The organism is Streptomyces sp. NBC_01775 (genome assembly GCF_035917675.1).
GTDB lineage: Bacteria > Actinomycetota > Actinomycetes > Streptomycetales > Streptomycetaceae > Streptomyces.
The window spans coordinates 4,545,193-4,602,863 of record NZ_CP109104.1; the positions used below are offsets into that span (position 1 = coordinate 4,545,193).

The 57,671-nt window shown below is 72.0% G+C and carries 47 protein-coding genes (1 of these 47 running past the window's edge); 15 read left to right on the forward strand and 32 right to left on the reverse strand.

Translation table 11 applies throughout. From position 1 onward, the window contains the following. Positions 1-363: 363 nt before the first annotated feature. Both OHB04_RS20270 and OHB04_RS20275 read right to left on the reverse strand, forming a co-directional pair. A complete protein-coding gene (locus OHB04_RS20270; protein ID WP_326689114.1) occupies positions 364-1,254 on the reverse strand; it encodes a CPBP family intramembrane glutamic endopeptidase in 891 nt (296 codons plus the stop codon). 222 nt (positions 1,255-1,476) lie between these two features. Beyond that, positions 1,477-2,445 (reverse strand): alpha/beta hydrolase family protein, encoded by a 969-nt coding sequence (locus OHB04_RS20275; RefSeq protein WP_326807970.1) that lies wholly within the window; start codon positions 2,443-2,445, stop codon positions 1,477-1,479. Positions 2,446-2,539: 94 nt separating this feature from the next. Here OHB04_RS20275 and OHB04_RS20280 point away from each other — a divergent pair, with 94 nt between their 5' ends. The 3 genes from OHB04_RS20280 (at position 2,540) to OHB04_RS20290 (ending at position 4,766) form a co-directional block, all read left to right on the forward strand. Beyond that, entirely contained in the window at positions 2,540-3,169 is a 630-nt protein-coding gene (locus OHB04_RS20280) for a helix-turn-helix domain-containing protein (protein ID WP_326689116.1), read from the forward strand. A 117-nt stretch (positions 3,170-3,286) separates the two neighbouring features. Continuing rightward, positions 3,287-4,102 (forward strand): alpha/beta fold hydrolase, encoded by an 816-nt coding sequence (locus tag OHB04_RS20285; protein ID WP_442814892.1) that lies wholly within the window; start codon positions 3,287-3,289, stop codon positions 4,100-4,102. A gap of 367 nt (positions 4,103-4,469) precedes the next feature. Continuing rightward, entirely contained in the window at positions 4,470-4,766 is a 297-nt protein-coding gene (locus OHB04_RS20290; protein WP_326807971.1) for a hypothetical protein, read from the forward strand. Positions 4,767-5,105: 339 nt separating this feature from the next. Here the strand turns inward: OHB04_RS20290 and OHB04_RS20295 are convergent, their stop codons facing one another. The 7 genes from OHB04_RS20295 to OHB04_RS20325 all read right to left on the reverse strand — a co-directional run bounded on the left by OHB04_RS20295 (position 5,106) and on the right by OHB04_RS20325 (position 12,634). Then, entirely contained in the window at positions 5,106-5,834 is a 729-nt protein-coding gene (locus tag OHB04_RS20295; protein WP_326807972.1) for a hypothetical protein, read from the reverse strand. After that, positions 5,831-6,163, reverse strand: coding sequence for a hypothetical protein (locus OHB04_RS20300; RefSeq protein WP_326807973.1), 333 nt, complete (start codon positions 6,161-6,163; stop codon positions 5,831-5,833). Before OHB04_RS20300 ends, OHB04_RS20295 begins: the two co-directional genes overlap by 4 nt. Before the next feature lie 183 nt (positions 6,164-6,346). Next, the gene (locus OHB04_RS20305) at positions 6,347-7,132 is read right to left on the reverse strand and encodes an Fpg/Nei family DNA glycosylase (RefSeq protein ID WP_326807974.1); all 786 of its coding nucleotides are present in this window, start codon (positions 7,130-7,132) and stop codon (positions 6,347-6,349) included. A 292-nt stretch (positions 7,133-7,424) separates the two neighbouring features. Then, positions 7,425-8,402, reverse strand: a complete 978-nt coding sequence (locus OHB04_RS20310; RefSeq protein WP_326807975.1) for a hypothetical protein — start codon at positions 8,400-8,402, stop codon at positions 7,425-7,427. A 128-nt stretch (positions 8,403-8,530) separates the two neighbouring features. After that, on the reverse strand, positions 8,531-9,229 hold the full coding sequence (locus OHB04_RS20315) for a response regulator transcription factor (RefSeq protein WP_326689124.1): 699 nt from the start codon (positions 9,227-9,229) through the stop codon (positions 8,531-8,533). An 8-nt stretch (positions 9,230-9,237) separates the two neighbouring features. Continuing rightward, positions 9,238-10,428 carry a sensor histidine kinase gene (locus tag OHB04_RS20320; protein ID WP_326807976.1) on the reverse strand — a complete coding sequence of 397 codons (1,191 nt, stop codon included), beginning with the start codon at positions 10,426-10,428 and terminating at the stop codon, positions 9,238-9,240. Positions 10,429-10,453: 25 nt separating this feature from the next. Beyond that, entirely contained in the window at positions 10,454-12,634 is a 2,181-nt protein-coding gene (locus tag OHB04_RS20325) for an MMPL family transporter (protein WP_326807977.1), read from the reverse strand. A 267-nt stretch (positions 12,635-12,901) separates the two neighbouring features. Between OHB04_RS20325 and OHB04_RS20330 the strand changes: the two genes are divergently transcribed. Genes OHB04_RS20330 through OHB04_RS20340 form a run of 3 tightly spaced genes read left to right on the forward strand, consistent with a single transcriptional unit; the run spans position 12,902 to position 16,533 of the window. Next, positions 12,902-13,552: a WXG100 family type VII secretion target gene (locus OHB04_RS20330; protein WP_326807978.1), complete on the forward strand. Its 651-nt coding sequence runs from the start codon at positions 12,902-12,904 to the stop codon at positions 13,550-13,552. Between the two features lie 15 nt (positions 13,553-13,567). Beyond that, entirely contained in the window at positions 13,568-15,925 is a 2,358-nt protein-coding gene (locus OHB04_RS20335; RefSeq protein ID WP_326689128.1) for a PPE domain-containing protein, read from the forward strand. Between the two features lie 14 nt (positions 15,926-15,939). Then, the gene (locus tag OHB04_RS20340; protein ID WP_326807979.1) at positions 15,940-16,533 is read left to right on the forward strand and encodes a hypothetical protein; all 594 of its coding nucleotides are present in this window, start codon (positions 15,940-15,942) and stop codon (positions 16,531-16,533) included. A 25-nt stretch (positions 16,534-16,558) separates the two neighbouring features. Here the strand turns inward: OHB04_RS20340 and OHB04_RS20345 are convergent, their stop codons facing one another. From OHB04_RS20345 to OHB04_RS20375, 7 genes are all read right to left on the reverse strand, one after another. After that, positions 16,559-18,676 carry a xanthine dehydrogenase family protein molybdopterin-binding subunit gene (locus OHB04_RS20345; RefSeq protein WP_326807980.1) on the reverse strand — a complete coding sequence of 706 codons (2,118 nt, stop codon included), beginning with the start codon at positions 18,674-18,676 and terminating at the stop codon, positions 16,559-16,561. An 11-nt stretch (positions 18,677-18,687) separates the two neighbouring features. Continuing rightward, the gene (locus tag OHB04_RS20350; RefSeq protein ID WP_326689131.1) at positions 18,688-19,710 is read right to left on the reverse strand and encodes an FAD binding domain-containing protein; all 1,023 of its coding nucleotides are present in this window, start codon (positions 19,708-19,710) and stop codon (positions 18,688-18,690) included. Then, a complete protein-coding gene (locus tag OHB04_RS20355; RefSeq protein WP_326807981.1) occupies positions 19,707-20,252 on the reverse strand; it encodes a 2Fe-2S iron-sulfur cluster-binding protein in 546 nt (181 codons plus the stop codon). Before OHB04_RS20355 ends, OHB04_RS20350 begins: the two co-directional genes overlap by 4 nt. Positions 20,253-20,360: 108 nt before the next feature. After that, positions 20,361-20,873: a mycothiol transferase gene (locus OHB04_RS20360; RefSeq protein ID WP_326689133.1), complete on the reverse strand. Its 513-nt coding sequence runs from the start codon at positions 20,871-20,873 to the stop codon at positions 20,361-20,363. Between the two features lie 252 nt (positions 20,874-21,125). Next, the gene (locus tag OHB04_RS20365) at positions 21,126-21,296 is read right to left on the reverse strand and encodes a hydrophobic protein (protein ID WP_326689134.1); all 171 of its coding nucleotides are present in this window, start codon (positions 21,294-21,296) and stop codon (positions 21,126-21,128) included. A gap of 146 nt (positions 21,297-21,442) precedes the next feature. Next, entirely contained in the window at positions 21,443-22,969 is a 1,527-nt protein-coding gene (amaB, locus tag OHB04_RS20370) for an L-piperidine-6-carboxylate dehydrogenase (protein WP_326807982.1), read from the reverse strand. 66 nt (positions 22,970-23,035) lie between these two features. Continuing rightward, complete coding sequence (locus tag OHB04_RS20375; protein WP_326809478.1) at positions 23,036-24,169, reverse strand: NAD(P)/FAD-dependent oxidoreductase; 1,134 nt, start codon at positions 24,167-24,169, stop codon at positions 23,036-23,038. 251 nt (positions 24,170-24,420) lie between these two features. Between OHB04_RS20375 and OHB04_RS20380 the strand changes: the two genes are divergently transcribed. The 4 genes from OHB04_RS20380 to OHB04_RS20395 all read left to right on the forward strand — a co-directional run bounded on the left by OHB04_RS20380 (position 24,421) and on the right by OHB04_RS20395 (position 30,315). Next, the gene (locus OHB04_RS20380; protein WP_326807983.1) at positions 24,421-25,368 is read left to right on the forward strand and encodes a LysR family transcriptional regulator; all 948 of its coding nucleotides are present in this window, start codon (positions 24,421-24,423) and stop codon (positions 25,366-25,368) included. Positions 25,369-25,736: 368 nt separating this feature from the next. After that, positions 25,737-27,203 carry an aldehyde dehydrogenase family protein gene (locus OHB04_RS20385; RefSeq protein ID WP_326689138.1) on the forward strand — a complete coding sequence of 489 codons (1,467 nt, stop codon included), beginning with the start codon at positions 25,737-25,739 and terminating at the stop codon, positions 27,201-27,203. A 29-nt stretch (positions 27,204-27,232) separates the two neighbouring features. After that, complete coding sequence (locus tag OHB04_RS20390) at positions 27,233-28,792, forward strand: GMC family oxidoreductase (RefSeq protein WP_326689139.1); 1,560 nt, start codon at positions 27,233-27,235, stop codon at positions 28,790-28,792. Continuing rightward, positions 28,792-30,315, forward strand: coding sequence for an APC family permease (locus OHB04_RS20395; RefSeq protein ID WP_326689140.1), 1,524 nt, complete (start codon positions 28,792-28,794; stop codon positions 30,313-30,315). Before OHB04_RS20390 ends, OHB04_RS20395 begins: the two co-directional genes overlap by 1 nt. Before the next feature lie 198 nt (positions 30,316-30,513). Here OHB04_RS20395 and OHB04_RS20400 read toward each other — a convergent pair whose 3' ends face one another. Further along, entirely contained in the window at positions 30,514-30,855 is a 342-nt protein-coding gene (locus OHB04_RS20400) for an SH3 domain-containing protein (protein ID WP_326689141.1), read from the reverse strand. Between the two features lie 300 nt (positions 30,856-31,155). Continuing rightward, positions 31,156-31,605 (reverse strand): DNA-processing protein DprA, encoded by a 450-nt coding sequence (locus tag OHB04_RS20405; protein WP_326689142.1) that lies wholly within the window; start codon positions 31,603-31,605, stop codon positions 31,156-31,158. A 151-nt stretch (positions 31,606-31,756) separates the two neighbouring features. On the opposite strand from OHB04_RS20405, the gene OHB04_RS20410 reads away from it, so the two are divergent. After that, complete coding sequence (locus tag OHB04_RS20410) at positions 31,757-31,975, forward strand: hypothetical protein (RefSeq protein ID WP_326689143.1); 219 nt, start codon at positions 31,757-31,759, stop codon at positions 31,973-31,975. A gap of 119 nt (positions 31,976-32,094) precedes the next feature. On the opposite strand, the gene OHB04_RS20415 is transcribed toward OHB04_RS20410, so the two are convergent. From OHB04_RS20415 to OHB04_RS20430, 4 genes are all read right to left on the reverse strand, one after another. Then, positions 32,095-32,751: a response regulator transcription factor gene (locus OHB04_RS20415; RefSeq protein ID WP_326692820.1), complete on the reverse strand. Its 657-nt coding sequence runs from the start codon at positions 32,749-32,751 to the stop codon at positions 32,095-32,097. A 19-nt stretch (positions 32,752-32,770) separates the two neighbouring features. Beyond that, entirely contained in the window at positions 32,771-34,102 is a 1,332-nt protein-coding gene (locus OHB04_RS20420) for a sensor histidine kinase (protein WP_326689144.1), read from the reverse strand. 200 nt (positions 34,103-34,302) lie between these two features. Further along, positions 34,303-35,601, reverse strand: coding sequence for an ABC transporter permease (locus OHB04_RS20425; protein ID WP_326689145.1), 1,299 nt, complete (start codon positions 35,599-35,601; stop codon positions 34,303-34,305). Next, complete coding sequence (locus OHB04_RS20430) at positions 35,598-36,545, reverse strand: ABC transporter ATP-binding protein (protein WP_326689146.1); 948 nt, start codon at positions 36,543-36,545, stop codon at positions 35,598-35,600. The genes OHB04_RS20425 and OHB04_RS20430 overlap by 4 nt, the downstream gene beginning before the upstream one ends. A gap of 538 nt (positions 36,546-37,083) precedes the next feature. On the opposite strand from OHB04_RS20430, the gene OHB04_RS20435 reads away from it, so the two are divergent. Continuing rightward, positions 37,084-38,604: a glycosyltransferase family 4 protein gene (locus tag OHB04_RS20435; protein WP_326809479.1), complete on the forward strand. Its 1,521-nt coding sequence runs from the start codon at positions 37,084-37,086 to the stop codon at positions 38,602-38,604. On the opposite strand, the gene OHB04_RS20440 is transcribed toward OHB04_RS20435, so the two are convergent. Next, the gene (locus OHB04_RS20440; RefSeq protein WP_326689147.1) at positions 38,543-39,670 is read right to left on the reverse strand and encodes a magnesium and cobalt transport protein CorA; all 1,128 of its coding nucleotides are present in this window, start codon (positions 39,668-39,670) and stop codon (positions 38,543-38,545) included. The genes OHB04_RS20435 and OHB04_RS20440 overlap by 62 nt on opposite strands. A 184-nt stretch (positions 39,671-39,854) precedes the next feature. Between OHB04_RS20440 and OHB04_RS20445 the strand changes: the two genes are divergently transcribed. Next, the gene (locus OHB04_RS20445) at positions 39,855-40,073 is read left to right on the forward strand and encodes a nuclear transport factor 2 family protein (RefSeq protein WP_326807984.1); all 219 of its coding nucleotides are present in this window, start codon (positions 39,855-39,857) and stop codon (positions 40,071-40,073) included. Between the two features lie 71 nt (positions 40,074-40,144). Here OHB04_RS20445 and OHB04_RS20450 read toward each other — a convergent pair whose 3' ends face one another. The 7 genes from OHB04_RS20450 to OHB04_RS20480 form a co-directional block, all read right to left on the reverse strand. Beyond that, entirely contained in the window at positions 40,145-41,185 is a 1,041-nt protein-coding gene (locus tag OHB04_RS20450; protein WP_326807985.1) for a zinc-binding dehydrogenase, read from the reverse strand. Positions 41,186-41,358: 173 nt separating this feature from the next. Continuing rightward, a complete protein-coding gene (locus OHB04_RS20455; protein ID WP_326807986.1) occupies positions 41,359-42,699 on the reverse strand; it encodes an NAD(P)/FAD-dependent oxidoreductase in 1,341 nt (446 codons plus the stop codon). A 245-nt stretch (positions 42,700-42,944) separates the two neighbouring features. Then, positions 42,945-45,059, reverse strand: a complete 2,115-nt coding sequence (locus tag OHB04_RS20460) for a PhoX family protein (RefSeq protein WP_326689150.1) — start codon at positions 45,057-45,059, stop codon at positions 42,945-42,947. Between the two features lie 364 nt (positions 45,060-45,423). Next, a complete protein-coding gene (locus OHB04_RS20465) occupies positions 45,424-45,699 on the reverse strand; it encodes a hypothetical protein (protein ID WP_326807987.1) in 276 nt (91 codons plus the stop codon). Positions 45,700-46,083: 384 nt separating this feature from the next. After that, positions 46,084-48,657 (reverse strand): FtsX-like permease family protein, encoded by a 2,574-nt coding sequence (locus tag OHB04_RS20470; protein WP_326807988.1) that lies wholly within the window; start codon positions 48,655-48,657, stop codon positions 46,084-46,086. After that, a complete protein-coding gene (locus tag OHB04_RS20475) occupies positions 48,657-49,523 on the reverse strand; it encodes an ABC transporter ATP-binding protein (protein ID WP_442814895.1) in 867 nt (288 codons plus the stop codon). The genes OHB04_RS20470 and OHB04_RS20475 overlap by 1 nt, the downstream gene beginning before the upstream one ends. A 348-nt stretch (positions 49,524-49,871) precedes the next feature. Further along, positions 49,872-50,597, reverse strand: a complete 726-nt coding sequence (locus OHB04_RS20480; RefSeq protein WP_326689154.1) for a TetR/AcrR family transcriptional regulator C-terminal domain-containing protein — start codon at positions 50,595-50,597, stop codon at positions 49,872-49,874. 139 nt (positions 50,598-50,736) lie between these two features. On the opposite strand from OHB04_RS20480, the gene OHB04_RS20485 reads away from it, so the two are divergent. Next, complete coding sequence (locus tag OHB04_RS20485) at positions 50,737-52,251, forward strand: MFS transporter (protein ID WP_326689155.1); 1,515 nt, start codon at positions 50,737-50,739, stop codon at positions 52,249-52,251. A gap of 92 nt (positions 52,252-52,343) precedes the next feature. Here the strand turns inward: OHB04_RS20485 and aspS are convergent, their stop codons facing one another. Beyond that, entirely contained in the window at positions 52,344-54,143 is a 1,800-nt protein-coding gene (aspS, locus tag OHB04_RS20490; RefSeq protein WP_326809480.1) for an aspartate--tRNA ligase, read from the reverse strand. A 119-nt stretch (positions 54,144-54,262) separates the two neighbouring features. On the opposite strand from aspS, the gene OHB04_RS20495 reads away from it, so the two are divergent. Further along, positions 54,263-56,833 carry an ATP-binding SpoIIE family protein phosphatase gene (locus tag OHB04_RS20495; protein ID WP_326807990.1) on the forward strand — a complete coding sequence of 857 codons (2,571 nt, stop codon included), beginning with the start codon at positions 54,263-54,265 and terminating at the stop codon, positions 56,831-56,833. 99 nt (positions 56,834-56,932) lie between these two features. On the opposite strand, the gene OHB04_RS20500 is transcribed toward OHB04_RS20495, so the two are convergent. Then, positions 56,933-57,671 carry the 3' portion of a pirin family protein gene (locus OHB04_RS20500; RefSeq protein WP_326809481.1) on the reverse strand. It continues 269 nt past the right edge of the window, so the window shows 739 of its 1,008 coding nt (coding positions 270-1,008); its start codon lies beyond the right edge, outside the window; the stop codon is at positions 56,933-56,935.

Here is a 57,671-nt window from a genome sequence, read left to right on the forward strand (position 1 = left end):
CAGGGTGCTATCGGCGGGCGCCGGGGGTCGTCACCGCGCGGTCGTCGGGGGTGAGTTGCCGGGCCTCGTGCCCAGCCACTGGGCGGGACGGTGGCGGCGTACGACTCTCGGCGGGGAGCGGACCCGCCCAGGTGGAGGGCCAGTTGTCAGCGTCGTATCGCACACGCAGACGTTGACGTGCGCCTCAGCCTGCGACGCGGGGGTTCCGTGCCGCTCATGCAGAACGTCATGGCATGCCCACGCAACCGTCTCTGGTGCGGGTTCCGGTTCCGGTTCCGGTGCGGGAGCCGGCCCCGGCAGCACCGCGCCGGGCGGTGTTGACGGGGCCGGGTGAGTGGGGGCCTCGGGCGGGGTGAGGTGGGGTCAGGCTTCGGCGTGGGTGGGCGTGGGGGCCGGGGCGGCGGGGTCGGTGAGGGGCTGGTGGGGGTGCGGGACCGGGGTCGGGGCGGGCTTGGGGGCCGAGCGGTGCGTGGCCAGCAGGACCAGCGCGAGCAGGGTCTGGACGGTGAGGATGGCGGCCTGCACCAGGGGCTCCTCGACGCCGAGCAGCGTCATGGTCGTGTTGGCGGCGAAGTGCACGGCCATGGCGGCGAAGACACCGGCGCGTTCATAGGCGTAACCGGTCAGCAGTGCCATCGGGATGGTGCTCAGCGCGAAGAGCAGGCCGCTCAGGCTGTCGAGGCCCAGCTTCTCCTGGACGGTCCCATTGATGAAGAACAGCGGCAGGTGCCACACCGCCCAGATGACTCCGAGCAGCAGGCCGACCTGAAAGCGGCCCAGCGAAGCGCGCATACGCGGGTACGCGGTACCGCGCCAGCCGGCCTCCTCGGACAACGGACCCGCGACCAGCATGCTGACGAAGAACGGCGCGGGGCCACCGGCGGTCTTGAACAGCTCCTCTGCCTCCGACAGGTTCACCTCGGGGCCACCCAGCAGGTGCGCCAGCAGCGCGGCCCCCACGACGCTCGCGGATGCCAGCACCAGCAGCAGCGGCGCCCAGAACAGCACCTTCGGGCGGGTCCGGACGGCGTGCTCCGGGCGGGGGTCGCGGCGGCGGGCCCGGCGCATCCGGAGCACGAGCGCACCGATCAACGGGCCGAAGGCGCCGAACAGATAGGGGAGGACGACGGGGGGCTTCATCGCCGATCCGCCGAGCGCGATCGCCAGGCCCCAGGACGCCCAGCTCGTGATGAAGGTGACGGCCAGGAAGAGGACGATGCCGTTTCGCCGGCGAGCGGGAGTTGCCGTACTCATTTCATGCTTCCTTTACGGGTTTCGCGGGAAGGAATGCGCGTTTTCTTTCGCGGGTAGCTGACAGGTGCATGCCAAGACCCGGCTTATGGCCACGCGGCCCGGCGGGGACGCGAAGAGGTACGGGCGTCACCGCGCCGGGAGGGCGAAGCGCCGAGGCGGGCCGGTCGTCGGCAGTAGGGGCAGGGGGCAGGCGGTAAGCAGTAAGCGGTAGGCCGTCGGGGCCTACTGAGCCGCCTCGGAACCTCCAGAGGGAGCGGTGCGCTTCACGGCGCTGGTCTCCTTCGGTGTTTCGTGGAGTTGGCGGCCGAGCCAGTCGGCGACCTGGGCCAGCAGGTCGGGGTCGACCGGGCCGCGCAGCAGCCGGCGGTAGGAGCCCACCGAGGGCCGCCCTGTGTCGCGGCGCAGCAGGTGGGTGAGGTCGGGAATCCGGTGGACCTCGGCCTCGCCGGGCACCAGACGGCTGATCTCGTCCAGGTCGGCGGGGTCGACCTGGAGGTCCTTGTCCCCGGTGACGGCCAGCACGGGTACCCGGACGGCCGCCAGGTCGGTGCGGGAGTCGTGGCGGAGCATCTCCCGCATCCACCGGGCGTTCACCGGTATTCGGGCGACGCGCGCCACGTCCGTGGTCGTGGTCTTGACGCGGGCGAGCTGCCGCTCGGCCAGGGCGCGCAGGACCGGCAGCAGCAGCCGGACGGGGGCGGGGAGAGTGCGGGAGACCGACCGGCCCTGCCAGCGGAAGGCGTCCTCGCCGACGCGGGCGAACCCGGCCAGCAGCACGAGCGCCTTGACGTCAGGCCGCGCGCCGAGGGACATGGCGTGGACGGCGCCCTCGCTGTGGCCGACGACGCCGACGGCGTCCGGCCGGATGTCCGGGTGGGCGGCCAGGGCGCGGACCGCGGCGGAGGCGTCGCGGCGGTTGTCGGTGAATCCGGCCGTCCGCCAGTCGCCGGGGGTGTCGCCGGCGCCGCGCCGGTCGTACCGCAGTACGGCGATGCCTTCCGCCGCCATGGCCGCGGCCAGCGGTGCCCCCAGGTCCATGCGGAGCTTGGCGCTGTTGCCGTCGCGATCCATCGGGCCGGACCCGTGCAACAGCAGGACCGCCGGATGCGGACCGGGCCCCTCGGGCAGGGTCAGCGTTCCCGCCAGGGGCACCGCGTCGTCCGCGATGACCGCCATCTCTATGTCCCGCACTCTTCGGCCTCTCCGTCGCTCATGTTCCGTCGCTCTGTCCGTCACTCATTGCTCTCAACTTCGAGAACGTTATCAAACATGAGACCATAGAGTCATGACGAACGCGAACTTGCTTCTGCATCCCGTCCGGATGCGCATCCTCCAGACGCTGGTCGGCTCCGAGCCGCTGACCACAGCACAGTTGCGCGACCGCCTCCCCGACATCGCACCGGCAACGATGTACCGGCACATCGCCACGCTCACCAAGGCGGAGGTGCTGGAGGTGGTGAGCGAGAAACGCGTGCGGGGCACGGTGGAGCGCAGCTACCAGGTGCGCCAGGAGAGGGCGTTGGTGGGCGAGGAGGCGCGGAAGACGATGACGCGCGAGGACCACCAGCAGGCGTTCACCACGTTCTCGGCCGCGGTGATGTCGGACTTCGACCGCTACCTCGCCGACGACGAGGCCGATCCCCCTGCGGACAACGTGGTCTACCGGCAGGGCGCGGTGTGGCTGACCGACGACGACTTCGCCTCGCTGGTCGATGAGATCGAGGCGGCGGTCGCCGCGCGCGCCGACAGCACTCCGGGGGAAGGCCGCACCCGCCACATCTTCAGCTACGTCGTCGTGCCGGACGCCGCCTCGGGAAAGGGGCCCGGAAGGGAGTCCGGGAAGGCCGGGAAGTCCGGGAAGGAGTCCGACTCGGACGACGGCGGGGACGGCAGCTCGGACGGCGACGAGGGCTGAAGCTGAACCGGCGCCCGAGCGTGCCGTTTCCTGCCGGACGGCCCCTCCCTCATCGCGGTCGACGTGGCTCCCTCATCGCGGTCGACGTGGCCGCGTCGGACAGGTCAAGAGGGCCGTGTGGCGCGGGCATCGGCGGTGCGCCACGTGCTCGGTGGCTCTCCCGTGCCGCGCTGGATCGAGGTGCGCTCGGAGGGGCACACCGGGCCGGCGCTGGTGTTCGTCCACTACTGGGGCGGCTCCGCCGCCACTTGGGACGGGGTCGTTGGACGGCTTCCGGCCGAACAGGCCACGGTCCGCTTCGATCAGCGCGGCTGGGGCACGTCGCGGGCACTGCCCGGCCCCTGCTCCTTGGCCCAGCTCGCCGACGACCTCACGTGCGTGGTCGAAGCCCTGGACCTCGGGCCGTTCGTGCTTGTCGGCCATTCGATGGGCGGAAAGGTGAGCCAGCTCGTCGCAGCGCGCCGGCCCGCGGGGCTGGCGGGCGTGATGCTGGTCGCACCCGCGCCGCCGCAGCCGCCCGCCGTGGTGACCCCCGAGTACCGGGAGGGGCTCTCGCACGCGTACGACTCGCCGGAGTCCGTCGGGCAGGCGCTCGACCATGCCCTGACCTCCATACCGCTGACGGAGTCGCTGCGGGCCGCTGTCGTACGCGACAGCCTCGCCGTCCGCCCCGAGGCCCGGCGGGAGTGGCCGCTGCGGGGGATAGCCACGGACATCACGGACGCCGCCCGGGCGATCGAGGTCCCGGTGACGGTCCTGGCCGGGGAGAACGACGCGGTGGAGCCGCCGCACGTGCTCCGAGAACACCTGTTGCCGCACATCCCGCACGCCCGGCTGAGCACGGTCCCCGGCGTCGGCCACCTCCTGCCCCTGGAGGCACCCGACGCGCTCGCGGCGGAGCTGCGCAGAGTCACGGCCCGCCTCGGCAGCTGACTGCTCGCACCTACGCTTCCGACACCTGATGCCCGGCCCTTGAGCCAAGCGCGAGGGGGCGCGGCGGCTCACCTCGCGCGCGCACGGTTGACGGCGCCACGGTGGACGCGCGGGACGCGCCCGCCCGGCGCCGTCAGCCCGCGGGCTGCTCGGGCGGGCCCGCCCTCCACTCGCGGCCGATCGAGCGGAGGAGCGCCGGGTATACGCCCACGTACCGGAAGGGCTTGATGGCCGCCCCGGGCAGCGCGGCGGCCGGTGGTCCGAGCCTCCGCAGGTGTGCACAGGAGAGGGCGGCACTCAGAATGTTCGGGACGTGGTCGGGGGGCGCCCCTCCGGTCTGTGAAGGGGAACGGGAAAGGGCACTGACATGGTGATCAGAGGGCTGCGTCCGGAGAGGGCGGCCCGGCTCGAGACGCTCGTGGAGGAGTGCCGTCCGCTGCTCGCGAGTGCCGGTGGGATGGCTCTCGTCCAGCGGCTGCTGAGCGAGCGCCGCGTCGAGGTGCTCGACGCGGTCGTGATCACGCGCGAGTTGCTGGGGGCCGGACCCACGGCGCTTGGGGAGGCGAAGACGATCGTCTTGACGAGTCCGGGCAGAGGCCGCGAACTGCGGGTGCACGAGCGGTTCCTGGATGACCTGGAGCAAAGCGGCGGCCTCGACCGGTGATGAGCGGTCCCATCCCGGTCGTCCGGCGATGGCCGCGCGGAGCCGGGGATCGGTGAGGGTCCTGCTCCAGCCGCCGAAGGACTCATCGGAGGCGATGGACGACGCTTTGCCCAAGCCGTCGCTGCCGTCACTGCTCCGCCGTCGCTGCTCCGCCGTCGGCTGTGGAGGGCATCGGCTGTGGAGGGCTTCGGATGTGCCCTCAGAGGTCAGCGCAGCACGCGGGGTCGGCAGGCTGGCTTGGTGTGCTGGTGAACACGGCGATGCCGTTGCCGAAGCAGACGACGATGTCTCCCCCCGCGTCCACGGCTACGGCTGTAGGGGGAGCCGTCGGGCTCGCCGCTACTCTTCCGTCGCCCCGGCCAGGAAAGCGCGGGCCGCGTGCTCGGCGGATGGGCCGTCGGCCCATACCCACCAGCGTTCCTCCTCCGGTTCCTCGAAGACCTTGGCGAAGGTGAAGGAGACATGGACGCGGAACCCGTCTCCCTCCCACCACCACTCGGTGTGGCCGGACGCCGCGTGCAGCGGGGCAAGTCCCTGGCGCTGGGCGGCCGTTCGGACCGCGCGGGCCGTGAGGGGGGTGTGGGATCCCGGGGGCCGCACCGGTGTCCAGTCGGCGCACTCGTGGTACAGCGCGTCCCGTTCGATGACCGCGTCGCCCGAGCGGAAGACCGGCACCACCTGCCCGACGTGGGGACCCGGGAAGCAGTACGCGACGGTGCCGTCTCCGAGCATCCACACCGCCCACGGGTACGCCACGCCGTGCTCGATGAACCAGGCGATCGGCTCACCGTCCCCCGCCTCGTATTCCGGCCAGGGCGCGAACTCGATCACTTCGCGGAAGCCCCACGCCGCGCTGTGGTAGCGCAGACCTCCGTAGCGGGCCTGCGCGCCGCGCAGCCGGGTCAAGGCGGTGTCGTCGGTGATGTCGAACAACGCGCGCAACTGGCCGCGCAGTTCGTCGTCGGACGGGCCGGCGGTCGCGTCGAAGGGCGCCATGGAGGCATGCGCCCCGAGGAACCGCCGGGCTCTGGCCGACAGGCCCTGGGGGTCGGCCAGCACATGCTTCACCGGCCGTCGTCCGGAGCTTCCTCGGGTGACGGGGAGGGCTTGTTGCGGCGCCGGGAGAACATGGTGGTGCCCGCGACCACCGCGCCGACCGCCACCACCTTCGCCCACTGGTAGTAGCTGGTCCACGAACCTTGGGGGAGGCCGGGGACACCCAGGAGCAGGACCACGATGGCAACGACGCCCAGGACGGCGATGACCAGCCCGCCGACAGCTCCGAGATCCGCCCACCATGGCTCTGGCCCGAAGGGGGGAATCTCCGGTTCCGGCTCCGGCTCCGATTCCCGTTCCGGCTGGCTGGCGTCGCTCGGGTCTCGTATATCGCTGGTCACGGTGCTGGGATCCCTCTGCCGACGGCGGCTGTTACGTCGAAAACGTTAGCAGTGTGACCCCTGGGGCCCCTGGGATCTCTCCTGGCGGTGAGCGACCCTGGCGGTGAGCGACGGAGGAGGCCGGTAGCCGTCACGGCGGCTGCCCGCCAACCGGACCCCGACCGGCGCACAGGGCCAGGCCCCTCAGCCGGGTGGTGGCTGGCAGCGGGGACACCAGACGGTGCTTCGGCCCGCTGTGCGGGTCCTGCACAGCGGCGTGCCGCAGCGGGGGCAGGTGGGGTCCTTCTCGTCGCGGTGGCCGGTGAGCCAGGCGGACTTGGGCGGGACCCGTTCCGCGCGGCTGGAGGTACGCAGGACCTGGCGCATGTCCTTGTGGAGGCGGGCGATGTCCGTCCCGGTCAGGGCCGTGGTCCGGCGGGCGGGGTGCTGGTGGGACTGCCACAGGATCTCGTCGGCCAGCAGGTTGCCGAGGCCGGCCACCGCCGACTGGTCGGTGAGCGCCGACTTGAGGGCGCGGCGGTGGGAGGTGAGGGCGTGGTCGAAGTCGCGGCGCGAGACGGTCAGGGCGTCGGGGCCCTGGGATCCGAGGAGTTCGGCGACCCCGGTCTCGTCCGCGAGCCAGAGGCCCTTGAGCTTGCGCTGGTCGCGGTAGCGGAGCTGGCGCCGCTTGCCGAGGGTGAGGACGACGCGGTCGTGCGCGTGGAACGGCTCGTCGGGGGACGAGCACACCAGCTTGCCCGTCATGCCGAAGTGCAGGAGCAGAGTGGGGCCGCCGGTGCGGGCGAGCAGCCACTTGCCGCGCCGCTCGGGCACGCCGAACCGGCGGCCTTCCAGCGCGTCGCGCAGTTGTCGGGGGCTCACGCCGTGCAGAACGCCGGTGTCGCGTACCTCGATCCGCTGGATCGTCCTGCCTTGCGCGCAGTCCGCGAGGACCCGCCGGAAGCCCTCGACGTCGGGCAGCTCGGGCATCGGGTACCTCCCTCAGCGGTCGGGGCAGTGCTTTTGTCCAGGTTAGCGGCCCTTGACCCTGAGCGCCGTCCCTGCCGCCCTGCCGCCCCTGCCGTCCCCATCGCCCCTGTCGCCCTTCCGTCTCTCCGTCCCTTGACTTGAAGTCTGGTTCAAGTAAGACCGTGTTCCTCCCTACGAGGACTCGGGAGAACTTCCGTGGACAGCGACAGTGTGCGCAGCGATGCCGTGAGCGTGGTCGGGCTGGGGGAGATGGGAAGCGCGCCGGCGCGGGCCCTCATGGGCGGGGGGCTCGTCACCGCGTCGTCCCCGTCAGGTCTTCGACGTCCTCCGCGTACCCCCGGATGACCGGGTCCCGGTGCTGTTGGAGGAGGGGGACGAGAGGGGCGAAGTGGGGGGCTGCCCCGGGGTGTCCGGAGAGGTGGGCGAGGGCGCCGAAGACGCCGCGTTCGGCGGTGTCCGCGTCCTGCTCCCGCGCGAGCCGCAGGCAGACCGCCGCGGCGCGCGGATGGTCGTCCATGGCGTGGAGGGTCTCCGCGAGCGGGTTCTCCGACCAGCGCCACTCCTCCCCGTCGATGACGTCGCCGCTGAGCACGTCGCCGTGCGCCCACGCCTCCTCGACGGCGGCCGTGGCCTCGGGCGGCCAGGGCAGCTCCGCCCGGGCGAGGCCCCACGCGGCGGCGGCCCGTACGCCCGGGGAGCGGTCGGGGGACAGGCACGCGGTCAGCCACGCGGCGCGGGTCTCGTGGGGGTGGCGGGCGGCGCCCGCCGTCATGGCGGCGGCCAGCAGGGAGTCCGGCTCGATCCAGGCGCGCTCCCGCAGCGCGGGCACGGTGTGCTCCTCGTGCCCGGTGCGCAGGCCGGTCAGGTAGGCGACCCGGTGCCGGACCTCGCGTACGGGGTCGGCCAGCAGCGGCAGCAGCCGGCGGGCGGCGTGGGCGTGCGCGGCGCGGATGTCGAGGTGGACGCGCTCGGTCTCGCCGGTGCCGAGGGTGATGCCGAGAACGAGGTCGGCCAAGTCGCCGCGGCGCGGGGTCGCCTGGTCGCACAGCAGTTTGACGAGGACGGGGTACGCCTTGGCCGAGCCCGCGTAGACGCTGCTTTGGTGGACGAGGCATCCCCCCAGGACGCCGATGGCGCGGCCCGCGCGCTCCGGGTCGTCGCCGCACGCCTCCCGCAGCCACTTGAGGGTGTCCGGCCCGTCGCCGTAGGCGTGTTCGGCGTCGGCCCACTCGGCGTCGTCGCTCAAGGCGGCTTCGATGGTCGTGCGCATGGTGCGTGCCCCCGTTGTGCCCGATGTCCCGTCGTCTCCGGTGCGTGGCGGACAAGCGTACGACGCGGCTGCCGGGCCTCCCCCGACCCGAGGTCACCTCCCGCCCCCTCCCGTCCCCCTCCCGCCCGTCACCGTGCGCCGGTGGCGCCTGGCGCGTCCGGCGGGCCCGGTGGACGGGTCAGCAGACCGCGTTCCAGGGCCACCACCACCGCGTGTGTCCGGTCGCTGACGTCCAGCTTGGCGAAGATGCGCAGCAGGTGGGTCTTGACGGTGGCCTCGGTGATGACCAGGCGCCTGCCCACCTCGGGATTGGTGAGACCGTCGGCGACCGCGCCCAGCACATCGGCCTCGCGGGCGGTGAGCGAGACCGGCACGGGACGGCGCATCCGGGCCACCAGTTTCTCCGCGACGCGCGGCGCGAGCACCGTCTCGCCGCGCGCCGCGGCGTGGACCGCGTCCACCAGTTCGCGCCGTGAGGTGTCCTTGAGGAGGTAGCCGATGGCGCCCGCCTCCACGCAGCGCTCGATGTCCGCGTCGGTGTCGTAGGTGGTGAGGATCAGCACCCGCGTCCCCGGGTGGCGGGCGACGATCTCCCGCGTCGTCTCCACCCCGTCCAGCACCGGCATGCGCAGGTCGAGCAGCGCGACATCGGGCCGCTGGGCGGCGATCAGGTCCAGCGCCTCCCTGCCGTCGCCGGCCTCGCCGATGACCTTGATGCCGCTCTCGTGGGCGAGCAGCGCCAGGACTCCGGCGCGCATCACCGTGTGGTCGTCCACGACGACGACCCGGACCGGGGGGCGTGCGGCGGCCGTTGACCGGGGTTCCACCGGGCCTCTCACCTCTCCTCGCTCAGCGGGACCATGGCCAGCAGCCGCGTCCCGTCGCCCGGGGAACTGGTCAGCAGCAGGTCACCGCCCAGCTCCGTGAGGCGCTTGCGCATCCCGCGCAGGCCGAAGCCGCCCGACAGCGCCTCCTCCCCCACGGCGAAGCCCGCGCCGTCGTCGGTGATCTCCAGCTCCACGACCCGGCCGCGCTCGCGCTCGGCGAGGACGACGCTGACGGCCGACGCTTTCGCGTGCTTGCGCACATTGGCCAGCGACTCCTGTGTGCAGCGCAGCAGAGCGATGCGGGTGGGCTGATCGCAGGCGGGGTCGGCCAGTTCGGCGCTGACGTCCAGGCCGGTGTCCTCGGCGAAGCGGTCCAGGGTGCGCCGCAAGGTGTCCGCGACCGAGCCCGCGGCCCGCCCGCCGCCGTGTGCGGAGCCGACCAGTTCGCGGGCCTCGGCCAGGTTCTCGCGGGCTGTGTGTTCTATGGAGCGCAATTGCTGGGCGCTGCGTGCCGGTTCGGCCGCCAGCCCGGAGCGTGCCGCCTCGGCCAGGACGACGATGGACGCGAAGCCCTGGGCCAGCGTGTCGTGGATGTCGCGGGCCAGCCGTTCGCGCTCGTCCGCCGCACCCTGGCGCTGGTGCGCTTCGGCGAGTTCGGCCTGGGTGCGCTCCAGTTCGACGATGAGGCGGGCCCGCTCGTCGCTCTGCTCCACCACCTCGTGCGCCCACAGGCCGATCAGCGCGCTCGCGGCGAACACGATGGAGGTCGAGGCCAGGGTGGTGCCGAAGTACCCGGGATCCCCGCCCTGCCGGATCGTGCTGCCGATGAGGGTGAGCACGGCGGCGAGCCCGCTGAAGGCCATGGCCGGCCTCGGCGTCCGGCCGTATATCCAGAAGTGCGGCAGCGTCACGATGAACAGCGCGACATAGCCGCCCCGCAGGTACGACAGCCCGCCCAGGCCGAGCGCGAGCACGAGCAGATAGGCGTGCGAGGGCAGCGGCCGGTCGCCGGGAATCCGGGTGCGTGCCGCGAAGCACAGCGCGATGGCCGCCAGAATGCCCAGCCACCACAGGCGCTGGGCCTCGGAGCCGTTGTCGTCGGCGACGGTGCTGATCGCCGAGTACGCGCCGAAGAACACCCAGGAGACGGTCGTCAGCCTGCGCAGCCGCCATCCCGGGCGGGCAGCCCACAGATTCATGCTCGCCAACATACTGTCCGCCCCGCTACCGCGGCTCGGCGCGGGAGGGCCGCCCCGGCCACCAGGTCGCCCTGCCCAGCAGCAGCATGGCCGAGGGCAGCACCAGGACGCGGATGACGAAGGCGTCCAGCAGCACGGCGGCGGCGAGGCTGAAGCCGATCTGCTTCATCTCGATCAGGTGCAGGAAGACGAAGCTCGCGAAGACGGTGACCATGACCATGGCGGCGCTGGTGACCACTCCGGCCGAGCTGGTGATGCCGTCCACCACGGCCTGCCGGGTGGGAACCCCGCGCAGGACGGCCTCGCGGATGCGGCTGACGACGAAGACCTGGTAGTCCATCGAGAGCCCGAAGAGGATCACGAACAAGAACAGCGGCACCCGGGACCCGATCGACCCCGTGGAGGTGAAGCCGAGCAGCCCCTGCGCCCACTCGCCCTGGAAGACCAGCACCAGCAGTCCCAGCGCGGCGGCGGCCGACAGCAGGTTGAGGACGACGCCCACCAGCGCGATGACGACGGAGCGGAAGGCGGCCAGGGTCATCAGGAAGGTGACCAGCACCAGCGCGACGATGACCTGCGGCAGCTTCTGGTTCTGGTGGTCGAGGTAGTCGGCGTCCCGCGCGACGTTCCCCTCGCCGGAGACGACGGCCTCGGCGCCCGGTACCGCGGCGACCGTCGCGGGCAGGTGGTCCTCGCGCAGGCGGGCGAGCGAGTCCAAGGAGGCGTCCGACCCTGGCCTGTGGGCGACGGGCAGATCGAGCACGGCCACGCGCCGGTCGGCCGAGACGCGCTTGCGGGAGTCACCGGTGAACAGCGGGTCCCGCTGGACGCGTTGCGCGAGCTTGTCGAGCGCGGCACTCACCTGGCCCGCGCGCGCCGGGGCTGACCGTACGGCGACCTGGTGGACGACCTGGAGTTCGGGGTAGTGCGCGTGCAGCCGGTCGAAGGCGCGCATCACGGGGATCTCACGGGAGTGGGTGTCGCGGTCCATCACGCCCAGGTTCAGCGCGAGCGCGGGCGCCGCGAGGCCCAGCATCAGCAGCGAGGACAGACACAGGGTGAGCCCCGGGCGCCGGCTCGCGGGCCGCATGAGGGCCTGCCAGACGCGGCCGTCCCCCTTGGCCCGGGCACGCGCGGCCCTTCGTTCGGCCCGCAGCGCGGCGCGGCTTCCGGGCCTGCGGGAGGCCGCCCGGCGCTCGGCCCGCTTGCCGAGCTTCACCAGCAGCGCGGGCAGCACGGTCAGGGAGCTGAGGACTGCGACGAGGACGACGACCACGGTGCCGGTCGCCAGAGACGCGAAGATGACGTCCCCGACCAGGTACAGCGTGGCCGTGGAGACGATGACCGCCAGCCCGGAGACGACCACGGCCCGCCCCGAGGTGGCGGCGGCCAGCTCGACCAGCGCCTCGCTGCTGAGCCGTCCGCCCGACCTGGCCCTCTCCTCGCGCTCCCGCTTGAGGTAGAAGAGCGTGTAGTCGACGCCGACCGCCATGCCGATCAGCAGGATGACGTTGTTGCCGACGCCCGCGTCCGGCGACAGGTGCGAGGCGAGCATCGCCAGGCCCATCGCGGCCACGATGCTGGTCACCGCGAGCAGCAGCGGGACGGCGGCCATGGTCACGGAGCCGAAGACGATCAGCAGGGTGAGCAGGGTGAGGGGCAGGGTCAGCCCTTCGGACAGCAGCAGGTCGTCCGAGCGCTGGCCGTCCACCCCCTTGCCGATGGAGGGGGATCCGACCTCTTCCACGCGCAGCGAGGGGTACTTCTCGCCGACCGCCGCCGTCTGCGCGAGCAGCGGGTCGACGTGCTTCTTGCCCTCCAGCTCTTCGCCCTTCATCGTCACGCGGACCCGGAGAGCCTTGCCGCCGTGGGAGCGCACCGGCGCTCCCACGCGCTCGACCTCGGGCAATCCGCGCATCCGCTCGCGCACCTCGTGCGCGGCCCGGCGGGACTCGGCGCGGTCGAGCGGGCCCGAGCGGGCGGTGATCAGTACCTGTTCGACGGGTTCGCGGCCCAGCCCGCCCTCGGTGGCGACGGCCTCGGCGCGGCCGGCCTCGCCGACGCGGTAGTCCTCGGTGGTGGCGGGGTTGCCGCCCACGGCTATGCCGGTGCCCAGGCACACCACCACGAACAGCAGCCAGCCGGTGATCGCTCGCCAGGGGTGCAGGGCGCTCCAGCGGGCGGCCCGTACGGGGAGATCTCTCATACGGCGATCGTTGCCGCGCGGCCCCGCCCTCCGACACGTGCGGCCGGTTGAACGTGCCGTCCACCGGCCGGTGGACAGGGGGTGAACCCAGCCCCCATCCGGGTAGGGGGTGAGTACTACTACGACTTCTTGCGGAGCGGCCCCCTGTGACGAAACGGTGAAAGCCCTGACGCCCTTGCGAAACCTGTGGGGAGCCCCACCACGCGTAGTTCTCTTGTATGTTGCCAAGGATGTCGGAGACGTTCACCGGCAGAAAGCGGGGACAACATGTCGTTCGAGCAGGAATGGGCCGGACTGGTCACCAACGCGCGGGCTGAGCAGGCCACTTCCATGCGGCTTGCCGGAGCGGGGGGCGGTAAGGGCGGTAAGTACCTTCATGTGGACGCGGGCCAGCTGAAGGGCCATGCCGGCAAGGCGGACACGGTGCGCGACGAGTTCGCCAAGGCGGACAACGAGACCATGCGCGAGACCGAGCAGGTCCCCGGCACGATGAAGGGCTTCGAGAGCGACGAGGCCTTCAAGCACTTCCAGGAGCGCTGGCGCCGCCAGATGAAGTACCTGGACGGGCTGTTCGGTGCCATGGGAAAAGCGCTGCGCAAGGCCGCCGAGGAATTCAAGGGCGGGGACGTCATGACCGCGGCCGAAATGGCGGCGCTGGCCGAGAAGAAGAAGGAAGAGGCGAACGGAGGGAAGTCCTCGTCGGACCTCCCGCCGCTCTTCCTGAACCCCAGCGGGCCGCCGCGGCTCCAGCCCCAGGGGGATTCGCCCTTCCTGACCACCAACCCGCCTCTGACCACCAACCCGCCCTTGACCACCAACCCGAGCCTGACCCCCAATACGGGCAACACCTACGGCCCACCGCTGTACGGGCCCTACGTCCCCCAGAACGGCACACCCTCTTCCGGGTCCGACTCCTAGGAAAGGGGGCCATAAATGACACTGGAGTACGCGGACGTCAGGAACGTGAACCTGACGCCATTGCAGGAGGCGGCCCACAAGTGGACCAAACTCGGTAAGAAATTCAGCACCGTCGAGACCCACTTCAACAGCACCGTCTCCAACCCGCTGCGGACTTCCAACTGGAAGGGCGACGCGCGCGACGCCGCCGTCAAGCGGTTCGATCACGTGAAGAGGCAGATCACCGAGGCCGCCGGTGAGGCGGATGACCTGGGCCGAGTCATGACCGAGGCGTTGCACGCCTTCAAGTGGGCCAAGGAAGAGCTGAAGGCCATCATCGAAGACGTCGAGACCCCGGCTCCCGACGGCAAGAAATATCTGAAGGTCAACCGGGAGAACGGCGTGGTCTACCTCGACCCGCCCGCGGATGCGAAGGACACAGCTGGGCTCCAGAAGGCCTACCACGAGACCATCGTCTCCTACACCCGGCGTACCCACCGGGCCCTGGAGTTCGCCAGCACGGCGGACCGGTGGCTCAAGACGGCACTGGGGATCGACCACAACGGCGCCGCCAAGGGTTTCACCAGTGACGGCCTCGCCCACCTGAAGGACGTCGACAAGGAAACGAAGGCCGACGCGGAAGCCGCCACCAAGCTGGCCAACGACGAGAATCTCAAAGAGGACCCGAAGAAGCTCTCCCAGCTGAACGGTCTGCTCGCCAAGAACTCCCTCAACTCGCGGTTCGCGGAACAGTTCACCACCGGCATGGGCGCCAAGGGAATGATGGAGTTCTGGAAAGGCGCGGCGCAGCCGCCGTACTCCGACGGCGTGCCGCCGATGGCGGAAAAACGCCCGGCCGGAGTGACGAAGCAACTCGCCGCACTCCAGGACAACCTGGGCGTCACGATGGGCCTCGCCAGCCATTCCGACTCCCCGGCGATGACGGCGTGGAAGAAGGACGTCCTCGAAGTGAGCGGCGACCGGATAGGAACGGTCCCGTACACGGGACGGGCCGGCGCCTCCAATCCTCCGTACGGCTTCCAGGTCATGAGTAATCTCATGCGCACCGGTAAGTGGGACACCGCCTTTCTGAACGACTACGGCGACGCGCTCATGAAGAAGGACAAGGACTCCTACATCCCGTACGGCCTTTCGACGGAGACGGACCAGGACACCCACCGGAAGTGGCTGACCCAGGGTGTGACCCCTGCCGACTACCTCAACTTCGGTGCGAAGTGGGACCAGGGCGAGGACCCGTTCACCGGATATTTCGAGGCGCTGGGTCACAACAGCGATGCGTCCTCGGATTTCTTCCAGGACGAGGAGAACTTCGACCACGTACTGCGCGACCGCATGTATCTGCCGGACGGAGAGGTCCCCGAGTCCGGCGCCGAGAAGGACTTCAACGGGCCCCGGGTGGCTCTCGGGCACGCGCTCGCCTCCGCGACGACCGGTCACGACTGGGACGCGCCACTGAATGTCCCGGCGGAGCACACCAAGGACCAGGCGGACCTCATGTCCAAGCTCATCAAGGGCATGGGCACCGTCGACGAGGACGGGAACGCGGACATCTCGATGTCACCGGGGATGCGCCCCGGCCTGGGGAACGCCGCGGCCGAGTACACGCCGGACTTCTTCCGGGCCATGAAGGACGGTGGTGGTGCCGACAAGCTGTTCCCCATGTCCGGGGCAGAGGCCGGGTTGGACCACCGCGACGCGACGAAGTTCCTCGTGCAGCTGGGGCAGGACCCCGACGCCAATGCGACGATAACCGCCGGTCAGAAGCTCTACACCGCTCAGGTGCTCGACCATCACCTGGGCGGGGACGTCCCCGCGGGCGAGAAGTACAACGCGCCCCCGCAGGACATCGTGCACGAGGTCCTCAAGACCTCGGGCGAGACCGCGGGCACTCTGGCCTCCGGTGCCCAGGAGGGCATCATCGGCCCGGCAGTCGTGGAGGATCAGGAGTACGACAAGGCCACGCTCAGCAATCGCCTGTGGGCCAACGGCGCTTTCGGCGCCGTGGTGACGGGCGCCAGCGTGATGCCGCCCTTCACGGCGACTCCCGTCGGGGCCGCGACCGCCGCGTCGTTGATCATCGGGGCGGAGGGCGCTGCCCTCAACGACCAGGACGCAGCGCACTGGAGCAGCAACGCGTCAGCGCCGGCGGCGGACAGGGCCGGTGCGATCTACGACGAGATGGCCGGGCGTGACGTGCGACAGAACGAGGAGATGCTGAAGGCCATCGGGAAGGAGCACGGCGTCAAGATCTCGGACAGCTGGGCAGAGCTGTACTCCGATGAAGGCTTCAGTCAGGGATACAGCCGGGTCGGGTCGACGGCGCCGTTCCTGACCTCCATCGAGCAAGTGAAGCAAATGGCCGTAGAGAAGTAAGGGAACGGACGCACATGAACCGCCCGCTCCGTATCGCCCTGCTCACCGTCCTCGCCGTGGCCCTGGTCGCGGCGGGGGCGCTGGGCGGCTTCCTCGCCAAGGGCGAGGACAGCAAGGGCCCGAAGAAGTTCTCCGAGATCTCGGGGGGCACCACCTGCTGGGCGTCCGAATCGGTGGTGAACCGTGTCGTTCCCGCGTCCCACTACGCGGACCGCTGGAAGCGGCTGACGCGGGCAGAGGCCGGCTACAACGCTCAGTGCGGCATCACCGTGGACGGCAAGCAGGTGCTCCGGGTCTCCGTCGAGCAGCACAACTCGGTCCACAAGCCCGACCGGGTGGGCACGGGCCCGGGGCACGGCAAGACCAAGAGCATCCCCGGCTTCGAGCAGAGCTGGTCCTCCCAGGACACCGCCAGCGTCGTCGTACCTTGCACCAAGAACACGGGCGACGACAACGCCACCAACCTGTACGTGAAGGCCCAGGCGTGGCGGAAGAACTACGGGAAGCTGCGCGAGGACATGGTGCGGATCGTCAAGCAAGCGGCCAAGGATCACCGCACCGTAGCCTGCGCCGCCCCGAAGGAGGACGGCGCCGCGTCGGACGGCTGAACCGGGCCTGCGGGACCGGTGCCACTCATCCCAGCAGACCCACCCGGTCAGGGGTGAGGGGCAGTTCGCGGCAGCGGGTGCCGGTCGCGTGGTACAGCGCGTTGGCGATCGCGGGAGGGGTGCCGACGATGCCGATCTCGCCGATGCCCTTGCCGCCGACGGGGTTGAGGTACGGGTCGTCCTCGTGGAGCCAGTCGATATCGATGTCGGGCACGTCCGCGCAGGCGGGCACGTGGTATCCGGCCAGGTCGGCCTCGATGAAGCGGCCGGTCGCCGGGTCCAGGGTGCTGTGTTCGGTCAGCGCCATGCCCAGTCCCATCGTCATGCCGCCCAGGAACTGGGAGCGGGCCGTGCGCGGGTTGAGGATGCGGCCGGCCGCGAACATGCCCAGCATGCGGCGTACCCGCACCTCGCCGGTGACGGTGTCGGCCTGGACCTCGGCGAAGACCGCGCCGAAGGCGTGCCGCGCGTAGTCCTCCTGTGCCTGCACGTCGGACGTGGTGTCGACGGTGGCGATGCCGCTGCCCGAGGCCCTCAGCTCGCGGCACGCCTTGTGGACGGCCCAGCCCCAGGAGGCGGTGCCCGAGGAGCCGCCGGCCAGGGACGCGCTGGGCAGGTCGCTGCTGCCGATGTCGATCCGTACGGCGTCCAGCGGGACGCCGAGCTGTTCGGCGGCGACCTGGGCGAGGACGGTGCGCGCTCCGGTGCCGATGTCGGTGGCGTTGACGCGCACGTGGAAGGTGCCGTCCCCCAGGGCCTCGGCCGAGGCGGTGGAGGGCATGACGACCACCGGGTAGGTGGCGGACGCGACGCCCGTGCCGATCAGCAGGTCGCCCTCGCGGCGCACCCCGGGCCGTGGGTCGCGCCCGTGCCAGCCGAAGCGGCGGGCGCCCTCGCGCAGGCAGTCGGTGAGGTGGCGGCTGCTGAAGCGCTTGCCGGTGTCGGGCTCGTTCTCCGGCTCGTTGCGCAGCCGCAGCTCGACCGGGTCGAGGTCCAGCTCGACGGCCAGCTCGTCCATCCCGCACTCCAGCGCGTACATGCCCGGCGCCTCGCCGGGGGCGCGCATCCACGACGGGCTGGGCACATCGAGCGCCGCCAAGCGGTGACCGGTACGGCTGGCGGTGGAGGCGTACATCGTGCGCGCGGGCAGGGCCGCCAGCTCCACGAACTCCTTGACGGTGGAGGTGTGGGTCACCACCTCGTGGGACAGCGCGGTCAGCGTGCCGTCGGCGTGGGCGCCCAGCCGCAGCCGCTGGATGGTCGGCGCGCGGTGGCCCACGATCGCGGGCATCTCCCGGCGGGGCAGCGCCAGCTTGACGGGGCGTCCGATGTGCCGGGCGGCCAGCGCCGCCAGCACCACGTTGGGGCGGGGGGTGCCCTTGGAGCCGAAGCCGCCGCCGACGTGCTCGGAGACGACGGTGATCTGTCCCTCGGCCAGGTCGAAGAGCGCGGCCAGCGTCTTGCGCACGGTGGTCGAGCCCTGGCTGGAGTCGTAGGCGATCAGGTGCCCGCCCTCCCACAGCGCGGTGGACGCGTGCGGCTCCATGGGGTGGTTGTGCAGCGGGGTGACGGCGTAGGTGGCGTCGAGGGTGTGCGGGGCCGCCGCGTACTCCCGGTCGAAGTCGCCGCGCGCCCGGTTGGTGGTGACGCCGCTGGTCTCCTCGGGGCTGTAGAGGCCGGGGTGGTCCGGGGTGAGGATGACGTCGTGCGGCTCTTCCTCGTACTCGACGCGCACGGCCTCGGCCATGGCGCGCGCCGCCTCGATGGTCTCGGCGACGGCCACCGCCACGTACCAGCCGCGGTGCGGCACGCGGGGGCTCTGGAGGACGTCGAGGATCCCGTCGTCGGCGGGGTTGAGGCGGTCGGCGTTCTCGTGGGTGAGAACGGCCAGCGCGCCGGTGGTGGCCATCGCCTCGGTGTCGTCCACGCGGGTGACCCGGCCGCGCGCCACGGTGGCGGGCACGGGCCAGGCGTACGCGCAGCCGGGCGGGGTGTGTTCGGCGGCGTAGCGCGCGGTCCCGGTGACCTTGGCGCGGCCCTCGCGGCGCTCTGCGGGCTGCCCGACGGGGCCGGCACCGGCGTCGGTGCGCGCGTCGGAGGAAGTACCGGCGGACGCGGAGCCGGTGTCGGTGGTGTGGTGCACGGCCATCCTCATCACGCCCCGGCGGGGCTGTCGGCGAAGCTGTCGTCGGGGCTCTCGGCGAGGGCGGTCAGCAGGCGCACGGCCAGGCCACGGGCCAGCGGCACCTTGAAGGCGTTGTCGGACAGCGGCCTGGCGGCGGACAGTTCCGCCTCGGCGGCGCGGGTGAACGACTCCGGGGTGGCGGGCGCGCCGCGCAGCGCCTCCTCGGCGGCCGTGGCGCGCCAGGGCCGGTGGGCGAGCCCGCCGAAGGCCAGCGCCGCGTGCCGGACCGTGCCGTCACCGGCGAGCGCGAGCACTCCGGCGGCGGAGGCGAGCGCGAAGGCGTAGGAGGCGCGGTCGCGCGCCTTGAGGTAGCCGGAGCGGGCGCCCTGGGGCGGGGGCGGCAGCGTGACGTGCAAGATCAGCTCGCCGGGGCTGAGCACCGTGTCCCGGTCCGGGCTGTCGCCGGGGAGCCGGTGGAAGTCGGTGACGGGAACGGTGCGCCGCCCCTCGGGGCCGAGCACCGTCACCTCGGCGTCGAGCGCGGCGAGCGCGACGGCCATGTCGGACGGGTGGGTGGCCACGCACGCCGCGGAGTGCCCGAGCACCGCCATGTCGCGGCTCGCGGCCTCGCGCGCCGAGCAGCCGGTGCCCGGCTCGCGCTTGTTGCAGGGTGTGGAGGTGTCCTGGAAGAAGGGGCAGCGGGTGCGCTGGAGGAGGTTGCCGCCGGTGGTGGCGACGTTGCGCAGCTGCCCCGAAGCCCCGGCCAGCAGCGCCTGGGAGAGCCCCGGGTAGGAGCGGCGGACGGCGGGGTGTGCGGCCAGGTCGCTGTTGCGGACGTTGGCCCCGGCGCGCAGTCCGCCCTCGGGGGTGGTCTCGACCTGGTCCAGTTCCAGGCCGCTGACGTCGATGAGGTGCTCGGGCCGCTCCACGCCCAGCTTCATCAGGTCGACGAGGTTGGTGCCGCCCGCCAGATAGCGGGCGTGGGGATGCGCGGCGAAGGCGTCCACGGCCTGCTCGGGTGCCGCGGCCCGCTCGAAGGTGAAGGGCCTCACGAGGTCACGTCCTCAATCGCGTCGACGATGTGGGGGTAGGCGCCGCAGCGGCAGATGTTGCCGCTCATGCGCTCGCGGATCTCCTCGCGGGTCAGCTCGGCGGGGGCTCCGTCGGCCCGCTCCAGGAGGTGGGGCGGGGTGACGTGCGAGGGGTGCCCGCAGGACGCCTCGGCGAGCATGCCGACGGCGGAGCAGAGCTGGCCGGATGTGCAGTAGCCGCACTGGAAGGCGTCGCGCTCCACGAACGCGTCCTGGAGGGGGTGCGGCTTCTCCTCGTCGCCGAGTCCCTCGACCGTGGTGAGGGACGCGCCGTCGTGTGCCACGGCCAGCAGCAGACAGCTGTTGGCGCGGCGCCCCTCCACCAGAACGGTGCAGGCGCCGCACTGGCCGTGGTCGCAGCCCTTCTTGGAGCCGGTGAGTCCGAGCTGTTCGCGGAGCACGTCCAAGACGGTGGCGCGGTGGTCGACGGTGACGGTGTGCGGGGTGCTGTTGACGTGGAGGGTGAGGGTGGAGCTGGTGGCGGTGCGCTGTGGGGGGTTCACGGTGTCGGTGCGCGCCTCTCTTCGGACTCGGACACCTCGGACACCTGGGGCTTCAGGTGTTCCGGCTGCCACGGAACGGGGGTGGGACGGGGACGGGGACGGGGAGGCTCAGTGCCGGCGCTCCAAGATGCCCCGGAGGAACGCGGCCTGGCCCGCGTGCTGCATGTCGTCGCCGATCACGCTCACCAGGCGGACGCCGAGGGTGACGGGCGGGTCCCAGGCGTCGTCGATGACGCGGCCCAGCGACTGGGAACTGAGGGTGCGCAGAAAGTCGAGGGTCTGCTCGTGCACCGCGTCGTGGTACTCCAGCAGCAGGTCCGGCGAGTCCACCCGGACGGCCGCCACGTCCTTGGGGCCGTGGCCGAATCCGGTGTCGTCGGTGGGGAGACCGAAGCCGAAGCGCTCCTCGAAACCCTGTGCGTGCCAGACCTGCTCGCGCGCGGCGGCGTCGGCGATGTGATCGTCCTGGACGCGCGTGAGGTGCCAGATGAGCCAGCTGACGCTGTTGGTGCCCTCGTCGGGCCGCTCGTTGAGATGCGCCTTGCCGATGCCGCTCAGCGCGGAGTGGACCTCTTCGCGCACACGGTCGTAGCAGTCCGCCAGCAGTGCCGTCGTATCCATGATCCCGACCTTACGACCCGTCAGCGGCTACGGCCTGTCCGGCGGGTCACGCGTCCCCGGCACGGGGTGCCCCCCGAAGGGGCGCGGGGAACTGCGCGATTAGCCACCACGTGCCCGCACTCTGCGAAGCACAGCGAGGGGCAGCCCCTGCTCAGCACCAGGAAAGAGGGCACGGCCTCTCGCGGAGCGCCGAGCACAGCCGCGCGCCGGAGGGGCGCGAAAGGCCCCTCCGGCGTGTCGGGAAAACAGCGGCTACCAGCGGTACCAGCGGCTTCGCTTACCTCCCGCGGGTGTCGAGCGGACGAGGAAGCCCAGCAGCCAGACGACAAGGACGATCACGGCGATCCACCACAGCGCCTTCAGTGCGAAACCGGCACCAAAGAGGATCAAGGCCAAAAGCAGAACGAGTAGCAGCGGAACCATACGTATCAACCTCCCGAATCCGGGTGCCCCTGACCGCCGGGCTCATGCACCCGCGTTCGCCCAGGGGCAGCTGCTCGCAGAAGGCCGAGACCTCCCAGAAGGCCGAGGCCTCGCAGAAAGCCCAGGTCTCACAGGAAGCCCAGGTCTCACAGGAAGCTGACGTTCTGGGCCAGGGAGAGCCGGCTGGAGTAGTTCACGGTGTTGGTCGCGCGGCGCATGTAGGCGCGCCACGCGTCCGAGCCGGACTCACGCCCACCGCCGGTCTCCTTCTCCCCGCCGAAGGCGCCGCCGATCTCCGCGCCCGAGGTGCCGATGTTGACGTTGGCGATGCCGCAGTCGGAGCCCTCCGCCGAGAGGAAGACCTCCGCCTCCTGCTGGTCGCGGGTGAAGATGCTGGACGACAGGCCCTGCGGCACCGCGTTGTGCAGGGCGAGGGCCTCCTCCAGCGTGTCGTAGGTCAGGACGTGGAGGAGCGGCGCGAAGGTCTCCTCGCGCACCACCCCCGTCTGCGACGGCATCCGCACGAGCGCGGGCTCCATGTACGCCGCGCCCGGCGCCTGGTCGGCGAGCACGCGCGCGCCGCCCGCCAGCACCTCGCCGCCCTCGGCGCGGGCCCGCTCCAGCGCCGCGCGCATCGTCTCCAGCGCGCCGGTGTGGATGAGCGGGCCGACCAGGGTGTGCTCGTCGAACGGGTCGCCGATGGGCAGCTTGCGGTAGGCGGCGGTGAGCCGCTCCACGAGGGTGTCGGCGAGGTCTCGGTGCACGATCAGACGGCGCAGCGTCGTACAGCGCTGTCCGGCGGTGCCCGCGGCGGCGAAGACGATGCCCTGGACGGCGAGGTCGAGGTCGGCGGAGGGGGCGACGATGGCGGCGTTGTTACCGCCCAGCTCCAGAAGGCTGCGCCCGAAGCGGGCCGCGACGCGGGGGCCGACCTCGCGGCCCATCCGGGTCGAGCCGGTGGCGCTGACGAGGGCCACGCGCGGGTCGTCCACGAGCTTCTCTCCCACGGTGCGGTCGCCCAGCAGCAGCTGGTGCACGGCGGCCGGGGCCCCGACGTCCTCGGCGGCGCGGGCCAGCAGCGTGTGACAGGCCACCGAGATGAGCGGCGTCAGCTCGGACGGCTTCCACACGACGGTGTCGCCGCACACCAGCGCGACGGCGGTGTTCCAGGACCACACGGCGGCCGGGAAGTTGAAGGCGGAGATCACCCCGACGACACCCAGCGGATGCCAGGTCTCGGCCAGCCGGTGGCCGGGGCGCTCGGAGGCGATGGTGCGGCCGTAGAGCTGGCGGGAGAGGCCCACGGCGAAGTCGCAGATGTCGATCATTTCCTGGATCTCGCCCAGCGCCTCGGAGCGGATCTTGCCCGCCTCGATGGTGACGAGGTCGGCGAGGTCGCCCTGGTGCGCGCGCAGCAGGTCGCCGAGCCTGCGCACCAGTTCGCCGCGCTGCGGCGCGGGGATCGCGCGCCACTGGCCGAACGCCTCGTGCGCCGCGGCGACGGCCGCCTCCGCCTGCTCGGGGCCGGTGGCGGCGAGGGCGAAGAGGCCCTCGCCGGTCAGCGGGGTGCGCGCGGTCAGCCCAGTGCCCTCGGCAGGCGCGGCGGGCTCGGCGCCGACGGCGGCGAGCGCGGCACGGGCGCGCTCGCGGAGGGTCGCGGTGGAGGTGATCATGCGGACTCCTTCTCGAAGAGGGGACGTCGGGGTGTGGTCTTCGGGACGTGGGACGCGGAACGGCGCTTACACGACATGGGCCTCGGGGCGCACCCCGGCCGCGCCCTCGCCGGTGAAGCGCTCGGCGCTCAGCGGGGCGATGTCGGCGAACGGCTCCCGCTCCAGGTGCAGATCGCGCACCAGCTCGCCCACGGCGGGCGCCTGGAGAAAGCCGTGCCCCGAAAACCCGGTGGCGTAGAGGAAGTTGGGCACCGGGGCCGACCGGCCGATGAGCGCGTTGTGGTCCGGGGTGACCTCGTACAGGCCCGCCCAGCCGTCCGCGATGCTCATCCCGGCCAGCTCGGGCGCCCGTTCGCGGGCCGCCGCGCGGAAGAGGGGAAGCCAGTCGTCGGTCCAGGCCGTGTCGAAGCCGTCGGGCTGCGCGGGGTCGGCGAGGCCGAACAGGAGTCCGTCGTCGCTGTTGTGGAAGTACGCGGACGAGCTGAAGTCGATGGTGAAGGGGACGCGGGGCGCGGGCGGGTCGAGCGGTGCCGTGAAGGCGAGCTGACGGCGTACGGGCCGCACCGGCAAGGAAACCCCCGCCATCGCGCCGATCCCCTGGGACCAGGCGCCCGCGGCACACACCACCGTGCGGCAGGCGATCCGGCCCCGGTCGGTGTGGACGGCGCTCACCAGGTCGCCGCGCACGTCGAGTCCGGTGACCGTGGTGCCGGTGGCGAAGGTGACGCCCGCCGCAGCGGCGGCCCGCGCGTAGCCCGCCACGGCCAGGGCGGGGCGCGCGTGCCCGTCGTCCGGCGAGAAGACCCCGGCCACCAGCCCCTCGGTGCACACGTACGGGCACAGCCGCGCGGCCTCGGCGGGGCCGGTCATCCGGGTGGGGACGCCCAGCGCGTTCTGGGTGCGGACGCTCTCCTCGAAGGCGGCGGCGTCCCGCTCGCTGGTCAGCAGGAAGAGATAGCCGACCGTCTCCAGCCGGATGCCGGCGCCCGGGCGGCGCGGGAAGTCGGCGTAGGCGCGCAGACTCCGCGCGCCCAGCTCGATGTTGAGCGGGTCGGAGAACTGGGCCCGTACGCCGCCGATGGGCTTGCCGGAGCTGCCGCTCGCCAGCTCGTCCCGCTCCAGGACGACGACGCGTTCGACGCCTGCCTCGGCCAGGTGGAAGGCGATGCTGGCGCCCATGACGCCCCCGCCGACGATCACGACGTCGGCGGCGGACGGGAGATGAGAGGGGGGCGGGGAGTGGGGCTGCGACTGCGGTTGAGGGTGGCGAGGCTGAGGAGCGGGGTGGGGGGCGGAGGCTGAGGCGGGGGACATGTGCCGATCCCTTCCGTTGACCACACGTGCCTGGCGGGAGGTGCTCGGTGCTGATCAGCGAACCGCCGCCATCGTCCAACGCCCCGACCGTTGACGTCCATGAATAGTTCCTGCTTCCGATCTTTTACGATCCCTATATGGACTGGACGAGCGCGCAGCTCCGCTCCCTGGTGGAGCTCACCCGGCGCGGCACCGTCACCGCCGTCGCCGAGGCACTCGGCTACACGCCCGGCGGGGTCTCCCAGCAGATCGCCGCGCTGGAGCGGGCCACCGGTGTCGAGCTGCTGCGGCGAGCGGGACGGCGGGTCGAACTCACCGACGCGGGGCGCACGTTGGCCGCGCACGCCGAACGCATGCTCGCGACCGGGACCGAGGCGGTCGAGGCGCTGGAGCGGGAGCGGGGAGAGGTGGCCGGGGTGCTGCGCGTGGGCCTGTTCGCCACGGCCGCCGCCGAGATCCTGCCGCAGGCGCTGCGCCGCGTGCGCACGCTCCACCCCCGGCTGGATGTGCACAGCCGGGACATGGACGTGGACGAGGTCTACGACGCGGTCGCGGGCGGCGGAGTCGATCTGGCGCTCGGCCTGGACTACCCGGACGTGCCCATTCCGCGCGATCCCGCGCTCACCCTCACCCGGCTCCACCGCGAACGGTTCGCGCTGGCGGTGCCGCACGGCGCCCTGCCCGAGCACCGGTCGGTGGCGCTGGCCGCCACCCGCGAGCTGGGCTGGATCCTTCCCGCCGCCGACAGCTACTACGGCCGCGCGGTGCGCACCGCCTGCCGCAGGGCGGGGCTGGAGCCGGACGTACGGCACGTCGTCACCGACACGGCCGCCACGCTGGCGCTGGTCGAGGCGGGCATCGGCGTCACCACCGTCACCGGCCTCATGCTGCGGCTGCGCGCCTCCCGCTTCGACGTCCGGCGGCTGCGCGAGACGGTGGAGCGGCACGTGGTGGTCGTCACGCGGACGACGGCCCGGGACCGGCCCAGCGTCGCGGCGTTCGTGGAGGTGCTGCGCGAGGGCGCGGAGCCGGCATCGGAGCCGGCGGTCTCAGAGCTTTCGGGGCCTGCGGCCCCGGAGATGTAGCCCCCGGCGGGGGCGGGCTCGGAGGCGGCGGCCCGGAGACGGTGCAGCCGGGTTCGTGGCCGCCCGGCGTGGCCGCCCGGCGTGCTTACCGCCTGTCCGGCGGACCCTTCTGTCGCCCTCCTTCTTGGTCCTGAGCAGGGGCTGCCCCCGCCAGTGCTTCGCAGACCGCGGGTGTGTGGGGGCTGGTCGCGCAGTTCCCCGCGCCCCTTCGGGCGCCTTGGCGCCGTCCCGGCGCCCAGGGGCACCGGATTGGCCCATCGGTGCCGATTATCGCCCCCTGGCCGCCCCCACCCGGTGCGCCCCTTGGCCAGCGGCAGCGCCCTGCGCGATGTTGGCGCCCGGTCAAGACGGAGCGAGGGAGACGGGCGATGGCGGAGCTGTTCATCGACGGGGAGTGGCGGCAGGCCGCGGCGGGCGGGCGGCGGGACGTGATCAACCCCTTCGACGCCTCCGTGGTCACCACCGTCGACGAGGCGGACGACACCGACGTCGACCTGGCCGTCCGCGCTGCCAGGCGGGCCTTCGACCGGGCCGACTGGTCCGGCGCCCCCACCCGCGACCGCGCCGACGTCCTCCACCGGGTGCATGACCTGCTCCTCCGCGACCGGGAGGAGATCGCCCATACCGAGACCCTCGACACCGGCAAGACCCTGACCGAGGCCCGCATCGACATCGAGGACGTCGCGAACGCCTTCCGCTACTTCGCCGAACTCGCGGGCAAGGACGGCGGCCGGGTCGTGGACGTGGGCCCCGACGTCCTCAGCCGGGTCGTCCACCACCCGGTGGGTGTGTGCGCCCTCATCGCACCGTGGAACTACCCGCTGCTCCAGGCGTCCTGGAAGGTGGCCCCCGCCCTCGCCGCGGGCAACACCTTCGTCCTCAAGCCGAGTGAGACCACCCCGCTGTCCACGGTCGCCATGATCCGCATCATCGCGGAGGCCGGAGCGCCGTCCGGCGTCGCCAACCTCGTCCTCGGCTCGGGGACGACGGTAGGCGCCGCGATGACCACACACCCCGAGGTGGACCTGGTCTCCTTCACCGGTGGCCTGTCGACCGGGCGGAAGATCATGGAGAGCGTCGCGCCCGGCGTCAAGAACCTCGCCCTGGAGCTGGGCGGCAAGAACCCCAACGTGGTCTTCGACGACGCCGACTTCGCCGCAGCCCTCGACTACGCGCTGGACGCCGCGTTCCTCCACTCCGGCCAGGTGTGCTCGGCCGGGTCGCGGCTGCTCGTCCAGGAGGGCATCCACGACGAGTTCGTCGCCGGTCTTGGCGCGCGGGCCGCCGCCATCCGGCTCGGCAGCGGCCTCGAACCGCTCACCGAGAGCGGCCCGCTCAGCTCCGCCGAGCACCGGGCGAAGGTCGAGAGCTATCTGGAGGTCGCCCGCGAGGAGGGGGCCCGGCTGGTCACGGGCGGGCGGCGGCCCGACGACCCCGAACTGGCGGACGGTTTCTTCCTGCTGCCGACCGTCTACGCCGACTGCGACCGCTCCATGCGCATCGTGCAGGAGGAGGTGTTCGGACCGGTCGTCACCGTCGAGCGGTTCCGCACCGAGGACGAGGCCGTGGAACTGGCCAACGACACCCGCTACGGGCTGGCGGGCGGCGTGTGGACCAGCGACGCGAGCCGCGCCCAGCGGGTCGCGAACCGGCTGCGGCACGGCACCGTGTGGATCAACGACTTCCACCCGTACGTACCGCAGGCCGAGTGGGGCGGCTTCGGCCGCTCCGGCATCGGCCGCGAGCTGGGGCCGACCGGGCTGCGCGAATACCAGGAGGCCAAGCACATCTACCAGAACCTCAGACCGGCCCCCTCCGGCTGGTTCAAGGGCTGAGCGGGGCGAGCGCGGTGGAAGGGACGAGCATGAACGAGCCCGACGCGGGCGGCTACGACTACGTCATCGTCGGCGGCGGCACCGCGGGCTCCGTGCTGGCGGCCCGGCTGACCGAGGACCCGGACTGCCGCGTGTGCGTCATCGAGGGCGGACCCAGCGACGTCGGCGACGAGAACGTGCTGCGGCTGCGCAACTGGATCAACCTGCTGGAGAGCGGATACGACTACGGCTACACCACCACCGAACAGCCCCGCGGCAACTCCCACATCGTCCACTCCCGCGCCCGGGTGCTGGGCGGCTGCTCCTCGCACAACACGCTCATCAGCTTCCTCCCCTTCCCCGAGGACCTCGACGAGTGGGTGGCGATGGGCTGCGCGGGCTGGGACCCCGTCACCGTACTGCCGTACCGCAAGCGCCTGAAGAACACCATCGTCCCCGTCGGCGAGGACGACCGTAATCCCATCGCCCAGGACTTCGTGACCGCCGCGGCCGACGCGCTGCACGTCCCCGTCATCGAGGACTTCAACCGCCGCCCCTTCCCCGACGGCGCCGGGTTCTTCTCCCTCGCCTACGATCCGGCGACGGGCCACCGCTCCTCCGCCTCCGTCGCCTACCTCCACCCCGTTCTGGAGCGGCCCAACCTGACGCTGAAGCTGGAGACCTGGGCGTACAAGCTGCTGCCCGACGAGGCGGGGCGGCTCACGCGGGTCGAGGTGCGGTACGCGGACGGCTCCACGGGCACCGTGCGCGCGGAGCGCGAACTGCTGCTGTGCGCGGGGGCCGTGGACACGCCCCGGCTGCTGCTGCTCTCCGGCATCGGCCCCGCCGACCAGCTCCGCGCGCTCGGCATCGACGTCCGCGCCGACCTGCCAGGGGTGGGGGAGAACCTGCTCGACCACCCCGAGTCGGTGATCATCTGGGAGACGCACGGGCCGCTGCCGCCGAACTCCGCGATGGACTCCGACGCCGGGCTGTTCGTGCGCCGCGACACCAGCCAGCCCCGGCCCGACCTGATGTTCCACTTCTACCAGGTGCCGTTCACCGTCAACACCGAGCGCCTCGGCTACCCCACGCCCCCCTACGGCGTGTGCATGACGCCCAACGTGCCGCGCGCCCGCTCCGTCGGGCGGATGTGGCTGCGCAGCGCCGACCCCGCCGAGCATCCGGCCCTGGACTTCCGCTACTTCACCGACCCGGAGGGTCACGACGAACGCACCATCGTCGACGGGCTGCGCCTCGCCCGCGAGGTGGCGAACACCGCACCGCTGCGCGACTGGCTGCGGCGCGAGGTGGCACCGGGGCCCAAGCTCCGGTCGGACGAGGAACTGTCGGAGTACGGGCGGCGCGCCGCGCACACCGTCTACCACCCGGCGGGCACCTGCCGCATGGGCGCCGCCGACGATCCGCGGGCCGTGGTGGACCCCCTGCTGCGGCTGCGCGGACAGGAGGGGGTGCGGATCGTGGACGCGTCGGTCTTCCCGAGCATGCCCTCCATCAACCCCATGGTGACCGTGCTGCTCACCGCCGAACGCGCCACCGACCTGATCACTGGACGGCCGGGCCCCGAGCCCGAGGGAAGTGAGCGCTGATGACACAGGCCGAGGCCGCCGCGTCCGGCGGCAACTCCGGGGGCAACTCCGGCAGCTCCGGGGGGAACTCCGGGGGGAACTCCGGCGGGAACGGGACTCCCGGGTCGGAGTTCCGCAAGGAGATGGGCCCCTGGGCGAACTTCGCCCTCGGCTTCACCTACCTCTCACCCGTGGTGAGCACCTACACCCTCTTCGGCTCGGCCCTCGCCGAGGGCGGGCCGCCGATGATCTGGGCGTTCCTGCTGGCCGGCTGCGGGCAGTTCCTGGTCGCGCTCGTCTTCGGCGAGATCGTCGCCCAGTACCCCATCGCGGGCGGGGTCTACCCGTGGGCGCGGCGGCTGTGGGGTCAGCGGTGGGCGTGGATGACGGGCTGGGTCTACATGTGGGCGCTGCTGGTGACGATCACCAGCGTCGCGTACGGCGCGGGCCCCTACATCGCCATCCTGTTCGGCTTCGACTCGAACGTACACACCACCGTGCTCTGCACCGTCGTCCTGATCTTCGTCTCCGCCCTCATCAACTTCGCCGGTACGAAGGCGCTGTCGCTCGCGGCCGTCATCGGCTTCAGCGCGGAGCTGGTCGGCGCCCTCATCGTCGGCATCTACCTCCTGGTCACCCACCGCGCGCACGGCCTCGGCGTCATCTTCGACACCTACGGCACCAGCGGGAACGGTTCGTACCTCCCCGTCTTCCTGGCCGCCGCCATCATCGGCTTCTACCAGTACTACGGCTTCGAGGCGTGCGGTGACACGGCCGAGGAGGTGGAGCACCCCGGGCTCGTCATCCCCAAGGCGATGCGCCGCACCATCTACGTCGGCGGCGCCGCGGCCACCTTCACCTGCGGGTCGCTGCTGCTGTCCGTCACCGACTACAACGCGGTGATCTCCGGCAAGGACCCCAACCCGGTAGTCCACCTGCTCTTCGACGCGATGGGCGAGGTCGGGGCGCGGCTGGTGATGGCCGTCGTCCTCATCTCCTTCCTCTCGTGCACCATCAGCCTCCAGGCCGCCGCCGGACGCCTCATCTACTCCTACGCACGCGACCGCATGGTCGTCGGCCACCGGTTGCTGCGCCGCTTCTCCCGCAAGCGGGCCGTCCCCGAGGTGGCCCTGCTGGTGGCCGCCGTCATCCCCGGCCTGATCGCCTTCGGCTCGCTGATCTCCGCCGACGCCCTCACCAAGATCGTGTCGTTCGCGATCCTCGGCATCTACGCCTCGTTCCAGATGGTCGTCCTCGCCGCACTGCGGGCCCGGCTGAAGGGCTGGCGCGCGACCGGGGAGTTCACGCTCGGCCGCTGGGGGCTGCTGGTCAACAGCGCGGCACTCGCCTACGGCATCTTCGCCATCGTCAACATCTGCTGGGCCCGCACCCCCGAGGAGCCCTGGTACTCCAACTACATCGTGCTGCTGTGCGGCGCGGTCGTCCTGGTGACGGGGCTGCTGTACATGTTCACCACCCACCACTACGGGCGCGGCGACGCGCCCTCGGGAGACGCCGTTCCCGACGGGTCCGGCGCGGGGTGACTTCGGTGGCCCATGCCGCCGGCACCTCGCGGCCTTCGGCCCGGAGCATTTCCGTACTTCTCCGGTAAATATGGCCCCCCACCCACCGTCACCCCGCTTCGGTATCCGGTCCGGGAGCGGCGGCTGAATCCGCTTCACCGCGCATCAGCAACGGCGCACCCGGACCCACCGGCGATCAGCTGACCTGACCGAAACGGCCTAGCAGTTCAGGTAGGCGACGTAGATCCATACGCCGGTCCGGCCGCCCCACAGGTCGCCGAAGATCCAGTCTCCGGTCCGCCCGCGGTAGTTGAGCTTCTGCCCCCGGTTCACCTGACCCAGTACCGGATAGCTGTTGCCCGGGCCACCGCGGAAGTTGACGCCGTTGTCGTTGACGGTGCAGACGCGCTGGACCTTGGACGCCTGCGTGGCGGCGGGAGCCGCCGGAGCGGCCTGAGAGCTGGTGTTGGGTGCGGCCGTCGCCACTGTGCTGCCGGTTAGAGCGATGACGGCTGTGGCGCCGAGTACTGCTGCGGACATGACGCGAGGCATACGGGCCATGGTGGTACTCCTTCGTGAACGGGACTTACCTGTCGGGTCGGTCGACTCCTGACCGCGCCCCATGAGGGGACCAGAAGCTTCCGTTCACAGAACGTAGTTACGGCATGCCCTCAATACGGCCGTATTCGCTCTAAACCACCCTTCGGTGTGCCTGGGCGGCGCAGCACAGAGTCCTCACGAAATGACCGCCACTGGCGGGGAACGCGTCCCGCGCGGGGATGGTGGGGCGCCCGGGGCCGCTTGCCCGCGCCTGTGCACGTGCCCGTGTCCGCGCCTGTGCCTGTGCCCGTGCCCGCAGGACTAGGTCGGGACGATGAGCCGGGGCTTGTTCTGCTGCGCGGTGTAGTCGAGGGTCAGCCAGGTGCCGGACTTGCGGCTCTCGCCGACCGGGAAGCCGATGGTGAGGGTGGAGCGGTCCACCATCCAGCGGTTACGGGCCAGATAGGCGGCGTCGTCCAGCGGCTCGGCCCCCAGCTCGACGATCTCCGTAACGCGTTCCCTGGCCCGGTCGACCGCCAGCCGGGCCTCGTACGGCTGCTGCTCCAGCGTCCCCGGCACCACGACCGTGATCCACGCCCGCGTCTCGGCCGCCAGCCACTCCAGCGCGAGGCTGTCGATTCCGCGCGCCCCGCCCAGATGGAAGTGGCCGTCGTGCGCGAAGGGGGCGAGATGGTCGGCGAAGAGCTTCGCGTAGTGCTCCCGGCCCTGATGCCCGGTCGTACGGCTCCCCGTAACGGTCACCCCACGCATCGTGCGCGACTCCATGTCCTGAAGCGATGGATCATGCAGCGACTCTGTGCCATGAATCATCCCATCCGTGTCACTACCGCAAGCATCTTCGCATGGGACCCCTCACCGGGCCCCGGATGCGGGTGCGGACGTCCCGGCGCAAGGTGGAGATATGGCGCCGATCATCGTGCATCCCCCCAGCGCGACCGGCGGACGCCGTGTCCGCGCCGACGGCCAGATCCTCGGCCTGGCCCACAACGTCAACGACGTACTCGAACTGCTGCGCAAGGCGGGCCTCGACCCCGACGGGATCGACCTCGACGGCCCCCTGATCGACTGGCGCGGCGGCGGCTCCTACGTCTGGGGGCCGCGGCCCGACGAGGAGGGGTAGGGGGACCGGCTTGACCTGAACGACTGCCTCGCCCCGCACGACCGGACGCCCCGGACGCCCCGACGGCCGAGGGCCCCGTTCCGACAACGGGCGAGCCCTCGCTCCTCAAGGCCGGGCACTCACTCCTCGGGGGCGGGCGGCGGGTTTTCCACGAAGCGGAGCACCGCCTGGACTCGGCGATGGGTGGCGGTGGTTCGGGGGATATCCAGTTTGTCGAAGATGGCGGCTGTGTGCTTTTCGACGGCGCGTTGGGTGATGCGCATGCGGTCGGCGATGGCCGCGTTGGTGAGGCCCTCGGCCATGAACGTGAGGGTCTCGTGCTCGCGGGCGGTTAGGTCGGAGAGGGAAGGGCCCGTGCGCAGGAGGCGGGAGATGACGTCGGGGTCCAGCGCGGTACCGCCGGCGACCACGCGGTGGAGGGCCTCGACGAAGTCGTCGACGTCCAGGACGCGGTCCTTCAGGAGATAGCCGATACCCGCCGGGCCGCTCGCGAGCAGGGTGTGCGCGTAGCTCGTCTCGATGTACTGGGAGAACAGGAGGATGCCCAGCTCCGGGTGGCGGCTGCGGAGTTCGGCGGCGGCGCGCAGGCCCTCGTCGCGGTGGGTGGGCGGCATGCGGATGTCGGCGACGACGGCGTCGGGGCGGGTGTGCTCGACCGCCTCCAGCAGCGCTTCGGGGTCGCCGACCGCCGCGAGCACCTGCACGTCGCGGTCGGTGAGCAGCCCCACCAGGCCCTCCCGTACGACGACGGCGTCCTCGGCGATCACCACACGCAGCGGCGACCTATCACGCGCATCAGTCAACTGCTCGGCCCTTCGTTTCTTCCTGCGGGGGAAGGGGGAGGCGGACCGTCGCCCTGGTCGGGCCGCCGGGTGGGCTGTCGACAGTCAGTGTGCCGTCGACCGTCCGTACGCGCTCCGAAAGGCCCTGGAGGCCGGAGGACGACGGCCCGGATCTCCTCGACCGCGCGTCGGCGCTCCCCACCGCCGCGCCTCCTCTCCCGTTGTCCGCGACCTCCAGCACGAGCGTGCCCTCCCGTACCTTCGCGATCACCGCCACCTCGCTCGCCCCCGCGTGGCGGGCCGCGTTGGTGAGGAGTTCGGCCGCGCAGAAGTAGGCGATCGTCTCGACCGCCTCGGGCGGACGGGGCGCGGCGGGCAGGCCCGTCGTGTACAGGTATACGGACATGTCCGGTGACTCCATGTCCGTGCTGAGGGAGGCGAGTGCCGGGGCCAGGCCGCTGTCGAGCACGGGCGGGTGGATGCCCCGTACGAGGTCGCGCAGTTCGGACAGGGCCGTACGCGCGTTGCCGAGGGACTGGTCGACCAGGTCGCGGGCCTTCGCCGTGTCGGTACGGGCCGGTTCGGGGCCGAGCACGGCGCGGGCGCGGGTCAGGGACATGGCGAGGGCGATCAGCCGGGCCTGTGCCCCGTCGTGCAGGTCGCGTTCGATACGGCGCAGCGTCGCGGCCGAGTCCCGTACGGCCAGGTCACGGCTCTCCTCCAGGTCCTGCACCCGGTCCGCGAGGGGTGGCGGGGCCAGCAGCGTACGCGCCAGCAGCCTTACCAGCGCGGCCAGTTGGCGGCCCGTCCAGCCCGCCGCGACCAGCAGCACGAAGCCCGCGAGCGCGAGAGCGAGGGCGCGCGGCCAGGTATCGAGGGGGATCTCCCCCGTGAGACTGAGCCCTTGGTGGCCGTCCTGGCGCACCGCGCGGAACCACAGGGGATAGCTCAGCACGACCAGCGCGTACAGCCGTGCGGCCACCTGCACCACGAACAGCAGTGCCCCAAGCGGCACACCGATCACCGCGAACGCCGCACCCCGCCACATCGCCCCGTCGTACACGGCACGCAGCGGACGCGGCGCGGGCGGCTCGGGTACGTCCTCGCCGAGCAGCACCCGAACCAGCGTCCGTTCCACACGGGTCAGCCCGCGCACCCCCGTCAGGACAAGCGAGAGCAGCGGAGGCCCGGCGCGGGTGACACACAGCGCGCCGCCCAGCGCGAGAAGTGCCAGCGCGGGCAGGCCCAGCAGCGCGGGGACGAGCCCGAGCACGGCATACGCGAGCGCGCCGCGCGCCGCCCGTGAGGCGGGGAGGCCGAGGGCGTCGAGAGCCTTGACGATCATCTGGTCACGCGGGGGGAGAGAGGGAAAGGGAACGGCGTACGGAGCAATCATCACCTGCCCCGTCCCGTCCGTGGGAGGGGGTGTTCCCGCCGGGCCGTCGCCTCCCGACCCGGCCTGCCCCGTCCGGTCTGCGCCCTCACAGCCGCGCCCCGCACCATCGCCCCCCGCTCCGTCGCAGCACCCCGCACGACCCCCGGTCCTCATCGCAACGCCCTGCGCAAATGCCCCGGCAGCGGTGCGAGCGTCGACAGCAGGGCGAGGGCCAGCACCCCCGCTCCCGTCGCCGCCCAGGTCCCCGCGCCCAGGGACGAGAGCGGGGCGCCTGCCGCGTCTCCCAGCGGCAGCGTCACCGCGAGGGCGACCAGGGCGCCGGCGCCGAATCCGGCCACCGTCGTGGTCAACGCCTCGACCACCAGCATCCGCGCCACCTGCCCGGGACCGGCCCCGACCGCGCGCAACAGCGCGACCTCGCGGCGCCGCTCCGCCGTGAGCATCACCATCGTGTTGGCCGCCGCGAAGGCGGCGAACACGGCGTAGAGGACCGTGGCGAACAGGTCGATCCACGACGGCTCGTCCGTCGCGGCCAGCGCCGCGAGCTTCACCAGTGTGAAGGCGACGACCAGCGCGACGGGCGTCACCGCGGAGGAGAGCCGGCCTGCGTACGCGCGGACGGTGGCCAAGGCCGTCTCGGAAGCCGCACCGTAGCCCGTCAGCCGCAGCGGTACGGCCACCAGGACCGCGGCGATCCTGCCCAGCGCGGGGCCCGCGAGGCCGACAGCGACGAGGTAGGCGAGCAGCACCAGCGGCAGGTGCTCTCCCACGTCCTCGCGCGGCCCCTGCGCGGTGAGCGCGGTCAGCGCGCCCGCGCCGATGAGAGCGGCGAGCGCGGCACAGCCGCGTATGACGCGCATTGGTGTCACTCCCCGCCGGGGCACGGCCGACTCGCCGAGCGCGTCCACCGGGCGGGCGCGCGCGGCGCGTTGGGCGGCCAGCAGCCCGCCGAGCTGGGAGGTGACCAGCAGCACGCCACCCGCGACGAGCGCGGGAACCCAGCCGACGGTCAGCGGCACGCCCTTGGGCAGGATCCCGTGCGCGGCCATGCCGTCGCGCCATACGCGGGCCAGCACACAGCCAAGGCCGTAGCCGACGGGCAGCGCGGGCAGCGCCGTGAGCAGCGCCTCGGTGGCGACGGTACGCCGGATCTGCCACGGCGCGGCACCCACGGCGCGCAGCACCGCGTTCTCGCGCGCCCGCTGGGCCACAGCCAGGGCCATGACCTGCGCGATCACAAAGATCGAGAGGTAGACGGTGACGACGGTGAACCCGGCGCCCATGGTGGTCAGTTCCTCCCGCGCCTCGCCTGTCGCGACACCGGACGCCGTACGCAGCATCGCCACTGACGCGGTGACCACCGTGGCGGACAGGACGAGGACGGAGAAGACCCCGGCGAAGGAGGAGGGACGTGCGCGTACGGACGCGCGAGCGAGACCTGTCGTCATGCCGGCACCTCCTCCCGGTACGCGGCAGCCACATCCAACGGAGCCACCGGATGACGGGTGAGCGCCCGCATCCGGGCGGCGATCTGCGCCGCGGGCCCGGTGCCGGTGCCGCCGACCGGCCCGGCCCCGCCGTCCCCCCGTAGGACGGCGGGACCGGGCATCGGCCCCGGCCCCTCCGAGCTCCCCTGCCGGCCCCCTTCCGGGCCACCGGTGACGAGGAGTTCGTCCGCGACCAGCCCGTCCGCGAGGAACAACACCCGGTCCGCACACGCCGCGGCCACCGGGTCGTGGGTGACCATCAGCACCGTCGCGCCCAGCCCGTCGACCGACTGCCGCAGCAGCGCGAGCACTTCCTCAGCGGTGACCGGGTCGAGCGCTCCGGTCGGCTCGTCGGCGCAGATGATCTCCGGCTCGGTCACCAGAGCGCGGGCGAGCGCCACGCGCTGCTGCTGGCCTCCGGACAGCTCACTGGGCCTGCTGCGGGCCCGGTCACCCAGGCCGACGCGCGCCAGCGCCTCCCGCGCCCGCTCCCGGTGGACGCGGCGGCTGCCGCGCGGGCCGCCTCCTGCGAGCCGCAGCGGCAGCTTCACGTTCTGCTCGGCGGTGAGCGCGGGCAGCAGGTTGAAGGACTGGAAGACGAAGCCGACGTGGGTTCTGCGCAGCCTGGTCAGCGAGCGCTGTCCCATACCGGTGAGCTCCTGGCCCCCGAGCCGTACGCTGCCCGAGGTTGGCCGGTCGAGACCCACCGCGCACTGGAGCAGCGTGCTCTTGCCGGACCCCGAGGGACCCATCACCGCCGTGAAGCTGCCTCTGGGCAGCGCCACTCCCACCCCGCGCAGCGCGTGCAGCGCGCCCCCGCCCCGCCCATATCGCCGGGTGACCCCCGTCATCGTGAGGGCCGCATCCCCCGCGTGCTCTTCCCGTTGCTTCCGCCCTGTCGCCATGCCTCACACGCTACGAAGTGGCAGGTCAGCCCACGATGGAGCGATCACCCCTATTGCTGGTTCGGGATTTCCGAACCCGACGCCCCCGTCCCCCCACCCCCGTCCCCCCACCCCCGAAGCCCCGTCCCCCGAAGACCCGTCCCCCGGAGCCCCGTCCCCCACGGGACAACGCCGTCGTCCCTGCGAGCAACAGCGTGTGCGACACGCCACCGGTTTACCGACTCCACCACCCGGCTACCCGGAAACGGCGTGCGGAGCACGGCGTGCGGGGCCGCCCCCAGCCTGCGGGGCACGGTGAGCGGGGGAGGGTTTCCCGCCGTCACGGAGAGGAACGTACGCCCGGGGACACGCCTCGGGGATGCCACGGATACGACGGATGCGATGGATGCCACAGATTTTCTGGATGCCACGAATGCCGAGGCTGCCGCTGAAGGCACAGAGGCCACTTCAGCCACCAAGGTCACGCACGCCATCAGTGTCACGCACGCCATCAGTGTCACGAAGCTCATCGGTGTCACGAAAGTCATCGGTGCCACGCCTGAAGGTCGTGTTCCTGCTGCACAACGCGTATGCGGTCGGCGGCACCGTGCGCACCACGCTCAACCTGGCGACAGCTCTGGTCGACGCGGGGCACGAGGCGGAGGTCGTCTCGCTGCGCCGGCACCGTGACGAGCCCCGTTTCGCCTGGGATCCCCGAGTGCGGCTCGTCCCGCTGGTGGATCTGCGCGAGGGCAGCACGGATACGGGGCACCCCCAGTTCGATGCCCCCGCACGGGACTTCCCGCGCGCCGATCGCCGGTACGCGCAGTACAGCCGCCTGCACGATCTGCGGGTGCGCGGCTATCTGGAGGGCTCCGACGCGGATGTCATCTTCGGTACGCGCCCAGGACTGAATGTCTACCTCGCCCGCTTCGGCCCCCGCCGCGCGCTGTGCGTCGCCCAGGAGCACCTGCGTCTGGAGGCGCACAGCAAGAAACTGCGCGCCGTGCTGGGCCGGCACTACCGCTCGCTGGACGCCGTCGTCACGACGACGGCCGCCGACGCCGCGGCCTACCGGCGGCGCATGCGGCTGCCAGGGGTGCCGGTGGTGGCAGTCCCCAACATCGTTCCCGAGCCGCACCCTTCGGTGTGGGAAACACAGCCTCCGGCGCACGCGATGCGGCCTTCGGCGTACGCGATGCGGTCCTCGGCGTACGCGATGCAGCATCCGGTGCGGGAAACGGACCCTTCGGCCAGGGGAAGGGACGGAAGGGACCTTCCGGTGCGGGAAGCGGATCCTTCGGTCCGGGCAGCAGAGGGCGACGGTCAGCAGCCCGCACCCGGGGAGCCCGTCGTCGCGGCGGCCGGACGGCTCGTCCCCGGCAAGCGGTTCGACCTGCTGGTCGAGGCGTTCACCGCCGTCGCCGCCAAGCATCCGGAGTGGCAGTTGCGGATCTACGGCGGCGGCCCCGAGAAGCAGCGCCTGCGCCAGCTGATCGACGGCCTCGAACTGGGCTCGCACGTACGGCTGATGGGCACCCGCTCCCCCATCGAGGCGGAGTTCGCGCGGGCCTCGCTGGTGGCCAGCTCCTCCGACGCGGAGTCGTTCGGGATGACACTGGTGGAGGCGATGCGCTGCGGCGTCCCGGTCATCAGCACCGACTGCCCGCTGGGGCCCGCCGAGATCATCCACGACGGCATCGACGGCTTCCTCGTCCCCCGCGACGACGCCCACGCGCTGACCGAACGGATGCTCACACTCATCGAGAACGAGCCGCGTCGGCGGGTGATGGCCCAGGCCGCGCGCGTGAGTGCCCGGCGCTACGACCCCGAACGGGTCGTCGAGCAGTACACACACCTGTTCACGTCCCTGCGCGGCACCCGGCTGCGCCGTGCCGTGCGGCGCTCGCGCTGGTACGCCGCCGCGCGCCGAGCCGCCCGCCCATGGGTCCGCCGGCTCAAAGCCGGCCGCTTCACAGTCCGGCGCTTCACGACCCGCGGCCTCACAGCCGGTCGCCTCACAGCCAGCCGTTGCGGCGGAAAGCTCGGTGCATCGCGACGCAGATCACCGACATGGTGACGAGGACCAGGGGATAGCTGAACTCCCAGTGGAGCTCGGGCATGTGGTCGAAGTTCATGCCGTAGATGCCGCACACCATCGTGGGAACGGCGACGATGGCGACCCAGGCGCTGATCCGGCGCATGCCCTCGTTCTGCGCGGTCGAGACCTGGGCGAGGTGGGCCTGGAGGATGGAGTCGAGGAGGGCGTCGAAGGCACCGATCTGCTCGGTGACGCGGGAGAGGTGGTCGGCGACGTCCCGGAAGTACTTCCGTATCTCGGCGTCGATCAGCTTGTTGGGCTGCGACGAGAGCAGCTCCAGGGGGCGCGCCAGCGGACTGGTCGCCCGCTTCAGCTCCAGCAGTTCGCGCTTGAGCTGGTAGATGCGCCCCGTGTCGGACCCGGCAGAGCCTCGCGAGGGCTGCGTGTCAGGGGTGAAGACATCGACCTCCAGGTTGTCGATGTCGGTCTGCACCTCGTCGGCCACGAGCAGGTAGTCGTCGACGACCTGGTCGGCGATGGCGTGCAGCACCGCCGCCGGACCCTGCGCCAGCCGCTCCGGCTCGGCCTCCAGGCTCTCGCGCAGCGGGCCGAGGGAGCCGTGCGGACCGTGCCGCACGGTGATCACGAAGTCGGCCCCGGTGAAGACGACGATCTCGCCGGTGTCCACGACCTCGCTGGTGTTGGTCAGCTCCTCGTGCTCGACGTAACTGACCGTCTTGAAGACCGCGTACATCATCTCGCCGCCGTACCACTCGGCCTTGGGACGCTGGTGGGCCTCGATGGCGTTGTCCACAGCCAGGGGATGCAGGCCGAACAGCTCGGTGATGCCCTCGAACTCCTCCTCGGAGGGCTCGTGCAGGCCGATCCACACGAAGCCCCCGCCGTCGCCCTTGCGCACGCACGAGTGGGCCTCGGCGACGGTGCACTCGCCCAGCAGCCGGGTGCCCTCCGAGTCGTAGGCCACGCAGCCCACCACGGAGGTGCCCAGTGGGGAACGGGCCGGGTGCGCGAGATCCACCGTCGGCCACTCCTGGCGCTGCCGCACCACCCTGCGCAGGCTGCGCACCCCTGGAACCGCTGGCATACGGGGCTCCTCATCGCGGCCACGGCGGGCCGCCTGGTCATCATCGATACTGTCGGTACTGGTTCGGCCTGCGGGCCACCAGGCCGTTCGGTCTCCACCAACTGTGCCCCGAAATCCCTCACGAATGCGCCATCCCTGACCGTACTCCCGCTGGTGTACGCACAGGTGCGGACCATTGCGCTCCGTGGAGCAAAGCCGTGTCGTTCTCCCGCCCGACGCGCTGCTGACCGAGGACTTCCAGGCCGTCGGGCCGCGCGGCTTCCTGCTGGACAAGCGGCAGTGGCTGGAACGCTACGGCTCGGAGGCGCTGGTGCACGACGCGTTCGACTGGCAGGACGTGCGGATCCGGCGCTACGCGGACGGCGCCGTCGTGCTGGGCGTACAGACCCCACCGAAAGGGTGACCGGAGAGGGCGGCCCCGGGGGGACGGTGACGGTACGCGGACGAATACGCGACTATGGGACGAATGCGCGGCTACGGCAACAGAATCACCTTGCCGGTCGTCTCCCGGCGTTCGAGCGCGGCGTGCGCCTCGGCGGCCCGGCTGAGGGGGAAGCGCTGGACGTCGGGCGCCAGTTCGCCGTCGGCCGCGCGGGCGAGGGCCTGCGCCTGGTAGTCGGGGGTGTTCTCGGGCCCGGCGAGCAGCTCGCCCAGTGCGTTGACCCAGGTGACGCCGCGCTCGGCCAGCAGTTCGGCGGACGGCTCGAACACGGACCGGGAGATGGCGCCGTAGGTGACGTAGCGCCCGCCCTCGCCCAGCAGCCCGAACGCGGCACGGCCCTTCTCACCGCTGACACCGTCGAGGACGACGGTCACCGAACCGCGCGTACCGGGCCTCTCCTTGCCGGGCCGCTCCTCGGCGAGTCCCTCCTTGGGGACCCGTTCCCTGGCGAGCCGGTCGGAGACGGTCTTGTCCCAGCCCGGCTGGTCGTAGTCCACGGCCAGGTCGGCGCCCAGCTCACGCACCGCCGCGCTCTTGACGGGGCCGCCCGCCGCGCCGACGACCGTGGCACCCAGGGCGCGGGCGTGCTGTATGAGCAGGCGGCCGATACCGCCGGCGGCGGAGTTGATGAGCACCACGTCGTCGAGGCGCAGCCCGGCGTGCGCGAGGACGCCCATGGTCGTGCCCCCGGTGACGATCATCGCGACGGCCGCCTCGTGGCTGAGCGCGGCGGGACGGGGGTGAAGCGCGCTCACGTCGGCGACGGCGAGTTCGGCGTACCCACCGGGTGTGCCGTACGCGGTGACCACGTCCCGGCCCAGCCATCCGGGGTCCACGCCGGGCCCGAGCGCGTCGACGGTGCCGGAGACCTCGCCGCCGAAGACCGCGGGCAGCTGGGGCAGCGGCGGGACGAGGCCCTCGGTGACCCCGGCCCGCAGCACGGTCTCGATGGCGTGCACCCCTGCGGCGCGCACGGCGATCCTGACCTGCCCGGGGCCCGGTTCGGGGTCGGGCAGCGTCTCGTAGCGGAGGTTCTCGGCGGGGCCGAACTCGTGCAGAACGACGGCGTGCATGGTGGTGCCTCCTGTGAGGGTGCGTCTCGCGCTGATGCGAGGGCACTCACGCTCCACCTTCAACCGCGCTTCAAGTCAACGAGCCGACCGGCCGAGATCGATCTGCTTCAGCGCACGGAACACCGGGCGGCAGCCGAACACCGGCCCGCCGCTGCTGACACCGGCCCGCAGAGCTACCGCGTCAGCTCCCGCGCCCGCTCCGGGGTGAGGTAGGCGTCGGTGGCCTCCATGTCCTGCAAGGTGGCGGGCCGACGGGAGAGGAAACCGGTGCGGACGAAGTCGTCGCCGGTGGTGGCGTTGAGGGCCCAGTTCGCGACGGTACGGGCCTTCGCGGTGAACGTTCGCAGCGCCATCAGGTGGTAGCCACGGGCGACGGCCTGCGCGGGGAGCCCGGAGAGTTCGTAGCCGAGGGGGCGCGCGACCGCGTCCGTGCCGCCGAGGTCCACGACGAGGCCGAGGTCCTTGTGGCGGTACGGGGTCCTGGGCTCGCCGCGCAGCGTGGCCAGCAGGTTGCGGGCCATGTGCTGGCCCTGCCGGGTGGCGTGCTGGGCGGTCGGCGCGCACAACGCGCCCTCCGTCTTGGTCAGATCCGGCACGGCGGCGGCGTCACCGAGCGCGTACACGCCCGAGTGACCCGGCACCGTCAGATCGGAGTGGACGACAAGGCGCCCCTTGATCGTCTCCGCGTCGAGATTGCCGATCAGCGGGCTGGCCGCGACCCCCGCCGTCCAGATGAGGGTGCGGGAGGGCAGTACCCGGTTGTCGGTCAGGGTGATCTTGTCCTCATCGGCCTTGGCGACCGAGACCCCCAGCGAGACGTCCGTACCGCGCTCGCGCAGGATCTGCTGCGCCCGCCGCCCCAGCCGGTCGCCCAGCTCGGGCATGAGCTTCGGCGCGATGTCCAGCAGATGCCACTTGATCAGGCCCGGGTCGAGCCGGGGGTAGCGCTTGGCCGCCGCGTTGGTGAGCCGCTGGAGGCAGGCCACGGTCTCGGTGCCCGCGTAGCCACCGCCGACGACCACGAACTGGAGCCGCTGGGCACGGTCCTCCTCGTCCGAGCTGGCGGCGGCCAGGTCGAGCTGGGCGATCACGTGGTCGCGTACATAGGCGGCCTCGGCGAGTGTCTTCATGCCGCGCGCCTGTTCGTCCAGGCCGGGGATGTCGAGGCTGCGGGTGACGCTGCCGGGGGTCAGCACCAGGTGGTCGTAGCGGCGCTTGACCAGCTCGCCGCTGATCAGCCGGATCACACACATCCGGTCGTGGGTGTCGATACCGATGACCATGCCGGGAATGATCGCCGTCTTGTGCAGCAGGCGGCGCAGCGGCGGCGCGACGGACTGCGGGGTGAGCACTCCGGCCGCGACCTGGGGGAGCAGCGGCAGATACAGCTCGTAGCTCGCGGGGGTGACGAGGCCGATCTCCGCCTCACCCGATGCGAGTCCGCGCTCCAGACCACGTGCGCACTCGACTCCGGCGAAGCCGCCGCCGACGATGAGGATCTTCGTTCGTTCCATGGATGCACCCGCAACGGTTGAGAGACCTTGCCGCACATGTACTTCGCCGCGCACTTATTTCGTTGCTGTTTATCCCTTTTGCCTCCCCGAAAGCCTCGCACGGGCCCCGACCGGTCGCCACCGGTCGGGACGCAGTCGCAGGTGATGCGGGGCAGCCACCGGGGCTGCCCCGCACCGAGGCCCTGTGACCTGCCGTCGCGACTGAGCGTCACGGTCTGCGGGCGAGCGACCTGCCGACGGCGTGCCTACCGTCCGACGGGCGAGCCGTCCTTGGGCCAGGCGGCGACCACCGCCGGGCGCACATACTTGCCCGGGCCGTCGGGCCAGGCAGAGGCGGGATTCTCCACCGAAGCACCGTCCGATTCCCCCGGATGCTGCACCGAAACCAGCACGCGCCGCTCCTGGACGAGGGGCCCGCAGGTCTCAGCGCCCGCCGGAACGGTCAGGAACTGGCGGACCTCGCCCCTGCGCGACCCGGCCGTCGCCACCCCGAACAGGCCGTCGTGCGAGCCCAGTTCATTGCCGTCCGTGGAGATCCACAGATTGCCGTAGTCGTCGAAGGTGACGTTGTCCGGGCAGGAGATGGGGCTGACCTGGTCCTTGGGGAAGCCGCCGAAGTAGGTCGCCGGATCCTCGGGATCGCCGCACACCAGGAAGAGCCGCCAGGAGAAGCGCAGGGTCGGGGGTGCCTCCCGGCCGGAGGCTGGGGGAGAGTCCTCGCCGCGCTCGGTGAGCTCCAGGACCTGGCCGTGCTTGTTGGCGTTGCGCGGGTTGGCCTCGTCGGCGCCCGCCTTGCCGGCCTTGCCACGGTCGGTGTTGTTGGTGAGCGCCACATAGACCCGCCCGGTGCGCGGGCTGGGCTCGACATCCTCGGGGCGGTCCATCTTGGTGGCGCCCGCCTTGTCGGCGGCCAGCCGCGTGAAGACGTAGACCTCCTCTGCCGTCATGCCCTTCACGAACGACTTGTCGCCACTGGCCAGCGGAATCCAGCGGCCCGTGCCGTCGAACTCCCCGTCGTCGGGCAGCTTGCCCTCGCCGTCGATCTGGTCCTGGGGGCTGTCCCCGCTCAGCTGGGCGACATAGAGGGTGCCCTCGTCCAGCAGACTCAGGTTGTGACGGCGCACGTCCGCGCTGGTGCCGCGCCGCATCGTCTTCTTGGAGACGAACTTGTAGAAATAGTCGAAGCGCTCGTCGTCGCCCATGTAGACCACCGCGTGGCCGTCGCGGGTCAGCCTCGGTTGCGCCGCCTCGTGCTTGAAGCGGCCGAGCGCGGTGTGCTTGCGCGGCGTGGAGTCCGGGTCGTACGGATCGACCTCGATCACCCAGCCGAAGCGGTGCACCTCGTTGGGCTCCTTGACCAGGTCGAACCTGTCGTCGAAGTTCTCCCAGCGGCGCTGGCTGGCGGCGCCCACCACGCCGTACCGCTTCAGCTTGGCGGCGCGCTCGGGGTCGGTGACCTTCTCGGCGTTGGCGAAGTACTGGTTGAAGTTCTCCTCGCCCGAGAGCACCGTGCCCCACGGGGTGGTGCCTCCGGCGCAGTTGTTGAGCGTGCCCAGCACGCGCCGCCCGCGCGGGTCGGCGGAAGTACGCAGCAGCGCGCTGCCCGCCGCCGGGCCCGTGACCTCGAAGGGTGTGGTGGCGGTGATCCGGCGGTTGAGCGTATGGCGGGGAATCGGCCGCAGCGCGCCGGTGCGGCGCTCCTCCTGCACGGCGACGACGGACAGGCCGTGCGCGGCCCAGGCGATCTCGGCCTGCTCGCGGGTGGGCTTGTCCGGGTCGTAGCCCGCGAACATGAGCTCTTCGTTGGTGTACTCGTGGTTGGCGACGAGCAGCTGACGGCCCCGCTCGGAGCGCAGGGGCAGGAGCGTGAGGAAGTCGTTGTTGTAACCGAACTGCCCCGCCTGCGCCTTCGCGCTCTGCCGCTTCGGGTCGAAGTCCGGCGCGCCCCGCAGGATCGGCTCGCCCCACCGGATGACGACGTTGTGGCCGTACCCCTCCGGCACGGTCACCGCATCGGTCGTGTTGGGCTCGACGGGCGAGAACCGCAGCCCCTTCGCGGGCTTCCCACTCCCCTTGCGGGCGGCCTCGGCGGCGCCCCCGCCGGCGTCAGCGGGTGCCGCGACGGCCGGTGCGGCGCCAGGCCCGGTGAGCCCCGCCCCGATCGCCGTCCCCGCCCCCACGACGGCACCTGCGCGCAGCACCGAACGCCGCGAGAGCGCACGGGCGATGACCTCCCCCGCGTACTCGTTCCCGCTGGTGTTCGGTACCTCGTGGAAGCACGCGTCGCCGCAGCGGTAGCGGCACGTCATCGCGGACCTGCCACCCGGGTGCGAGGTGAGCAGCGGCAGCGGTTTTCGCATCGTCGTCCTCCGGTTCTGGGGCGCGCGTCACTCGTACGCCGCCGCGACGCTATGTGCGCCCGGACGCCACCGGGCAGCGCAGGAGTGAACGCCGGGTGAACCCCACCCGGCCCCGTCCCGCGCGCCGTCCTGCCCGGACCAGCACCTTGATGCGGGGGCCGGACCGCACCCTGATCCGTGACCGGACCGGCACTCCGAGGCAGGGGACGGATCTTTCCGTTGCCCTCTTCCTGGTGCTGAGCAGGGGCTGCCCCTGCCTGTGCTTCGCAGAGTGCGGGCGCTCCCCCAAGCTCTTCGAGCAGGGAGGCACCCCCAGGCTGGGCGCGCAGTTCCCCGCGCCCCTTTGGGGCGCGCGCCGCCCCGCTCAGCAGTCCTCAGACGCCAGCGGACCCTCCTCCGCCTCGGCCGCGTCGCCCCCCTGCGCCTGCCACTCCTTCCTGACCGCCTCCGCGTGGGCGATCGTTTCGGACAGCCAGGCGGGGGCCAGCGGGGTCTTGGCGTAGTCGTGAGCGCAGGGCAGACAGGCGTACGCGCTGCCGCCGGGGCCCGAACCCGTCTCGATGATCGCGATCAGGGCCCGGTGCGTCACACGCAGATCGCAGCGGCAACACATTCCGGGGTTGAGTCCTCCGGCGCCCATGCCGCCGCCTCCTTCGCGGTCGCTGTCGTTGGTCCACGGCCACATTGGACACGACGTACCGCCTCGCATCGGCCCGCCCGCGCCCCCGGGCAGGCCCTGGCGTGCCCGGCCCAGAGCCCCGCACCGGGCCGGGAGCCGCCCGTGCGACCAATCGAGACACATCAAGCCCCCAACTCGTCCGCTACTGATCGCTCTTGTCGAAACACCACCCGGATGAGCCCACTGCGCATATCCCCCAGGCTCCTCGCACGCTGCCACCAGCCATGCTGCTTATGTGCCGATACGCCCACCAGGGGTAACCGTTTCGCCCCCGCTCCTTGACGCCGGGCCTGTGACCCCGGAGCGGGGGCCCGCCGCGCGGCCCCCGCCTCCTGCCGGGCGGCCCTACTCGGCGGCCACCGCCGCCTCCACCGGCCGGTGCCGCAGCACGGACCAGGCCGACAGCAGCGACGCCCCGAGCGCCAGCGTGCACGCCGTCCCCACCACGGCGCCGGCTATCCACAGCGGCCCCGACGGTATCCAGCTGTCCGAGGCCGCCACACTGAAGGGAATCAGCGAGGTGGAGGCGGCCAGCGCGCCCAGCAGCAGCCCGACTCCCGTCACCAGCAGGGCCTCGACGGTGATCATGCGCAGCACCTGCCCCCCGGTCGCCCCGTTCAGCCGCTGGAGGCCGAACTCGCGCCGCCGGTTGGAGACCGACAGCACCAGGGAGTTGACCAGCGCTATCGCGGTGTAGGCGACGATCATGCCGACCATCAGGTAGTTGACCCACGCCTGCATCCGCGCGTCGTCCGCGTTGGCGGCCAGCAGCGCGTCCCGGTCGGCCACCCCGAGGCCCGGCTGGGTCGCGGCGAACTCCCGCAGCGCTGCGGTCAGTTCTCCCTGCGACGTACGGCTGTCGGCGCGCACGACGATCTGCTGGGGCAGGCCCGTCGTGGTGTGCGGGGCCAGCACCGAGGAGGGCGCCAGTGCCGTCTCGAACCCGGCCCTGCCCTCGAACAGGGCGACCACCTTCAGCGGGACCACGGCCCCGTCCCCCAGCCGCATCCGTATCGTGTCGCCCACATCCCGGTCCGCCTTCTTGGCCAGAGCCTCCGGCAGCGCGACGGTGCGGCCCGTGAGGTCCTTGAGCGCGCCCTTCACAGGGGTGACGGCCGTGGTGCTGGACGCGTCGCGCCCGGTGACGCCCTGGAGGGGCAGCCCGTCCTCGGACTGTGCGCTGCGCGGGCGCTCCACAAAGCCCGTCGTGGAGACGTATGCCCCGGCCGCCGCGACCCCGTCGAGCGAGCGGACCCGGTCCACCAGCCCCGGGTCGACCCCGCCCGCCGGTGCGGTCAGGACGGCGTCGGCCCGCAGATTTTCACGGAAGGCTTCCTTGGTCACCTGCTCCTGTGTGGTCTGCAAATAGATGTTGCCCAGCGCCATTCCGCTGGCCAGCATCACCGGCACCACCACGGAGGCCATCCGCACCGTGCGGGCCCGGGAGTTGAGGACGGCGAGCTCGCCGCTCGGCCCCGTCACCACCCGCACCAGTGGAGAGACCAGCACGGTCACCACCTTGGTGATCCCCGGACCGAACAGCGCCAGGCCGATCACGGCGCACATCACCGTCGGGCCCGCCGTGCTGGCGGCGATCGGCCCGTCGAAGAGCAGCACGGTCAGCAGGGCCAGCGTCCCGGCCCCCGCCAGGCAGAGCACCCCCAGGATGATCCGCACCGGGTGGACCCACCGCTCATCCAGCGCCGCATCTGACAGTGCCTCGCCCGGCCTGGTTCTGATCGCGCGGTGGGCTCCCACCCAGCCGCCGCCCAGCGCGGTCAAGAGCAGCGCCCCGGCAGCCGCCGCCGAGGGCACCCAGCCCTGGCTGTGCACGACGATGCCCTCGACCAGGTCGGCGGCCACCAGCCTGTCGTAGAGCCAGCTTCCCGCGTACGGCCCGGCCAGCCAGCCGGCCACCGCCGCGAGCACGGCCACCATCAGCGTCTCGCCGAGCAGCATCCGGCGCAGCTGGCGCGGCGTCGCACCGGTGGCCCGCATCAGCGCGAACTCCCTGTGCCGCTGCTTGACCGACAGCGCCACGGTGCCCGCCACCACGAACACCGCCACCAAGGTCGCCAGTCCGCCGAAGACGGAGGCCAGCACGATCAATGTCTCGCGGCCCTCCAGCACGTCGGGATATTCGACGGCTCCCCTGTCGTCCCCCGAGACGACCTTGACCGAGCCACCGCCCGGCACCTTCGAAAGGGCGTCGCCCATATGGGACTTCAGCTCGGCCACATCCTGTCCGGGTGCGGCCGTCACCGCGATGTCGGCGACCCGGTCGCCGGACAGCTCGCGGGCTCGCTCCGTGGAGAAGAAGACGGTGGGCTGAGCCACCCCGCGGCCCTTGGCGGGTGCGGCGATGCCCGTCACCTCGTAGGTGCGGGACCCGCCGTGGGCGGCCACCCGAACCCGGTCGCCGGCGCTCAGCCCGTGGGCACGGGCGGTGTGCGCGTCGAGGACCATCTCGTCGGCCGCCGTGGGTGCCCTTCCCCCGCTCGTCCGGAACGGCGTCACGGCGGCGGACTCCCAGCCGTGCGCCGCCACCTGGGCGCCGCCGCCCTTGCCGCCCAACAGCGCCGCTTCGAAGTCCCGTTCGGCCAGTGCGGAGCGCACCCCCGTGACGCTCCGCACCGCCTTCTGAAGCCCTTCACGGACCGGCACCCGCTCGGACAGGACGGCGCTCTCGACGTCCTCCTCCGGGTCGGAGGGGTGCTTCTTGGGCAGCTGATAGTCCCTGTCGCCGGTGACCACCAGGTCGGCGCCCGCGAGGCGCTGGGGCGGCGCGTTGTTGCGCACACCGGTCTCCAGGAGCCCGCCGCAGGCCATCACGATCACGGTGCCGAAGGCCAGGGCGAGGAAGGTGGCGACGAAGCCGCCCTTGCGGAAGCGCAGCGTGCGCCATGCGAGTGCGAACATCACACGGCCGCCCTGTCCGAGGAGGCGGTCGGTCGGCCCGCCTCGTGCCAGGGGCGCGTCATCCGCTCGGCGACCTGCTCGGCCGTGGGTGCCGCCATCTCATCGGCGATCCGCCCGTCGGCGAGGAAGAGCACACGGTCGGCGTAGGAGGCGGCGACCGGGTCGTGCGTCACCATGATCACGGTCTGCCCGTCCTGGTGGACGGCCTCCCGCAGCAGCGCCAGCACTTCGCCCGCCGTGTGGGTGTCCAGCGCCCCGGTCGGCTCGTCGGCGAACAGCACGGCGGGTCGGATGGCCAGCGCGCGGGCGATCGCCACCCGCTGCTGCTGGCCGCCCGAGAGCTGCGCGGGACGGTGTCTGGCCCGGTCGGTCAGCCCGACCCGGCCGATCACCCGCTCCAGGTGACCCCGCGCGGGACGCTTGCCCGCGAACCTCAGCGGCAGCGCGACGTTCTGCGCGACGGTCAGTGCCGGCAGCAGGTTGAAGCTCTGGAAGATGAATCCGATGCGCTCGCGCCGCAGCTTGGTCAGCGCCGTCTCACGCATCGAGCCCAGGTCGTGCCCTTCGACGGAGACGCTGCCCGAGGTGGGCCGGTCGAGACCGGCGGCGCACTGGAGGAACGTCGACTTGCCGGAGCCCGAGGGGCCCATGACGGCGGTGAAGCTGCCTGGCGCGAAGTGCGTGCTGACGCCGTCCAGCGCCGCCACGGAGGCGCTGCCCTTGCCGTAGACCTTCCGGACCCCGTCCAACCGCACCGTCCACGGTTCCGCCCTCGGGCCCTGGCTTTGGCCTCCGCCCTGGCCTTGGCCTCCGCCCTGGTGCTGTTCCGCCCGTTTCCGGGCCTTCCGCTCCGCACGCCCGCCCATTGCCGCCGCCCCCAACCGCGCGTCGGCGCCGGTGCGCTGACGTCTCAGTGTTGTTTTCGCTGTCCCCGCTGTCTCCGTTGCCGCTACGACGCTACGGAGATCCTGGGCCCGCTCCCATAGCGCTAACTGCCGTCCCCGAGGTGTAGGTGGCACTACCCCCGAAGGAGGCTCAAGGCGAGGCTGCGCTGGTCAGAGGCATGGAAGAACCCAACCGGAATCACGGACGGCGGCGGGACGGCGCGAGGACCGAGAAAGCCGGCGGGACCGGCGCGGAGATCATGAACGGGCGGCGAGGCGGCGCGGGAACCAGGAAAGCCGGCACAGCCGCAGCGGGATCAAGAGCCGGGATCAAGAGCGGGGACGGGCCGCCGCGAGGCCGTCCAGCAGAAAGTCCCGGCCGCGCGCGTAGTGCCGGTCCCAGTCGGCGCGGAGTGCCGGCGGATGTGCGGCGAGCGTGGGGTGGGTCTCGGCGGCGCCCCGCAGGCGGCTGATGAGAGCGCTGCGAGCCCCCTCCTCGTCCGCACGGGACGCGACCTTCCACGGCACCTCGGCCGCGACGGTGCCGATCACGTAGTTGGAGACGGCCCCGGCCGCTGCCGTGAGGTCGTCCCCCGTGAAGCCACCGCTGACGAGCGCGGCGAAGACGAACTCCGAGCGCGCCAGCGCGTTCGGCCCCAGCAGCGGGCGGCTGCCGGCGAGCGGCCCCGACCAGGGGTGCCGCAGCAGCGCGGCGCGCCACTCGTCCATGAAGGCGGCCACATCCGCGCGCCACTCGGCCGAGTGGCGCGCGGGCAGCGCGACATCCGCGAACACGGCGTCCAGCGCCAGGTCCAACAGGTCGTCGCGGTGCGGCACATGCCAGTACAGGCTCGTGGCGTGCACGTTCAGCACCTCGGCGAGCTTGCGCATGCTGAGTCCCGCCACGCCGTGCTCGTCCAGCAGCGCGACGGCCGCCGCGACGATCCGCTCGCGGGTGAGCGCCTGTGCCCGCCCGGCGGGGCGCGGCTCGCGGAACCAGACCGCCCCCGGCATCGCGGACGCGGCTCCCTCACTGTGCGCGCGTTTGGGACTCATGGCGCCCCAGCGTATCCGCGCGCACCTCCCATGGGTTCCTCGCGTCCGCCGGTTCCCCTACAGTGTTGGGCAATCAACCAACACTGTAGGACCACAGCACGAGCCACGAGCCACGAGCCACGACAGGAGACGACGCCCCATGACAGACGAGAACGAGGGCCATCCGCGCAGATGGACGATCCTGACCGCGATCTGCGCGGCGCTGCTCGTGATCGTGCTGGACAACACCGTCCTGAACGTCGCCCTGCCCTCGATCGCGGCGGACTTCGACGCCTCCACCGCCCAGCAGCAAGCAGTGCTCGACGCCTACGTCGTCGTCTTCGCCGGGCTCCTGATCGCGGCGGGCGCGGTCGGCGACCGCTACGGGCGGCGCCGCGCGATGCTCGTCGGAATGGCCGTGCTGACCGTGGCCTCCGTCGCCGCGGCGGCGGCTTGGTCGGTGTGGTGGCTGATCGCGATGCGCGCGGCCATGGGTGTGGGGGCCGCGCTGGTCATGCCGGCGACCCTCGCCGTTCTCGTTCAGGTGTTCCCCGAGCATGAGCGGCCCCGTGCCTTCGCCGTCTGGGCCGCCGTCGCCTCCGTCGCCATGGCGGCGGGGCCCGTACTGGGCGGTGCGCTGGTCTCCGTATGGAGCTGGGCCGGAGTCTTCCTGCTCAACGTGCCCCTGGTGGGCCTCGCCGCGCTCGCCGTCCACCGCCTGGTGCCCGAATCCCGCGACCCGGCGGGACGTCCCGTGGACGGAGCGGGCGCCGCGCTGGTCACGCTCGGCATGGTCGCGCTGACGACGGCGATCATCAAGGCGGGCGAACTCGGTACGCGGCAGCCCGTGGTCCTCGCCGCCACCGCCCTCGCGGTGCTCGCACTCGGTACGTTCGCCTGGTGGCAGCGCCGAGCCGCCTTCCCCGTCGTGGACTTCACGCTCTACCGCGACCGCCGCTTCGCCGGAGGCGGCGCGGCAGCGGCGCTGCTGACGGTCGGCACCGGCAGCTCACTGTTCGTCCTCGCCCAGTACCTCCAGCTCGTCCGCGGTTACTCCCCGCTGGAGGCCGGAACAGCGGTCGTGCCGCTGGCCATTGGCGTCGTCGTCGGCTCGGCGGCGGGTGGCCGCGCGCACGCCTCCCTCGGGCCGCGTACCGCGATCGTCGCCGGCTTCACCGTGACGGCCATCGGATTCTGCGTCCTCGCCGGGCTCACCCCCACCAGCTCCTACGCGGTGACCGCCGCGGGCCTCGCGCTGTCCGGGCTCGGCACGGGCTTCGCGGGGCCCTCCACCACCAGTACCGTCCTCAGCGCCGTTCCCCGCGCCCGCGCCGGCATGGGCGCGGCCCTCAACGACACCCACCAGCAGCTCGGCATCGCCCTTGGGGTGGCTGGTCTGGGCGCGCTTCTCTCGGCCACTTACCGCGCGGCTCTCCCCGAAACCACATCCGGCACGGAATCCGGCTCCCTCGGCGAGACCCTGGCGCAGGCCCCGCCCTCAGCCGTGGCGGACGCCGCCAGGGAAGCCTTCACCCAGGCCCAGTCCACGACGTTCCTGGTGGCCGCCGCCTGCGCGGCCCTGGGCGCCCTGACAGCCGCTCTCACCCTGCGCTCCGCCCAGACCCCCGCTCAAGCCCCCACCGGAACACCCCGGACGCAGGACGTCCCGACCTAGTGCCCCTCAACGAACCCGAATACGGCGGGGCCGGGACCACATGGCCCCGGCCCCGCCGTATTTCCCGCGCAATCCATGCGGCGTTGTCGCGGTTACTCCGCCGGCTTGACCTGCGGCGCCGGCTTGACCTGCGGCGCAGGCTTACGCAGCGACAGGTGCAGCTCCCGCAGGCGGCTCTCCTCGACCTCGCTGGGGGCGCCCATCATGAGGTCCAGGGCGTTGTTGTTCAGCGGGAAGGCGATCGTCTCGCGGATGTTGGGCTCGTCCGCGAGCAGCATCACGATGCGGTCGATGCCCGGCGCGATGCCGCCGTGCGGCGGGGCGCCGAACTGGAAGGCGCGCAGCATGCCGCCGAAGTCCCGCTCGACATCTTCCTTCGAGTATCCGGCGATGCCGAACGCCTCGAACATGATCTCCGGTTCGTGGTTCCGGATGGCGCCGGAGGACAGCTCGGTGCCGTTGCAGACGATGTCGTACTGCCAGGCGAGGATGTCCAGCGGGTCCTTGGTGCGCAGCGCCTCCAGGCCGCCCTGCGGCATGGAGAACGGGTTGTGCGAGAACTCGACCGCGCCGGTCTCCTCGTCCTTCTCGAACATCGGGAAGTCGACGATCCAGCAGAACCGGAAGACGTTCTCCTCGAAGTGGCCGGCGCGCTTGGCCGTCTCGACCCGGACCGCGCCCATGATCTTGGAGACCTCGTCGAACTCCCCGGCGCCGAAGAAGACCGCGTGCCCCGGCTTCAGCCCGAGTGCCTCGGTCAGCGCGCGCACATCGTCCTCGGTGAGGAACTTGGCGATCGGGCCGCTCAGCGCGCCGTCCTCGCCGACCCGCACCCAGGCCAGGCCCTTGGCGCCCTGCTCGACGGCGAAGTCACCGAGCGAGTCGAAGAACTTGCGCGGCTGGGAGGCGGTGTCCGGCACCGGCAGGGCCCGCACATGCTTGTCGGCGAACGCCTTGAAGCCGGAGCCCTTGAACAGGTCGGAGACATCGGTCAGTTCCAGCTGGGCGCGCAGATCCGGCTTGTCCGAGCCGTACTTGACCATGGCCTCGCGGAACGGGATGCGCGGGAACGGGGAGGTGACCTCACGGCCCTCGCCCAGCTCCCGGAACAGCTCGGTCATCACCGTCTCGATGACCTCGAAGACGTCCTCCTGCTCGACGAAGCTCATCTCCATGTCGAGCTGGTAGAACTCGCCGGGCGAGCGGTCGGCGCGCGCGTCCTCGTCGCGGAAGCAGGGCGCGATCTGGAAGTAGCGGTCGAAGCCGGCGATCATCAGCAGCTGCTTGAACTGCTGGGGCGCCTGGGGCAGCGCGTAGAACTTGCCGGGGTGCAGCCGCGAGGGGACGAGGAAGTCGCGGGCGCCCTCGGGAGAGGTGGCCGACAGGATCGGCGTCGCCATCTCGTTGAACCCCTGGGCCGTCATCTTCTCGCGGATGGCGGCGATGACCTTGCTGCGCAGCATGACGTTGCGGTGCATGCGCTCGCGGCGCAGGTCGAGGAAGCGGTGCTCCAGCCGGCGCTCCTCGTTGACCCCGTCCTCCGCGTTGATGGTGAAGGGGATCTGCTCGGCCCCGCCGAGGACCTCGACCTGGGCGACCTCGACCTCGATCTCACCGGTCGGCAGCTCGGGGTTGACGTTCTCCTCCCCGCGCGCGGTGACCTTGCCGTCCACGCGCAGCACGGTCTCCTTGGAGAGCGAGCTGAGCTTGTCGTTGATCTCGCTCGACTCGTCGCGGACGACGAGCTGCACGATGCCGTAGTGGTCGCGCAGATCGATGAACAGGATGCCGCCCAGGTTCCGGCGATTGTGCAGCCAGCCGCTCAGTCGGACGTCAGTGCCGACGTCCGTGGCGCGAAGCTCGCCGCAGGTGTGGGACCGGTACCGATGCATCATTCATCCAAGTCGTTGGGCTCAGGAGTCACAGAGAGATGTTTCTCAGACTACCGCCCTGGGCCGACCCCCTTCGCCCCCGTTTCCGGAACCTCGTGAACTCCGCATAAAGTGGTGCAATGCGCACCGATGACGTCCTGTCGGCCCTGGGCGTTGGGCTCTGGACCTGGGATAACGCCACGGGGCTTGTGACTCTCGACGTGCGGGCAGCGCGCCTGCTCGGGCTCGCCGAGAACGCGTCCGGCGCCACCTCGACCGCTCCCCTGACCCTCCCGGGCAACGCGGTCCGCTCCCACCTGCACGCCGTCGACTACGTCGGCTTCCAGGGCATCGTCACTCTAGCCCTCACCGAGGAGACCTCCGCCGAGGCACTCATGCGGGTGGTTGCCAGGGACGGCGCGGTGACCCGCACCGTGCGCACCGTCGTACGCCCCTACGCCCCCTTCGCGTCCCACGAACCCGGAGCACCCGATCCGGCCGTCCGTATCAGCGGCATCATCTACGAGGTCCCCGAGCCGGAGAACGCGCGGGCGCAGCGCGACGAGACGAGCACCGCCGGGCAGGCGCCGGGCACGGGCGCCGCCGCGCAGAGTGCCACGGCTCAGTGGGACTGGCGGCGCAACCGCGAGGCGTTCTTGCTGGACACCGGGCGCGCGCTGGCCGAGGCGTACAGCACCGCCGAAGTGCTGCGCGTCGCCTCCTCGCTGGCGATGCCCGGCTTCTCTCCCGACGCGCTCGCCGTCTTCTGCCTCTACGGCGAGCAGCTCACCGTCTACGGGGCCCCGCAGGGCGGCGCGGCGGCGGGCCTCGGGCACGCCTCGGGGCTCGGCTCGGGGGGCGCCCGGCTGCGGCTGTCCGACGACGACCCCGCCGCCGAGGCCGTGCGCACGGGGCGCGCCCTGTATCTGCTCAGCCCACACGAGTACGCGGAGCGCTTTCCGACAGCCCGGCCGGGGGAGACCCAGCCGGGCCACACCGCCTGGGCCTTCTTGCCGCTGACCGTCGCCGGGCGCACCATCGGCGCGTGGATGGCGGCCTTCTCCCGGCCCGTCACCTTCACCCCGGACGAGCGCGCCATCCTCACAACGGTGGCCCGGATGCTGGCCCAATCGCTGTCCCGGGCGATGCTCAACGAGTCCGAGCGCGAGCTGTCGGCCCGCCTCCAGCGCACCATGCGGCCCGCGCACAAGCCCGCCATCCCCGGCATGGATCTGGCGGCCCGGTACATTCCCACCGGCGGCGGCCTCCAGATCGGCGGCGACTGGTACGACGTCATCCCCCTGCCCTCCGGGCGCACCGCGCTGGTCATCGGCGACGTACAGGGCCACGACGTGCGCGCCGCCGGGATCATGGGCCAGCTGCGGGTCGCCCTGCGCGCCTACGCCTCCGAGGGGCACCATCCGGACGCGGTGCTCTCGCGGGCCTCCCGCTTTCTGCACGGCATGAGCGGCGGCGAGCGGGTGGCGCCCCCGCCGTCCGAGCCGCCCGAGGAGACCCCGGCGCCCGCGCCCGAGATCACCAAGGACGACGAGGACCCCGAGTACGCCGACCCGCGCTTCGCCACCTGCCTCTACATCGAGGTCGACCCCGCGACCGGCACCCTGGACATCGCCCGCGCGGGCCACCCGGACCCCGCCGTGCAGATGCCCGGCGGCCCGATGCTCGTACGCCCCACCGCCGGCGGCCTGCCGCTGGGCGTCGAGCCGGACTCGGACTACCCCACCACCCGCCTCGTGCTGGAGCCCGGCGAGCGGCTGGTGATGTGCACGGACGGGCTGATCGAGACCGGCGGTCACGACCTGGAGACCGGCTGGGCACGCATCCGTGAGGTCGTCGAGGAGCACGCGGGCCCCGGCACGGACCTGGAGCAGGTCGCCGAGGCACTCGTACGGGCCGTCCACGGCGACGACGGGCCGCCGCACTCGCGCACCACGGGCCCGCTGGCTGACCGGCACGAGGACGACATCGCGCTGCTGCTGCTCGCGCTGAGCGCGCCCGCCGACGGCTCGCAGCCGGAGGGCGCCCCCGTCTCCGCGCGCCGCACGGTGATGACCGTCGCCCAGGCAGAGCCCGACCGGATCGCCACCGCCCGCCACCAGCTGCGCGACCTGCTGCACGACTGGGCCGACCCCGACCAGGTGGACGGGGCCGTGCTGATGCTGTCGGAAATGCTGACGAACGTGCTCGTCCACACGGACGGCGACGCGGTGTTCGTCGCCCAGGTCACGGTGCCGCACGGGGGCGAGGGGGACTCGCGGGGGACGAGGGATCTGGAGGTGTCTCCGGTCTCCGGTGAGGAGCGGGGCCGGACGCTGCGGGTGCAGGTCTCGGACTCCAGCGACGAGCTGCCGCACCGCCGCAGCCCCGGTGAGCTGGCCTCCTCGGGACGCGGCCTGATGCTGCTGGGCATGCTCGCCGACCGCTGGGGCGTGGACCCCCGTGGCGAGGGCAAGTGCATCTGGTTCCACATGCGGGAGACGGGCCTGACGAAGAACGGCAACGAGGCCGAAGTCGGCACCGCCGGCAACCCTGACCTCGGCCCCGACCCCGACCCCGGGAGCGACGGCCGGGACGAGAGCCCCGACGAGGCACTCGACAGGGCCCTGGCCACGGACTTCGCCGATTTCCTCGACGAGGAGGAGAGGAAGGGCAAGCAGGAGGGCCGGGGCGAGCGGGGACCGGGCGAGTAAGGATCGGGCGGGCAGAGGGACGGCTGATCCCCTGTCTGAGCCCCCGGCCCTCCCGGCGGGCACGGGCGGTACCGGACGGGGACGGCGGAGGCCAGGACCTCAGCCCTGGGGCGTCCTCGGGGTGGCCGGGACGCGGCCGAGGCGGCCCGCCTTGAAGTCCTCGAAAGCCTGGGCGAGTTCTACGTGACTGTTCATCACGAACGGGCCGTAGTGCGCCATCGGCTCCCTGATCGGACGGCCGCCCAGCAGCACGACCTCCAAGTCCGGGGTGTGGGAGTCCTGCGAGGCATCGGCGCGCAGCGTCAGCGAGCCTCCCCCACTCTCGGCTCCGCTCGAGCGGGAGGTGCCCCCACGCCCGAAGACGACGGTCTGGCCGGTGTGCACGGGCCGCCTGTCCGTCCCCGCCGAACCGCGACCGGCCAGCACATACGCGAGCCCGTTGAAGTCCTCGCGCCAGGGGAGGGTCAGCTCGGCGCCCGGGGAGACGGTGGCGTGGATCATCGTGATCGGAGTGTGGGTGGCACCGGGGCCCTCGTGCCCGTCGACCGACCCGGCGATCAGCCGCAGCAGCGCGCCGCCGTCGGAAGTGGTCAGCAGCTTGATGTTGCCGCCACCGATGTCCTGGTAGCGGGGCGCCTTCATCTTGTCGGCCGCCGGGAGGTTGACCCACAGCTGGAGACCGTGGAAGAGGCCACCGCTGATCACCAGCTCCTCGGGCGGCGCCTCGATGTGCAGCAGCCCGGAGCCGGCCGTCATCCACTGGGTGTCACCGTCGCTGAGGACCCCGCCGCCGCCCTCGGAGTCCTGGTGCACGAAGGAGCCGTCGAGCAGATAGGTG

Excerpts from the sequence above, each read along its gene's own strand:
- OHB04_RS20270 (WP_326689114.1), bottom strand. The coding sequence starts at position 1,254 with ATGAGTACGGCAACTCCCGCTCGCCGGCGAAACGGCATCGTCCTCTTC.
- OHB04_RS20280 (WP_326689116.1), top strand. The coding sequence starts at position 2,540 with ATGACGAACGCGAACTTGCTTCTGCATCCCGTCCGGATGCGCATCCTC.
- OHB04_RS20290 (WP_326807971.1), top strand. The coding sequence starts at position 4,470 with ATGGTGATCAGAGGGCTGCGTCCGGAGAGGGCGGCCCGGCTCGAGACG.
- OHB04_RS20305 (WP_326807974.1), bottom strand. The coding sequence starts at position 7,132 with ATGCCCGAGCTGCCCGACGTCGAGGGCTTCCGGCGGGTCCTCGCGGAC.
- OHB04_RS20310 (WP_326807975.1), bottom strand. The coding sequence starts at position 8,402 with ATGCGCACGACCATCGAAGCCGCCTTGAGCGACGACGCCGAGTGGGCC.
- OHB04_RS20320 (WP_326807976.1), bottom strand. The coding sequence starts at position 10,428 with ATGAATCTGTGGGCTGCCCGCCCGGGATGGCGGCTGCGCAGGCTGACG.
- OHB04_RS20325 (WP_326807977.1), bottom strand. The coding sequence starts at position 12,634 with ATGAGAGATCTCCCCGTACGGGCCGCCCGCTGGAGCGCCCTGCACCCC.
- OHB04_RS20330 (WP_326807978.1), top strand. The coding sequence starts at position 12,902 with ATGTCGTTCGAGCAGGAATGGGCCGGACTGGTCACCAACGCGCGGGCT.
- OHB04_RS20335 (WP_326689128.1), top strand. The coding sequence starts at position 13,568 with ATGACACTGGAGTACGCGGACGTCAGGAACGTGAACCTGACGCCATTG.
- OHB04_RS20340 (WP_326807979.1), top strand. The coding sequence starts at position 15,940 with ATGAACCGCCCGCTCCGTATCGCCCTGCTCACCGTCCTCGCCGTGGCC.
- OHB04_RS20360 (WP_326689133.1), bottom strand. The coding sequence starts at position 20,873 with ATGGATACGACGGCACTGCTGGCGGACTGCTACGACCGTGTGCGCGAA.
- OHB04_RS20365 (WP_326689134.1), bottom strand. The coding sequence starts at position 21,296 with ATGGTTCCGCTGCTACTCGTTCTGCTTTTGGCCTTGATCCTCTTTGGT.
- amaB (WP_326807982.1), bottom strand. The coding sequence starts at position 22,969 with ATGATCACCTCCACCGCGACCCTCCGCGAGCGCGCCCGTGCCGCGCTC.
- OHB04_RS20380 (WP_326807983.1), top strand. The coding sequence starts at position 24,421 with ATGGACTGGACGAGCGCGCAGCTCCGCTCCCTGGTGGAGCTCACCCGG.
- OHB04_RS20385 (WP_326689138.1), top strand. The coding sequence starts at position 25,737 with ATGGCGGAGCTGTTCATCGACGGGGAGTGGCGGCAGGCCGCGGCGGGC.
- OHB04_RS20390 (WP_326689139.1), top strand. The coding sequence starts at position 27,233 with ATGAACGAGCCCGACGCGGGCGGCTACGACTACGTCATCGTCGGCGGC.
- OHB04_RS20395 (WP_326689140.1), top strand. The coding sequence starts at position 28,792 with ATGACACAGGCCGAGGCCGCCGCGTCCGGCGGCAACTCCGGGGGCAAC.
- OHB04_RS20400 (WP_326689141.1), bottom strand. The coding sequence starts at position 30,855 with ATGGCCCGTATGCCTCGCGTCATGTCCGCAGCAGTACTCGGCGCCACA.
- OHB04_RS20405 (WP_326689142.1), bottom strand. The coding sequence starts at position 31,605 with ATGCGTGGGGTGACCGTTACGGGGAGCCGTACGACCGGGCATCAGGGC.
- OHB04_RS20410 (WP_326689143.1), top strand. The coding sequence starts at position 31,757 with ATGGCGCCGATCATCGTGCATCCCCCCAGCGCGACCGGCGGACGCCGT.
- OHB04_RS20420 (WP_326689144.1), bottom strand. The coding sequence starts at position 34,102 with ATGATCGTCAAGGCTCTCGACGCCCTCGGCCTCCCCGCCTCACGGGCG.
- OHB04_RS20425 (WP_326689145.1), bottom strand. The coding sequence starts at position 35,601 with ATGACGACAGGTCTCGCTCGCGCGTCCGTACGCGCACGTCCCTCCTCC.
- OHB04_RS20430 (WP_326689146.1), bottom strand. The coding sequence starts at position 36,545 with ATGGCGACAGGGCGGAAGCAACGGGAAGAGCACGCGGGGGATGCGGCC.
- OHB04_RS20440 (WP_326689147.1), bottom strand. The coding sequence starts at position 39,670 with ATGCCAGCGGTTCCAGGGGTGCGCAGCCTGCGCAGGGTGGTGCGGCAG.
- OHB04_RS20450 (WP_326807985.1), bottom strand. The coding sequence starts at position 41,185 with ATGCACGCCGTCGTTCTGCACGAGTTCGGCCCCGCCGAGAACCTCCGC.
- OHB04_RS20455 (WP_326807986.1), bottom strand. The coding sequence starts at position 42,699 with ATGGAACGAACGAAGATCCTCATCGTCGGCGGCGGCTTCGCCGGAGTC.
- OHB04_RS20460 (WP_326689150.1), bottom strand. The coding sequence starts at position 45,059 with ATGCGAAAACCGCTGCCGCTGCTCACCTCGCACCCGGGTGGCAGGTCC.
- OHB04_RS20465 (WP_326807987.1), bottom strand. The coding sequence starts at position 45,699 with ATGGGCGCCGGAGGACTCAACCCCGGAATGTGTTGCCGCTGCGATCTG.
- OHB04_RS20470 (WP_326807988.1), bottom strand. The coding sequence starts at position 48,657 with ATGTTCGCACTCGCATGGCGCACGCTGCGCTTCCGCAAGGGCGGCTTC.
- OHB04_RS20475 (WP_442814895.1), bottom strand. The coding sequence starts at position 49,523 with ATGGGCGGGCGTGCGGAGCGGAAGGCCCGGAAACGGGCGGAACAGCAC.
- OHB04_RS20480 (WP_326689154.1), bottom strand. The coding sequence starts at position 50,597 with ATGAGTCCCAAACGCGCGCACAGTGAGGGAGCCGCGTCCGCGATGCCG.
- OHB04_RS20485 (WP_326689155.1), top strand. The coding sequence starts at position 50,737 with ATGACAGACGAGAACGAGGGCCATCCGCGCAGATGGACGATCCTGACC.
- aspS (WP_326809480.1), bottom strand. The coding sequence starts at position 54,143 with ATGCATCGGTACCGGTCCCACACCTGCGGCGAGCTTCGCGCCACGGAC.
- OHB04_RS20495 (WP_326807990.1), top strand. The coding sequence starts at position 54,263 with ATGCGCACCGATGACGTCCTGTCGGCCCTGGGCGTTGGGCTCTGGACC.